Genomic DNA, 57671 nt, shown 5'->3' on the forward strand with positions numbered 1-57671 from the left:
GAGAAACGATGGCCATGACAGCCGTCGCCGCCCCTAGCATGCGTCCTTGGCGGCGACAAATGGGCGTGCCGCGATGGGGGGCTGTCGTTGGGCTTGCTGTCGTCGGGCTGGCCGTGGAGCGCTGGCTGGAGACGGAGCGCGACCAGCTGGTGTTGTGGCTGCCAGTGATGCTCGGGGGCGGCATCGCATTGTGGTTTGCGTTGCCGGACCCGGCAGCGTGGTGCGTCGCGGTGCTGCTGTTGGTCGCAGGCGGGTTGGCAGGTCTGGCCGTGGGGCAGGGCGGGCGTGCGGCGCGCGCGCTGTCTATCGGGTTTCTGACGACTGCGCTGGGGCTCGGGCTGATCTGGGCGCGATCGGAATGGGTGGCGCGGCCGGTTCTGGGCGGTCCGACGATCGCGCGTTTCTCGGCGAAGGTCGAGGCGATCGAGCCGCTGGTGGCGCGGAAGTTGGTTCGGTTGACGGTATTGCCGATTGGGAAGGGGGTCGAGACCGACGGGCAGCCGGTCGCCTTGCCGTACCGCGTCCGCGTCAATCTGGCGGAAGCGGATGCGCCGAAGCTGCTGGGGACGGGGGCGGTCATCCAGTTGCGGGCACGGCTGATGCCACCGCCGCTACCCGCGGTGCCGGGCGCGTACGACTTTGCGCGCGTCGCGTGGTTTGGCGGGATCGGTGCGACGGGGCGCGGTTTCGCACCGGTGGTCGTGACGAGGTCGAGCGAATTGGGTGCCGGCATCCGCGTCGCGCTGTCGCATCACATCGTATCGCGACTCGACGGCAGCGCGGGCGGTATCGCGGCGGCGCTCGCAACCGGCGACGTCGGCGCGATCAGCGAGGAGGATTCGGAGGCGATGCGCCGGGCGGGGCTCGCGCATCTGCTGTCGGTGAGCGGGTTGCACATCACCGCGGCGGTTGCGGCGACGATGCTGATCGTGTTGCGTCTGCTGGCGCTCAGTCCGTGGCTGGCTTTGCACGCCCGCCTGCCGTTGATTGCCGCGCTGGCCGGGGCGGCGGCGGCGATTGGTTACACGTTGCTGACCGGGAGCCAGGTGCCGACGATCCGGTCGTGCGTCGCGGCGTTGCTGGTGCTGGCGGCGCTGGCGATGGGACGCGAGGCGATGACTTTGCGGCTCGTCGCAGCCGGCGCCGCGTGCGTGATGCTGGTCCTGCCCGAATCGGCGGCCGGGCCGAGCTTTCAGCTCTCGTTTGCGGCGATCACCGCGATCATGGCGTTGCACGAACATCCGGTGATCCGCGCGTTCTTCGGCCCGCATGACGAGGGGCGCGGGCGTAGACTCGCGCGCGGCGTCGCGTCGCTGCTGCTGACGGGGCTGCTGGTCGAATTCGCGCTGATGCCGATCGCGGTCTATCATTTCCACAAGGCGGGCCTGTACGGCGCGTTCGCCAACATCGTCGCGATCCCGCTGACGACGTTCGTAGTGATGCCGCTGGAGGCGTTGGCGTTGCTACTCGACGCTGGCGGCCTGGGCGCACCGGTCTGGTGGCTGGTGCAGCGGTCGCTCGATGCGCTGCTATGGTTGGCCCATATCGTCGCCGACGCGCCGGGTTCGGTACGATCCTTGCCCGCAATGCCGACGCCAGCATTCGCGCTGATGGTGATCGGCGGTATCTGGATTGCGTTGTGGCGGACGCGGTTGCGCCGACTGGGACTGCTGCCGCTCGCCGCCGGTGCGATCTGGGCGTTGACGACACCTGCACCCGATGTTCTCGTTACCGGTGACGGCCGCCACGTGGCGGTGCGGACGGCGGCGGGACTGGCTATGCTGCGCGACCGGGCCGGCGATTATACGCGCGACATGCTCGCCGAGAATGGCGGGGTGGATGGTGAGCCACTCCTGCTTGCGGACCAGCCCGATGCACGATGCAGCCGCGATCTGTGCGTCACCGATATCGCCGCGCGAGGACGGATGTGGCGGATCCTTGCGACGCGCAGCGCTTATATGGTGCCGATCGGCGAACTTATTTCCGCGTGTCGTAGCGCCGACGTCGTGGTCAGCGAACGCGGTCTGCCTAAACGTTGCGTGCCGCGGTGGCTGAAGCTGGATCGCCGTGTTCTGCGTCGGACAGGCGGGGTCGCGCTGACCTTGGGGACCGGGACGGTCGTCACGATACTGACTGCAGGCGATCGCCATCCCTGGCGCGATCCGCCCGTCCTCAAACGTCCTGCGCATATTTTGAGATCGCGGCACGCTCGGTTTCAAGATGAGACGTCTGGATTTCGGGCCGTCCAAGGCCGCAGGAAGTACGATGTTCACGCAACGGCGCAAAGGCGCGCCGGTGATGGCGATCGGGAGACCATCCCGAACTCCATGAAGGATTGAGCAGCCTCGTCGCCTTGACCGCTTCGAGGTGGAAGTAGGCGTCCCCCAAAACGCAACATCTCCGCGCCCTTGCGCCTTCGCGTGATCCAAATCACCAGCGGACGCGCGCGCTGGCCGGCCGATAAATTTTCACGCGGAGACGCGGAGACGCGGAGGCGCGGAGCAGTGTCTTAGACGACGAACCGGACCAGGTTAGAGACTATCCGGCCGTCCCTCCCGCGGTCATTTTAAAGCGCAAGGTTCTACCCAACCGAAAAACCTCCGCGGCTCCGCGTCTCCGCGCGAACATATTCTTTATGCTGCGCAGAGTAGGCGCTGGCAGCTCAATCGTAGCGGCGGAGGATGCCGGAGAGTTTGCCTTGCACGCGGACTTGCGCGGGGGCGTAGCGTTGGGGGTCGTAGGCGCGGTTGGCTGGGTCGAGGCGGACCATGGCGCCTTCGCGGCGGAAGTATTTGAGCGTGGCTTCGCTGTCTTCGATCAGGGCGACGACGATCTCGCCGTCGCGAGCGGTCTCGGTGCGGCGGATCAAGGCGTAGTCGCCGTCGAGGATGCCGGCTTCGACCATCGAGTCGCCGGAGACTTCCAGCGCGTAATGTTCGCCGGTGCCGAGCAACGCGGCGGGGACGGCTAACATCGTGCTGCCCTCGAACGCCTCGATCGGGACGCCAGCGGCGATGCGGCCGTGGAGGGGGATCTCGATGACGTCGTTGGCCGGTTGCGGCGTGGCGGCGGTGGGGGCCGCCTTGACGTTCGAGGTCTTCGATGGCGCCTTTTTCTCCGCACGCTCCGGCATGCGCAGCACTTCGAGTGCGCGCGCGCGGTTGGGCAGGCGGCGGATGAAGTTGCGCTCCTCGAGCGCGCTGATCAGACGGTGGACGCCCGACTTCGACTTGAGGTCGAGCGCGTCCTTCATCTCCTCGAACGACGGCGAGACGCCGGTTTCGTTGAGGCGATCGTTGATGAAGCAGACGAGTTCGTGCTGCTTGCGCGTGAGCATAGCGGTTCTCCGTCCGGAACAGACTGGGAACTTCTATGGAACATAATTAACGCCGTCAAGCGTCCGTATCACGCGATAACGAGGATTTCCGCCGATTCGCCTTCGTATGCCACCGGCGCGTTGCCGGGGCGGACGATGAGGCACGTCGAGCGGGCCAGCGTCAGCAGCATCGAGCTGTCCTGGATCGTCGAGGCATAGGCTTTGCCGTCGCGGAGTTCGGCACGGAGATAGTCGGTGCGGGCGTTATTGGCGGGGAGGTCTTCGCCGAGCAGTGCGTGCGTCGACTGAGGGAGCGGGTCGCGCGCGCCGGCCATGTGCGCGACGACCGGCTTCACGAACAGCGTGGCGGTGACGAACGCGGAGACCGGGTTGCCGGGGAGGCCGAGCACCATCATCTCGCCGATCCGGCCGGCCATCATCGGCTTGCCGGGGCGCAGCGCGATCCGCCAGAAATCTATCGTGCCGCCGGCCGCCTCGATTGCGGGGCGGACCAGGTCGTGATCGCCCACCGACGCGCCGCCTGTAGTGACAAGGAGGTCGGCTTGGACGCTGGCGAACGCGTCGCGGAGGATTTCGAGATTGTCGGGGAGAATTCCGAGGTCGATGATGTCGACGGGCATGTCGGCGAGCATTGCCGCCAGCATGATGCCGTTCGATTCGGGCAGTGCGACGCCGTCGGTCGTGGAGCCGGGGGGGACGAGTTCGTCGCCGGTGGCGGCGACGGCGACGCGGACGCGGCGGTTGACGGTCAGGCGGCCGTGGCCGCCGGTCGCGGCGACGGCGATGCGCGCCGGGCTGAGGCGGTCGCCGGCGGCGATCAGGCGGGTGCCGGTTGAGAAGTCGAGGCCTTTGCGGCGGGTGTTGCGGCCGAATGTCGGCGGACCTTCGCCGGCTAGGGTCAGGGTGGCGCCGTCGCGCTCGGCCTCTTCCTGGACCATGACGGTGTCGGCGCCTTCGGGTATCGCGGCGCCGGTGAAGATGCGTGTGGCTTGGCCGGGGGCGACTTTGCCGGGGAAGGGGCGGCCGGCGGCGCTTTCGCCGATGACTTTCCAGGGGCCGGGGAGGTCTTCGAAGCGGATCGCGTAGCCGTCCATTGCCGAGAGGTCGGCGGCCGGCTGCGTGCGGCGGGCGAGGATGTCCTCCGCGGCCCAGCGGCCGGCTGCTTCGCGTAAGGGGACGGTCTCGTGGCCGACGCGAGGGGCCATGGTGAAGAGGCGGGTCTGGGCTTCGGCGACGGGGACTAGGGTCATGAAGGCTCTGTTTCCGGGCAGTTCTGAAGGGTGAAGTGTAGGAAGTATAGCCGCTAGGAGCGGTTTGGCGGTTTGTGCTTTGGGGCGCGAATAAGGGGGAAGCGCGGGGTGCGGGGGTATGTTCCATGCTCTGTCACGGGTTCCGGGTGTAGGACAGGTGTTGTTGGCTGAGCGAGGGGGGCGGCGGGCCGTTGAGGGCGCTTTGGGCTGATCGATTTCGAACGGTTGCTACCGCCTCCTTGTTCTCCCGCGAAGGCGAGAGTCCAGTGTGGGTCCCCGCCTTCGCGGGGAAGCAAAGGGTTGGGCGGATGGCGGTTGCTATAATGTTGGCGTTCCCAATTGGGCCTCGGCCTTCGCCGGGGTGGATTTGGGGGACTGTTTTCTTCCGGGCGGGCTAGGCTGCGGGTGATCGTCTAACGCGTCCCTCGAACCTCCAGCCAGCGAGGGTTCATCCTTTACGGGGCTTTGTTTGGGGGGAAAGAGACACCAGATCAGTATGATGACACGCAATCAGCCGCGGGCGATAGACAGGATCGGGGCGGCGACGGGCGCGGTCCTGGTGTCGGGGTTGCTGGGCTATGCGCTGATCTATGGGTTGGTGGTGCCGCTGCCGGCGGCCGTCACGGACGCGTTGAAGGTGTTCAGCGTGGCGCCGCCTCCGCCGCCGCCGCCCGAGGAGAAGGTCAGGCCTCGGCCTTCGCCTAGTCGCAAGCCCGAGGGGGCCGCGTCGCCGCCGAACCTGAAGTCGAAGGCTACCGAGGTCGTGGCGCCGCCGCCGATCGTGCCGACTGTGGTGCCGCCGCCGGTCGTCGTGGCGGAGAAGGCTGGGGTGGGTGCGCAGGCGACTTCGGGGGCTTCGAACGTTCGCGGGCCGGGGACCGGGAGTGGCGGGATCGGCAATGGAACCGGGAGCGGAGGGTATGGCGATGGCGACGGCGGTGGGGGTGAGGAGACGCCACCCGAGTGGCGCAGCGGGCGGTTGCGGGACTCGGACTATCCGCGCGAGGCCGCCGAGACCGGGATCCGGGGGCGGGTGTTCGTGCGGTATCTGGTCCAGACCAATGGGCGGGTGTCGCGGTGCCGGGTGACACGGTCTAGCGGGAGCCGGGTACTGGATGATCTGACGTGTCGGTTGATCGAGCAGCGGTTTCGGTATGACCCTTCGCTCGATGCGGCGGGGCGGCCGGTGGAGTCTACGATCGTGGAGAGTCACGACTGGTCTATGGATGGGGATTGAGGGGGCTTAAGGTGAGCGCGTTCTGCTTGGCTTGCCCTCACCCTCGCCGCCTTTGGCGTCTTTCCCTCTCCCCTTTGGGAGAGGGTTCCTTGTTACGCGGTCCAGTTGCCGGATTTGCCGCCGGATTTTGCTCGGACGCGGATGTCGCTGAGGACCATTGTTTTGTCGATGGCCTTGGCCATGTCGTAGATCGTGAGGAGCGTTACGGTGGCGGCAGTGAGGGCTTCCATCTCGACGCCGGTCTTGCCTTCGGTCGAGGCGGTGGCGGTGGCGGTTACGCCGGTTTCGTCGGCGACCAGCTCGATCTCGACCTTGGTCAGCGGGAGCGGGTGGCAGAGGGGGATCAGGTCGCTGGTGCGTTTGGCGGCCATGATGCCAGCGACGCGGGCGACCGCGAGGACGTCACCTTTTTTCGCGGTGCCGGCCCCGATCGCGGCGGCGGCTTCGGCGGACATGGTGATGCGGCCGGAGGCGATGGCTTCGCGGGCGGTGACGGCCTTGCCACCGACGTCGACCATCCTTGCCGCGCCGGCTTCGTCGATGTGGGTTAAGCCGGTCAACCCACTAGCGCCCGCGTTGCGGCTTCGACGTCGTCCTGCCGCATGAGCGCTTCGCCGATCAGGAAGCAGCGGATGTCGTGCTCGGCCATCGCGTCGAGTTCAGCGCGGGTCGTGAGTCCGCTCTCGGCGACGAAGGTGCAATCCTTGGGCGCCTTGCCGACGAGGTCGTAGGTGCGCTGGAAATCGACGGTGAAGTCGCGCAGGTCGCGGTTGTTGACGCCGATCAGACGCGACTTGAGCCGTAGCGCGCGCTCCATCTCGTGCGCGTCGTGGACCTCGACCAACACGTCCATGCCGCATTCGAGCGCGGACGCCTCGATCTCGGCCATCTGGACGTCGTCGAGCGCGGCGACGATGATCAGGATGCAGTCCGCACCGATCGCGCGCGCCTCGGTCGACTGCCACGGATCGACCATGAAGTCTTTTCGCAGGACCGGGATCGAGACGGCGTCGCGGGCCGCGGTCAGATAGGCGTCGGAGCCTTGGAACCACTTTTCATCGGTGAGGACGGATAGGCATGCGGCACCACCCGCTTCGTAGGCTCGGGCGTGGGCGACGGGATCGAAGTCTGCGCGGATCAGGCCTTTCGAGGGGCTTGCCTTCTTGACCTCGGCGACCAGCGCGTAGCCGGTCTTCGCGTCTAGTGCGGCGCGGAAACCGCGCGGCTTCGACATGCGGGCGATGCCGGCGTCGATATCGGCGAGCGAGGTCGTGGCTTTACGCGCAGCGACTTCGGCGCGCTTGGTCTCGAGGATACGGTCGAGCATGGTCATGTCAGTAGGCGATCCAGCGGGCGAGCAGCGCGTCGGCGCTGCCAGTGTCGAGGGCGGCGGCGGCTTGCGCGGCGCCTTCGACGAGAGTGGGGACGGTGCCGGCCACCATCAAGGCGGCGGCGGCGTTGAGCAGGACGGCGTCGCGGTAGGGTCCCGCCTCGCCCTTGAGCAGGCGGCGGAGCGCGTCGGCATTGTGGGCCGCATCGCCGCCACGGATATCGGTGATCGCGTGGCGGGTGAGGCCGGCGTCTTCGGGTGTGATCCTGGGGGGGAGCGCGACGCTGCCGACCGACGCGACGATGCTGGGCCCGGCGCCGGAGAGTTCGTCGAGGCCCTCTTCGCCCGAGACCACCAGAGCGGCTTCGGTGCCGAGTTGCTCCAGCGCGTCGGCATAGAGCGCGACGTAATCGGGGCGGGCGATGCCGATCAGCTGGCGGGTGGTGCCGGCCGGGTTGGCGAGCGGGCCCATCAGGTTGAAGATCGTGCGCTTGCCGATGCGCTGGCGGATCGGGGTGATGCGCTTCATCGCCGGGTGGTGGTTGGCGGCGAACAGGAAGGCGATGCCGATCTCGTTGAGGCTCGCCTCCGCGGTGGCGCCGGCGCGGTCCATGTCGAGGCCGAGCACTTCCAGCGTGTCGGCAGCGCCGGCCTTGCTGGAGGCGGCGCGGTTGCCGTGCTTGGCGACGGGGACGCCGGTTGCGGCGACGACGAGCGCGACGGCGGTCGAGACGTTAAGCGTGTGGTGGCCGTCGCCGCCGGTGCCGCAGACGTCGATCGCGCCGGCGGGCGCGTCGATCGGGATCATCCGGTTGCGGAGCGCGCGGGCGGCTTCGGCGATCTCGATGCTGGTCTCGCCGCGGGTGGCGAGATCGGTGAGAAAGGTGGCGATCGCGTCGTCGCTGGCGCGTGCGTCGAGGATGTCGGCGAACGCCTCGCGGGCGGACTCGCGCGAGAGGGGGGAGGACGGGTCGGGGAGGAGGGTCATCGTAGCCATACTAGCACAGTCATGCCGGGCTCGTTCCGGCATCCACCGTTCCGCGTTTTCGTCGGCCGGCGAGCGTGCGGAACCATGGACCCCGGAACTGGTCCGGGGTGACGGAGGATAGAAGTCGCGCTCATACCTTCAGGCCTTCGCGCGCATTCACCGGAATGCCGGCCATCTTCAGGAAGTTGGCGAGCATCGCGTGGCCGTGTTCCGTCGCGATGCTTTCCGGGTGGAACTGGACGCCGTGGATCGGCAGCGTCTTGTGGCGGAAGCCCATCACCGTGCCGTCCTGCGCGGTCGCATTCACCACCAGCGTGTCGGGGACCGCGTTGACGATCAGCGAGTGATAGCGCGTGGCGATGAAGGGGGAGGGCAATCCGGCGTACAGCCCGGTATCGTCATGCAGCACGGGCGAGGTCTTGCCGTGCATGAGCCCGCCACGCTCGACCTTGCCGCCGAAATGCTGGCCGATCGCCTGGTGGCCGAGGCACACGCCGAGCAACGGCTTGCCCGCGTCCGCGCAGGCCGCGACGAGGTCGAGGCTCACCCCCGCCTCGGTCGGCGTGCAGGGGCCGGGGGAAATGAGGAACGCGTCCGCGCCCGACGACAGAGCCTGCCCGGCGGAGATCGCATCGTTGCGGACGACTTCGACCTCGGCGCCCAGTTCCATCAGGTAATGGACGAGGTTCCAGGTGAAGCTGTCGTAATTGTCGACGACGAGGATCATGGCGCCGCCTTAGCCTAACCGGGGCGCGGTGCAACATGGCAGCGGCCCCGCATGTTACGCTCCATCAACCGCGCTGCGAGCGATTGCCCCGATTTTGCCACGGCGCAGTCGCGGATCGTCGGGTTCCTTCCTATATCGGAAGCGCAGGCGGCGCATCATTCAGCGCGGAGCAATGCCGCGTGACGGACGTTATCCGTTCAAAGGAGCCTTACCGATGTTACGTACCGTCGTCCTCGCTGCACTGATCGTACTTCCCGGCATGGCATATGCCCAGGACGCGCAGGTCGACACCCCGCCCCAGCGTATTCGCAGCGTCACGCTGACCGGCGACCAGAAATGCCCCAAGTCCAGCGCCGGCGAAGTCGTCGTGTGCTCGACGCTCGACCAGCCATACCGCATCCCGAAATCGTTGCGCGAGGACAAGCCCATCGCCGCGCAGAACCAGAGCTGGGTGAACCGCGCGGCGACGATGGATCAGATCGGGCGGGTTGCCGGCGGGTTGCCGGATACGTGTTCGGCGGTCGGGACGGGTGGCCAGTCGGGCTGCTTCATGCAGCGTAACCAGGCGTTTGCGGCGGAGCGCCGTGCGCCTGCGAGCGAGACGACCACCACGCCGTAACCGCTTTTGTCAGTTGGACGGTTGTCGAGCCAAAAAGCAAAGCCCCCCGGTGAAGGCCGGGGCCCAATTGAGCGACGGTAAAAACAAAGGTTCCGGCCCGTTACCGCGACTTCACCAATTGGGCCCCGGCCTTCGCCGGGGTGGTTGAGTTGTCGGGCTCCGGCCCACCTTGTCCGTGGTCAAAGCGACTTACTGACCGAAGCCCGGTGCTTTCGCCCGGCTGACGGCCTCGCGGGCGGCGGCTAGGATCGCGCCGGCCTTCGCCTCGCACTCACGCTGTTCGTATTCGGGGACGCTGTCGGCGACGATCCCGGCGCCGGCCTGGACGTGGATCGTGCCGTCCTTTACCACCGCGGTGCGCAGCACGATGCACGAGTCCATCGAGCCGTCGGGCGAGAAATAGCCGACCCCGCCGGCGTATGCGCCGCGCCGCTCGGGTTCCAGTTCGGCGATGATCTGGCAGGCGCGGACTTTCGGTGCGCCGCTGACGGTGCCGGCGGGGAAACCGGCGAACAGCGCGTCGAGCGCGTCCTTGTCGGGGGACAGCGTGCCGACGACGTTCGAGACGATGTGCATGACGTGGCTGTAGAACTCGACGCCGTAGCTGGCCGTCACCTTCACCGACCCTGGCGCAGCGGCGCGGCCGACGTCGTTGCGGCCCAAATCCAGCAGCATCAGGTGTTCGGCGCGCTCCTTGGGGTCGGCGAGCAGGCTGACGCGGTTCGCCTCGTCCTCGGCGGCGGTCTTGCCACGTGGGCGGGTGCCGGCGATCGGGCGGATCGTCACTTCGTCGTCGCGGACGCGGACGAGGATCTCGGGGCTCGAACCGATCAGTGCGAAGCCGGGCAGGTCGAGGTGATAGAGGAACGGCGACGGATTGATGCGCCGTAGCGAGCGATACAGCTCGAACGGCGGTAACGCGAACGGCGTGCTGAACCGCTGGGCGAGGACCACCTGGAAGATGTCGCCGGCGAGAATATAGTCCTTCGCGGTGGCGACCATCTCGCCGTAGCGGCCTTCGGGTAGGGCTGGCGTGTAGACGGGCTCGGCGACGTCGGCGCGGATCGGTGCGGGGACGGGCGTGCTGGCGAGCTTGGCGGCGACCGCGTCGAGACGCTCTTCCGCCTCGTTTACGATCGCGTCGGCGTCGCGCGAAGGATCGGGCCAGGCGGGCGCGACGAGGTACAGCGCGTCGGTCAGGCGATCGAACACGAGCACGACGGTCGGCCGGACGAAGATCATGTCGGGCAGGCCGAGCGGATCGACCGGCGGCTGCGGCAGGTCCTCGACCAGCCCGATCGTCTCGTAGCCGAAATAGCCGACGAGGCAGGCGAGCGCGCGGGGAAGTTCGGCTGGAACCTCCGCGCGGCACTCCGCCACCAGCATCCGCAACGCGTCGAGGGTCGGCGCCGGGCAAGGCTCGAACGCCTCGCGATCGGTTGCCCAGTGACGGTTGATCTCCGCGCTGTGGCCGTTGGCGCGGAACAGCAGGTCGGGGGCGAGACCGATCAGGCTGTGGCGGCCGCGGATCTCACCGCCCTCGACCGATTCGAGCAGGAAGTCGCCACGTCCCGGCTCGATCAGCTTCAGCGCGGCGGCGACCGGCGTTTCGGTGTCGGCGACCTGGCGACGCCAGACGAGCGCCGGGCGCCCTTCGGCCAAGGCTGCGCGCGCGTTCATCCGACGATCAGTTGCCGGTGGCGCCGTTGCCGAGCAGATCGGCGCGGGTGCGGGCGAGTGCGGTCGAATCGGTCTTCACGCCGACATCGGCACGGACCGCCTTGGCGAACTGTTCGACATATTCGCGACCGACCGAGCGGCCGATATTGGCGCGCGCGGCCTTGATCGCGGCATCGTTGCCCGCCGCATTGCCGCTGGCGATGCTGTCGAGCTTGATGACGAACCAGCCGCTGTCGTCGGGCGCGGCGAGCGTCTTGGCGGTGTTCGGCGCCATGCTGAACATCAGCGCGAGCGCGGGCGGTGCACCGCGCGGATCGGCGGCGATCTGCGCACGCGAGGCGGTCAGCGGACGCGCGGCCGGCAGCTTCAAACCGGTCTGCGAGAGCGACTGCTGGATCGGCATGCCCTTGTTGATCCGCGCGAGCACGTCGGCGGCGACCTTCCGCGCAGCCTGACGCGAACGATCGGCGGTCACGTCGCGGAGCACGGCGGCGCGAACCTGCGCCAGCGGACGCGGCGTGGCGGGAACGACCCGGCCGAGCGCGACGACGGCGAACCCGCCATCGGTGCCGAGCTGGACGAGCTGCGGGCCATCGCCCTCGGCCGCCTGGAACGCGGCGGCAACCAGGGGGGCGACCGCGGGATCGGGCTTGCTGGCGTCATCGTCGGGGTTGACGCCGTTGGCGATCAGCGCGGGTGTGGTGACGGGCGTAAGCTTCTGGTCGGCGACCACCTCGTCGAAGGTGGCGTTACCCGACAGCGAATCGTCGATCTTGTCATGGATCGCGGACAATGCCTCGGCCGACTTCCGGATGCCAATGGCAGCGGCGATCTCGCCACGCACCTGGTCGAGCGAGCGACCGGCGACGGTCTCGATCTTGTCGATCTTCGCGACGGTCCAGCCGAGCGGCGTACGGACCGGGCCGATCACCGCACCGCTGGCGGCTGCGAAGGCCGCGTCGGCGACCTGTGCGGACGTCGTGCCGGCATAGGCGGCCTTCTCGACGCCGGTCTGGGTCGACGCTTCGAGGCCGGCGGCGCGGGCGGCGTCGGCGAGGCTGGTGCCGGCCTTCACCTTGGCGGCGATCGCGTTGGCGCCAGCCTGATCGGCGACGACGACCTGCGTGATCGTGCGCTTCTCGGTCGCGGCATAGCGTGCGCGATCCTGCTGATAGGTCTTGGCGATCTCGGCATCGGTCGGGACGGCCTGCGCCTTGACCTGATCGGGCGAGATGACCGCGTAGCGGACGATGCGGCGCTCCGGCACGGTGTAGCGTGCGACGTTGCGCTTGTAGAAGGTGGCGAGGTCGGCATCGCTCGGCGCGGGGCCGGCGGGGACGGCCGCGGCGGGAATGAATCCGATCGTGCCGGTGCGCTTTTCGAGCAGCAGTGACGCGTAAGGGAGCGCGAGCTGGCTGGCGACCTGCGTCGCGCCGGTGCTCGGGATCGTCAGCTGCTGCGCGTAGGTGTCGCGGACGATGTCGCTGCGGATCTGCGCGTCGGTCAGCTTCCGCTGGGCGAGCACCTGGCGGTACAAATTCTCGTCGAACTTGCCGGTCGGGCCCTGCAGCGCGGGGATGCTCGCGATCTGACCGTCGACGGCGCGCTTGCTGACGACCATGCCCTGTGCACGGCCAAACTGCTCGAGCGCCATGCTGGAGATGATCCGGTCGAGCGTGCCTTCGAAGCCGCCCTGATTGATGAAGGTCGCCATGTCGAGCGTCGGCTGTTCCTGGCGGAAACCTTCGAGTTGGGTCTGTGCCTGCGTCTTCAACTCGTTCTCGGTGATCTCGGCCTTGCCGACCTTGGCGACGTCGCCGCCGGTGATCCCTGCGCCGCCGGTCATCGAGCTCAAGCCCGTGATGTCGCCGGCCGCGAACGCGAGCGCGATGACGCCGAGCACGATGAAGGTGATGACCACGCCGACCTTCGAATGGGTAAGGCGGCGAAAGAAAGCGAGCATGGACAGCCGATCGACAGGGATGGGAACGCGGATGCTTTACGGGGGCGAGGGCGGCTCTTCAAGTCGGGCGCTTCAAGGTCGTGCGGGCTCGGGTCGGCCCGTGCTGGGCCATTCGGGGGATGTGCAGGGGTTGTACGAGCCGGGGGCGGCGCTATCGCTGGGCAAAATGCTTGGGGAATTAGCGATGCGGCGCAAGCTGGTAGCAGGAAACTGGAAGATGAACGGGTCGCGGGCGATGCTCGTAGAGCTCGATGCGATTGATGCGGCGGCCAGCGCCGCACCCGGGGTCGACGTGTCGGTCGCGGTGCCCTTCACGCTGATCGCGGCGGCGTCGGAGCGCGTGCCGGGCCTCGCGATCGGTGCGGAGGACGTCCACGAGGCGGATTCGGGCGCGCATACCGGCTGCGTCTCGGCGGCGATGGTGAAGGAGGTCGGCGCGTCGTTCACGATCGTCGGCCATTCCGAGCGGCGCGCGGACCAGCACGAGACGAGCCACGATGCCTGGGCGAAGGCGGCGGCGGCGCGGCGGCAGGGACTTCACGTGATCCTGTGCTGCGGCGAGACCGAGGCCGAGCGCGACGCGGATCGTGCCGAGCGCGTGGTGCAGGCGCAGATCGAGAAGTCGGTGCCGGACAATGCGGACGGGAGCTGGTTCACGCTGGCGTACGAGCCGCGCTGGGCGATCGGGACGGGACGCACGCCGACGCTCGACGAGATCGCGGCCATCCACGCCATCGCGCGCGCCAAGTTGCGGATGCTGATCGGCGATGCCGCGGCGGGGGTACGGATCTTGTACGGTGGGTCGGTGACGGGCGCGAACGCGGCATCGATTCTCGACACACCCAACGTCGACGGGGCGCTGGTGGGTGGTGCCAGCCTGACCGCGGCGAAGTTCGTCCCGATCATCGAGGCGGCGGCTTCGCTGTGACAAGGCTGTGAATGCGGGCGAGGAACAGCGTTAAGTCCCGATAAACCCTATACTCTTAAGGTTGACCGACGATTCGACGGGATGATCGTCGGTCGGCGTAAAGCGGCTTTCGTGCGAGGGTTGATATGGCCAGATGGTTTGTCGGATGCATAGGTGCCTCGATCGCGACCAGTGCGGTGGTATGCGCGACCCCCATTCGGGCGGAAACGCCACGCGAACTGCTGACCCAGGCCGGGTTCGTCGATCGTGACCGAGGCGTTGCGCTGGCGCGGATCGACAAGGCGGCGGCGGTCGCGGGGCAGGCGTTGAGCCGCTCGCCGAACGACCAGGAGGCGGCGATCATGCAGGCGATGGCGAACGGCTATCGCGCGAAGCTGCTCGGCAATCGCGGGCAGGCGATCGCCGCAAGGAAGCAGTACGAGGCGCTGGTGACGCGGTATCCGCGGAATGCCGAGGCGCAGGCGGCGCTGGGCGCGTGGCATGTCGGGGTGATCGCGAAGCTCGGGCGGTTCGTCGGGCGTGCGGTGGCGGGCGCGCAGAAGGCGACCGGGTTCGAGGCGCTGGATCGGTCGGTCGCGCTGGGCGGCAATCGCGCGATGTTCGCCGGGTTGGCGGGGTTGTTGCGTCTGGAGCTGGATCCGAACGATGCGCGGGGGCGTGCGCTGTTGGAGACGGCGAGCAAGGCGCCGACGCCGAGCGCGATCGACGGGTATGTGCGGAAAGCGGCGATGGCGGTGCTGGTGCCGCTGCGCGCTGGCGATGCGACTGCGACGAAGACGCTGGCAGATAAATTGCTGCCGTTCGGGCAGTTTGCAACGAGTTAGATGGTCCTGCTCGGATCTCGGTAAAATACCCTGTTCCCCCGCGAAGGCGGGGGCCCAGGATGTCACAGGATAGCGTTCGTAACCCTGGCCCCCCGCCTCCGCGGGGGAACCGCTAGGTGTACCGCTTCGCCAACATCGCGAAGGCGGCGCGGAGGGCATAGGCCTCGCCGCCCTTCGGCCGCCCCGGTTTCGCCGACGGCCGCCACGCGAACACGTCGAGATGCGCCCAAGGCGTGCCCTTCGCCACGAACCGGCGCAGGAACAGCGCGGCGGTGACCGCGCCGGCAAAGCCGCCATCTGGCGCGTTGACCATGTCCGCCACGTCCGACTTCAGCATCTCGTCATAGTCGTTCCAGAGCGGCAGGCGCCACATCTGGTCGCCCTCCGCGACGCCTGCCGCGAGTAGGTCGGCGGCGAGCGTTTCGTCGTCGGTGAACAGCGGTGGCAGGTCGGGACCGAGCGCGACGCGGGCCGCGCCGGTCAGCGTTGCGAAGTCGAGGATCAGGTCCGGGTTGCTCTCGCCCGCCTTGGTCAGCGCGTCGCCGAGGATGAGGCGGCCTTCGGCATCGGTGTTGGTGTTCTCGACGGTCAGGCCTTTTCGCGTGGCGAGCACGTCGCCGGGGCGGAAGGCGTTGCCGGCGATCGAATTCTCGACCGCGGGGATCAAGAGGTGCAGGCGGACCGGGAGCTTGGCCGCCATCACGAGACTTGCCAGCGCCAGCGCGTGCGCCGCGCCGCCCATGTCCTTCTTCATGAGCCGCAGGCCGGCGGACGGCTTGATGTCGAGTCCGCCGGTGTCGAAGGTGACGCCCTTGCCGACCAACGCGAAGCGGGGATGCGAAGGGTCGCCCCATTCGAGTTCGATCAGCCGCGGCGCGCGGTCCTTGCTCGCGGCCTGGCCGACCGTGTGGATCATCGGGTAGCCGGTCGCGAGTGCATCGCCTCGGGTGGTCGTGACGGTCGCGCCGTACCGCTTGGCCAACGTCTCGGCGCCGGCTTCGAGGTCTGCGGGGCCCATGTCGGACGCGCCGGTGTTGACGAGATCGCGGACGAGCGCGGTGGCTTCGGCCAGGCGGACGGTCTCGTCGATATGCGCGGCGTCGGCGGTCAGGAGTATGCGCGGGCCGGTCGCGTCGGGCTTCACGTATCGCGTGAACTGGTGCTGGGCGAGCATCCAACCGAGCCCCGCCGCGCCTACCGGTCCCTCTGCGAGGCGATACGTTCCAGCGGGGAGCGACGCGCCGAGCGAAGCGATCCGCCACGGCGACGTCAGCGCCTCGTTGCAGACCAGCAGCATCGACCAGTCGTCGGCCGTATCGCCCGGCAGGACTGCGCGGTCACCGGGCTTGCCGGTCAGCCGGTGCGCGGCGACGGTCGTGCGGATGCGCTGCGACTGCTTGGCGAGCCAGCCTTCATAGGCATCGGGGTGGACGACGTGGATCGTCCGGGCGGGCTGGCCGCGGTCGGGTTGGAGCATCGAAGCGAAGTCGGTCATAGAGCGGGGGCCACCAAAAGTTGTTCGTACCGGCCGTTCGCGCCCGGCTCGGCATAGGTGCTGAGCGAGAGCGTGCGGTCGGGATAGGTGATGCGGTAGGTGCGGTTGACGAAGCCGCCGCGCAAGCGGGTCTTGCCGGTTTGTGCGAACGCGGTCGGCTCGCCGAGCGCGCCAAGGCTGGTCTTGTAGTCGGCGAGCGCGACCGGCTTGAAATAGTAATTGGCGTCTTCAGTGAGGCCCTTGCGGTCGAGCGTGCCGGTGCGGAGTTGGTCGTAGACGGCGCGGGCTCGGGCGAGCGCGGCGGTGTCTTCGGTGCTTGCAGCGGCGGGCGGCAGGACGATCTTGGCGACGCCTGCGGCGATGCGGCCCGTCGCGTCGCTGAACCAGCTGTTGGTGAGCACGACGATCGCGGCCTTATCGTCGGGATAGACGGTGTTCTCCGACAGGAAACCGACCGCTTCGCCGCTGTGCTCGACGTAGCGGCGACCGTTCGCGCTGCCGGTGAAGACGCCGAGGCCGTAGCCGTTGCTCGAGCCGTCGGCGAGTTTGACAGGGGTTTCCTGCGCGGTCCAGTCGTCGGCGGGGAGCGTGGTGCGGTTGAGGCGCGCGACGTCCCATTTGGCGAGGTCTTCGGCGCTCATCGAGAGTTCGCCGGCGGCGTATAGCCAGCCGTCCGCGCTGGGTGTCTCGGGGCGGACGGGGCCAAGCGCGAAGCGGCCATAGCCTTGCGGGTAGGCCTTGCCGATCGCCTTGTCCTGGTCGAGCGCGCGGATGTCGAGCGGCTTGAAAATGTGTTGCTGGAGGAAGCTCAGCAGCGGTTGTCCCGAGACCTTTTCGACGATCATCCCGGCGACGACATAGCCCGTGTTGGAATATTGCCACTGCGTGCCGGGCTGGAAATCGAGGGGCTTCTTGGCCCAGCGATCGACGATCTGCTGCGGCGTGACGGGCTTGGCCATCGCCGCGAAACTATAATCCTGCGGCCAGTAGTCCTGCAGGCCCGAGGTGTGGCTGAGCAGCTGGCGGATCGTGATGTGGTCGCCGCTTGTGATGCCGGGGATGTATTTGGCGACGGTGTCGTCGAGTGACAGCTTGCCTTCGTCTTCGAGCAGCAGGACCGCGGCGGCGGTGAACTGCTTCGAGATCGAGGCGATCTGGTAGGGGAGTTTGGGGTCCGCGACGGCGATGACCTCGGAGGGTTTGCCATAGGCCTTGGCGAACACGATCCGGCCGCCGCGCACCACCGCGATCGAGGCTGAGGGCACGCCGGTATCGCCTAGCGCGGCGGTCACCAGCGTGTCGATCTGCGCGGTTTCTGCTGGGGTGAGTGATTGAGCGATGGCGGGGGCGGGCAGCAGCGCGGCGACGGCGAGAAGGCGGAGGATCATGGCGCGCAACGAAGCAGAACCGGCCCGCGCGCGCAACGCTGCGATTTTAATTCCGCGGCGGTTGAAGGGGTTAGGCTAGGGCAGAAATGTTGACGGAACAGGGCGTGTTACAGACACGTTTCATCGAGCGACCGGGAGCTTTTTACGTCTCAGGGGACACACTCATGCTGTATACCATCGCCGTCATCCTGCTCATCCTCTGGCTGGCGGGCTTTGCCTTCCATGTCGCGGGTGGGCTGATCCACATCCTGCTGGTGATCGCGGTCATCGTCGTTCTGGTGAAGCTGTTCACCGGGCGTAACGTGGTCTGACGCTCGTTCTCCTGCGGACGCAGGAGTCCAGGGTTGCGGGTGGTATCGCTTGGTATCCTGGGCTCCCGCTTTCGCGGGAGAACAGTAAGTGGGGTTAGGCGATGGGCACGCCGTATAGGTCGTGGTCGTCGGCGTCTTCGATCGTGACCGGGACGATGTCGCCTACTGTAAGGTGGCCGGCGTCGCGGAGGAAGACTTCGCCGTCGATCTCCGGCGCGTCCGCCTTCGAACGGCCGGTAGCGCCTTCTTCGTCCACCGCGTCGATGATCACGTCGAGCGTGCGGCCGATCTTCGCCTGCAACTTGGCCGCGGAGATCGCCGCGGTCTTTTCCATGATGCGGGCGTAGCGCTCTTCCTTGAGCTCTTCGGGCACGTGGTCGGGCAGCAGGTTCGCCGCCGCACCCTCGACTGGCTCGAACCGGAACGCGCCGACGCGGTCGAGTTGCGCTTCGTCGAGCCAGTCGAGCAGATACTGGAAATCCTCTTCGGTCTCGCCGGGAAAACCGACGACGAAGGTCGAGCGGATCGTGATGTCGGGCGCGATCGTCCGCCAGTTGTGGATGCGCTGGAGCACCTTCGCATCATTGCCCGGACGCTTCATCCGACGCAGTACCGACGGCGCGGCGTGCTGGAACGGGATGTCGAGATACGGGAGCACGAGGCCTTCCGCCATCAGCGGAATGACGTGGTCGACGTGCGGGTACGGGTAGACGTAGTGGAGCCGCACCCAGGGCGCGATCTTGCCGAGTTCGCGCGACAGGTCGGTCATGTGCGCGCGGACCTCGCGGGCCTCGCCGCGCGCCATCGGGCCGCCGGTCTTAACCGGCCAGCTGGCGTGGCGCAGGTCGACGCCGTACGCAGACGTGTCCTGGCTGATGACCAGCAGTTCCTTGGTACCGGCTTCGACGAGCTTCTCCGCCTCGCGCAGAATCGCGTCGGGGCGGCGGCTGACGAGGTCGCCGCGCAAGCTCGGGATGATGCAGAACGAGCAGCGGTGGTTGCAGCCTTCCGAGATCTTCAGATAGCTGTAGTGGCGCGGGGTCAGCTTGAGGCCAGCGTCGGGGATCAGGTTGAGAAACGCAGACGGCGGCATCGGCGCCGCTTCGTGGACCGCGCCGACGACCTGCTCGTATTCGTGCGCGCCGGTGATCGCGAGGACCTGCGGGAAGCGTGCGCGGATCGCGTCGGCTTCCTTGCCCATGCAGCCGGTGACGATTACGCGGCCGTTCTCGGCGATCGCCTCGCCGATCGCCTCGAGGCTCTCCTCCTTGGCGGAATCGAGGAAGCCGCAGGTGTTGACCAGCACGATGTCGGCGCCGGCGTAATCGGGCGACATCTGGTAGCCGTCGCCGCGGAGTTGGGTGAGAATCCGCTCGCTGTCGACGAGGTTCTTCGGACAGCCGAGCGAGACCATGCCGATCTTCGGCGGGGAGGGGAGTGTTGTTGCCATGAAGCCCGCGCACATAGGCGCAAAGTTCGGTTTTTTCTAGGCGCGCGAAATCGCTTCCGCCATGGGTGGGCGGATTGCGCGGGAAGGAACCGATATGCTGGCGATTGGACTGATGTCGGGGACGTCACTCGACGGGATCGATGCCGCGTTGATCGAGACCGATGGCGAGGCGTTCGTGCGGCCGATTGCGTTTCGTGGCGAGCCGTATTCGGATGCGGCGCGGGCGCAGCTGTCGGAGGCTACGAGGATGGCGCTGACCTTCGACAAGCCGCGCGCGAGTCCACCGGTGGTTGCCGCGGGTGAGTTGATTACGCGCGCGCATGTGTTCGCGGTGCATAAGTTGCTGGCGGATGCGGGGGTTGCGGCGGCGGAGGTCGATGTGATCGGCTTTCACGGGCAGACGATCGCGCATCGGCCGGATCGGCGCTGGACGTGGCAGATCGGCGATGGCGCTGCGGTCGCGCGGGCTACCGGGATCACGACGGTGTCGGATTTTCGGTCTGCGGATGTCGCGGCTGGCGGGCAGGGGGCGCCTTTGCTGCCGGTGTATCATGCGGCTTTGGCGGCGGGACTAGAGGGCCCGGTTGCGGTGCTGAACCTTGGCGGGGTCGGGAACATCACCTTCATTCCAGGCGGGCATGACATGCACGATTCGCGGGAGATGTCGCCGGAGCGGGCGCAGATGGCGGATCGCGACGGGCTGGTGGCGTTCGATACGGGACCGGCGAACGGGTTGATCGATAGTTGGGTCGAGGCTGAGACGGGGGCGCGGTATGATGCCGGGGGGGCGTTGGCGGCGTCCGGGCGGGTGGACGAGACGGTGCTGACGGCGATGCTCGATCACCCGTTTTTCGATGCGCCGCCGCCTAAGTCGCTCGATCGGAATGATTTCACGATCCAGCCGGCGCGGGGGTTGTCTGCTGCGGATGGGGCGGCGACTTTGACGGCGTTTACGGCGGCGACCGTGGCTGAGGCTTTGCGGCATTTGCCGGCTCGACCGGTTCGGTTGCTGGTGGCGGGGGGTGGTCGGCATAATCCGACGATGCTGGCGATGATTGCCGCGCGGACCGGGCTGAGGGTGGAGCCGACGGATGTGCTCGGGTGGAACGGCGATGCGCTGGAGGCCGAGGGGTTCGCGTATATGGCGGTTCGGACGCTGAAGGGGCTGGCGATCAGTTTTCCGGGGACGACTGGGGTTCCGGTGGCGATGGCTGGTGGGGTTGTGGATCGGGTTTAGGGGGCGGTGCGCCTGGCAAAAAAAGCTTGTTCTCCCGCGAAGGCGGGAGCCCAGACTGGGCTCCCGCCTTCGCGGGAGAACAAGAAAGCTAAGCACCGTCGCCTGAGAGATCTCCACCCCGGCGGAGGCCGGGGTCCAATTGGAAAGGTTGCACTAACGAAGCGCGCTCAGTTAGCGGCGTCCCCCAATTGGGCCCCGGCCTTCGCCGGGGTGGTGCACCATGAGGGTGCACTGGGATATCAGTGCGGCTTCTTTGCCTTGGCCGGCTTCTTGGGCTCTGGCTTCTTCGGCGGGGTCTTCTTCTCTGCCCCGTCCTTCGCGCGCAACGCAGGCGCTGCGATCGCCGCAGCAATCCCGGCGATCACCGTCGCGCCGACCGCGATCGCGGTCTTCGGGTGCGACTTCACCGCATCGGTCGCTGTCGCGAGTCCAGCCTTCGCCGCGTCGGTCGCGTCCTCGACCCAGTCGCTCGCTGCAGCGGTCTTCTTGTCAGCCTTCGGCTTGTGGTCGTCGTCGTGGTGAACCTTGGCGTGCGGCATGGCGGAGTTGGGGATCGACGACATCGGATAGTCCTTCGGTGAGGGATGATGCCCGATAAACCGATCGCCTCCGTGACGGTTCCGTTACGGTACGCCGCCTACCGCACCAAACTCACCGTTTGCGGGTCAATTCGCGCATCGCGTCGTCGAGCCCGGCAAGGCTCAGCGGGTACATCCGGTCGCTCATCAACTCGCGGATGATCCGCACCGACTGTGAATAGCCCCATTGCGCCTCGGGCACAGGGTTGAGCCAAGCCGCCGCCGGATAGGTGTTGGTCAGCCGTTGCATCCAGACCGCGCCCGGCTCCTCGTTGAAATGCTCGACCGAGCCGCCGGGGTGGGTGATCTCGTACGGGCTCATCGACGCATCGCCGACGAAGATCAGCTTGTAGTCATGGCCGTATTTGTGGAGCACGTCCCACATCGGCGTGCGCTCTGCGAACCGCCGCGTGTTGTCCTTCCATACGCCCTCGTACGGGCAATTGTGGAAGTAAAAGAATTCGAGGTTCTTGAACTCGGTGGTCGCGGCGGAAAACAGTTCCTCGCAGAGCTTGACGAACGGGTCCATCGAGCCGCCGACGTCGAGGAACAGCAGCAGCTTCACCGCATTGCGGCGCTCGGCGCGCATGACGATGTCGAGATAGCCTTGCCGCGCGGTGCCGGCGATCGTGCCGTCGATGTCGAGTTCGTCGGCGGCGCCGTCGCGGGCGAAGCGGCGCAGGCGGCGGAGCGCGACCTTGATGTTGCGGGTGCCGAGTTCCTTGGTGTTGTCGAGGTTGCGGAACTCGCGCTGGTCCCAGACTTTCAGCGCGCGCTTGTGCGTGCTTTCGCCGCCGATGCGGACGCCTTCGGGGTTGTAGCCACCGTTTCCGTACGGGCTCGTGCCGCCGGTCCCGACCCATTTGCTGCCGCCCTGGTGGCGTTCCTTCTGCTCTTCGAGGCGTTTCTTGAGCGTTTCCATGATCTCGTCCCACGACCCTAGCGACTTGATCGCCGCCATCTCCTCGGGGGTCAGGAATTTCTCGGCGACCGCCTTCAGCCAGTCTTCGGGCACTTCGCCGGGGGCGGTGCCGTAGCTGGTGGCGAGGCCGCGGAAGACCTTGGCGAAGACCTGGTCGAACTTGTCGAGCAGTCCCTCGTCCTTCACGTACACCGCGCGGGAGAGGTAGTAGAAATCCTCGGGCGTCCGCTCGATCACCTCGGCGTCGAGCGCCTCCAGCAGGATCAGGTGCTCCTTGAGGCTGGCGGGGATGCCCGCGCTTCGGAGTTCGTCGAGGAAGTTCAGGAACATGGGGTCACTCCGAAGCCACCGTCATGCCGGGCTCGTTCCGGCATCCACGGTCCCGCACACCCGAAAGGCGTGAGTTTGCGGGACGGTGGACCCCGGAACAAGTCCGGGGTGAGGGAGTGGTTGTGGCGCGTGGCATAGGTTTCAACGCGCGATCGGCAGTTCGATCGCGCTGGGCTGCGCGGCCGAGTGGAAGACGCTGATCGTGGCCTTGCTGTAGTCGGCCGGCTTCGCGTCGAAGATGTTGGGAACGTAGGTCTGCGGGTTGCGGTCGTAGAGCGGGAACCAGCTCGACTGGACCTGGACCATGATCCGGTGGCCGGGGAGGAAGACATGGTTGGCGTTGGGCAGGACCACGCGGAAATGCGTCGGCTGGCCCGCGACGATCGGGGTCGGTTTCTCGAAGCTGTCACGGTAGCGGCCGCGCAGGATGTCCATAGAGACGGCGAGTTGATAGCCGCCCATGTCCGGCTTGTCGGAATATTCGGCGGGGTAGACGTCGATCAGCTTCACGACGAAATCGCCGTCCGTGCCGGTGGTGCTGGCGATCAGGTCGGCGACGGGCGCGCCGGCGATCGCGACCGGGCTGGTCAGCGGCGGCGTCTGGTAGACTAGAACATCGGTGCGATCGGAGAAGGGGCGCTGGTCGTCGACGAGCCATTGCCGCCAGGTCGAGCCGCTCGCGTAGGTCGGGCGGATCGGGCGGAGGCGGTAGGGGATCGGCTTGGCGGGATCGGAGACATAGTCATCGTGGCCGTCCCGTGCGGGGGCGGTCGGCGCGAGGCCGCTGGCGGGCTGGAAGTAGAGTTTCTGCGTGGCGGTCGAATTCGGCCAGCCGGCGAGCGTCTGCCACTGGTTAGCGCCGGTCTGGAACGCGGTGACGGGGGCGAGCGCGGGCGGTGTCGCGCCGGTCTTCAGCGCGCCGTCAAGGAACGGCAGCAGGACATTCTTGCGGAACCAGAGCGCGGTGTCGGCATCGAAGCGGATCGCGCCCAAGGTCGAGCCGTCGCCGTTCGCGCCGCCATGTGCCCAAGGGCCGAGCGCTAGGTGATTGACGTGGTTGGGGTCGACCTTCGACACCGCCTCGTAGGCCGCGACTGCGCCGTAGATGTCCTCCTGGTCCCATTGGCTGGCGACCCAGAGCGTCTGCACGGTCTGCGGTTGCTTGGGCAGGATCGTCTCGAGCGCCTGGCCCTGCCAGAACACGTCGTAGCTCGGGTGATCGTGGAGTCGGTTGACGAAGGGCAACTGCTCCAGCCCGCGGCTTTTCACGAACGCGCTGGCGGATCCGGCGCGGAGGAACGTGTCGTAGTCGTCGTAGGCGTCGCGCCACAGGTCGCCGGCCTCGCCTTTGGCCGCGTCCTGGCTGTAGTAATAATCGTAGCCGATCTGGCGGAAGGCGCCACCGTGGAAATCGTCGTCGCCCTTCCAGGTGTTGATCACCGGGTTCATCGGCACCGCGGCTTTCAGCGCAGGGTGCGGGTTTACCAGCGCCATCGCGGCCATCATGCCGTCGTAGCTGCCGCCGATGATGCCGACACGGCCATTGCTGTTCTTCAGGTTCTTCACCAGCCAGTCGATCGTGTCGGAGGCGTCGGTGGAGTGATCGACCTTGGTTGTGTTAAGCGGTCCGATCAGCGGGCGTTCGTTGATATAGGCGCCGTTCGAGCCGTTCTTGCCGCGGACATCCTCGAACACGCGGATGTACCCCGCGTCGAAGAACATCGCATCCGACGCACGCAAGTTCATCGCGCCGCTGGAACTGGAGGATCGGCTTGCGACGCCCTCGGCATTGTAGGGCGTGCGCTGGAGCAGGATGGGCGCGTCGGTGAGGCCCTTGCGCTGGACGATGACCGCGTGGAGCGTGACGCCGTCGCGCATCGGGATATCGACCTCGCGACGGTCGAAGTCGAAGCTGGCGTTGGCGGGGACGAACCTGGCGGGAATGTCACCGCCGGGCGGCGGGGCCTTTTCTTTTTGCGCGCCGACGATCGCGGGGGCGGACGTTGCGAGCAAGGCCAGCGTGACCGTCGTGAAAGCCTTGAACCGCATCGTCATCCTCGCCGTCTTTTGCGGGACGGTGGTGGCACGGTTTCGAGGGTGGCGGCAATCCTCTACCCTGCGTCATCCTGACGAAAGTCAGGACCCAGGGTTGTAAAGGATGGCGCTCGGAACCCTGGGTCCTGACTTTCGTCAGGATGACGGCGGTGGTCAGCATGACGGTGGCGGCAAGGATGACGGGCGGAGCGTTACCGCGCGATCGGTTTGCCGCTCACCGGAACATACGCATCGATCAGCGCGCCGACATAATCGGGGTTGCGACTGGTCAGTTCGGGCGCGGCATGCGCCTTGCCGTAGATGAAGCCGTAGACCGGGTAGACTCCGCCGCCGAGGCCGTCGACATCCTTGTACCAGACCTTCACGTCGCTCCAGTCGTTGCGTGGCGAGACGTCGAACAGCGTGACGTCCTGTTCGGCATGCCCGCGCTCGCCATTCTGCCGCGACCAGTTGGCATGCGTCAGCATCACGACGCGCTTCTCGACCACCCGGCTGACGACCGCGACATGGCCCATCGGCAGCCGCGCGGTCTTGGCGAAGACGATGACCGCGCCTTCCTTGGGCTTGTGCGTGCGTTCGTACTTACCGTCGGCCTGCTCCCACCATGTCCAGGCGTTGCCGTAGATCTGGATGCCCGACGCAGCGCGTGCGAACGGCACGCACTCGCCGACATAATTGAGCAACGAACTGGCATTGGCGCCGGCCGCAGCGGTGGCGGCGATGGCAAGGCCGAGGAGCGTTCGGGGGATTCGCTTCATGCACCGTTGGTATCAAGCCGCAGATGACCGGCTAGTTGCAGCCTATGGTTAACGCGCGGTTCCGCCGCGTTTTTCGGGCAAGTCGGCGCGTGCGTAGAGTGCCCAGTCGACCCCCGAGAGGATGGCGCGCCGCCGAACGACCGCCAGGCGGTAGCGCATGCCGCATCGGACCAACGCCGGAGATGCCTGTGCATCATCGTCCAGATCGACGTGGAGGAACGCGGGGGCAGGGCAATCCCGTGTGATCCTGAGCGGATAACCGCGTTCTGCCGCCGCCACGCGCAAGGTCGCGATCGGGCGGAGATGGTCGACGAGCACACTGGCCCCGGCCGGGCTTATCGCCGCCATCGTCGCGATCGCCGCGCCGGTGTCGCCGCGGCGACGTGCAGCCTGGACGAGATCGTCGCGGATGCTTGCGACTATGATCGCGGTAAGGAGGATTGCGCTGATGAGCCGGAGTCCGCCCCGTTTGCCGAGACCGTCGGCGAGTAGTCCGGCGAGCAGCAGGAGCAGGGCCAGCGATGAGAGGAGAAAATAGCGGGGCATGCCGGTATTGCCGATGCGGAGGACGGCGAGCCCGAGAGGAAGGCCGACGATCGCGGCGAGGTAGAAGATCGCGGTCGGGTCGCGCCTCCGGATGACAAGCACGAGAGCGAACGCGACGGCGATCGTCGCGACGCCCGCGATCCAGGTCGGTGCGGCGAGCCCGCCAATGCTGGCCGCGACCATGACGACGAGCGCTCGGCCCATCGCGAGGGGTGAAAACGCGACGTAATCGCCGACCTGCATCCCGGTCGCGCTCGCCGACGCTGCGGCCAGTACGAATGCGAACACCGCTGCGGTCGCGACGATCGTCGGCAGCAACAGGCGGATCGTCAAACGTGTCGCGCGGTCCCCGCCATGTCGGACGCGGAGCGCGACTGCGACCCACAAGACGATCGCGCAGATCCCGAAGAGCATCGTCAGCTGCGACACCAGTCCGAGCGTGGCGAGAAGGGCCAGTCGCCACCGCGGCGGGCCCTGGTCGGCTCCCGCGTCCAGCCAGCGCAGGACGAGCCAGACCATCGTCATGAGTGCGAGCAGCATCGGCATGTAGCCGCGCGCTTCGGAGCCGTAATCGACCATGATCGGTGACACCGCGACGAGTGCGGCCGCGACGAGCGCGTGGCGGGCACTGCGCTGTGCGCCGATCGCGGCGGCGACCAGGATCGTCGCGGTGCCGGTGGCGATCGACAGCGCGCGCAACGCGAGCGGTGGCGCGCCATAGCCGACCAGCCGCATCCAAAGGCTGTTCAGGTGATGGTTGTTGTCGTGGTTGATCGCCGTGAAGATGCCGAGCGGGGTCTGCGCGCGCTCGACCATGACCGCGGACCAGGCCTCGTCGACCCACAGGCCGCCGCGGGCGCTCCATAGGCGGAGGATCAGGCCGAGGAGGGTTATGCCGGCGAGCAGGAGTGCGATACGGAAAGTTCTGGGTGCACGGGCGTCGGGATCTATCGATCCTCCCCCGCCAGGGGCAGGTGGCAGGCGTAGCCTGACGGAGGGGGCGGCAAGGGGTAACATCGGTTCCGTGTCCTCCCCCTCCGTCGCCTACGGCGCCACCTCCCCCTTGCGGGGGAGGATTGAAACTACCTCATAGCCTATGCAGTATCGGGGTTAAGGCCGCCCTTACCCCTGGTTCTTCTGCCGCTTCGCCATGAACGCGAGGCGCTCGAACAGCATCACGTCCTGCTCGTTCTTGAGCAGCGCACCGTGGAGCGGCGGGATCGCCTTGGTCGGGTCGCGGTTCTGGAGGATGTCGAGCGGCATGTCCTCGTGCAGGAGGAGCTTGAGCCAGTCGAGCAACTCGCTGGTCGACGGCTTCTTTTTCAGGCTGGGCACGTCGCGGACGTCGTAGAACAAGTCCATCGCCTTGCCGACGAGGATCTTCTGGATACCGGGAAAGTGCACGTCGACAATCGCCTGCATGGTCTGGCGATCGGGAAACTTGATATAGTGGAAGAAGCACCGGCGCAGGAACGCGTCGGGCAGTTCCTTCTCGTTGTTGCTGGTGATGATGACGATCGGGCGCTCGACCGCGCGCACCGTTTCCTTGGTCTCGTAGACGTGGAATTCCATCCGATCGAGTTCCTGCAACAGGTCGTTGGGGAACTCGATATCGGCCTTGTCGATCTCGTCGATCAGCAGGACGGGCGGCGCGGGTTGCGTGAACGCCTCCCATAATTTGCCCTTGCGGATGTAATTGCCGATGTCGTGGACGCGCGCGTCGCCGAGCTGGCCGTCGCGCAGGCGGGCGACCGCGTCATATTCGTACAGGCCCTGCTGCGCCTTGGTGGTCGACTTGATGTTCCACTCGATCAGCGGCGCGCCGAGCGCCTTGGCGATCTCGTAGGCGAGTACGGTCTTGCCGGTGCCGGGTTCGCCCTTGATCAGCAGCGGGCGGCGCAGCGTTACGGCGGCGTTGACCGCGACTTTCAAATCGTCGGTCGCGACGTAGCTCTGGGTGCCTTCGAAGCGCTTCATGCGATGTCCCGTCCGGTTCTGAATACCGGGTATGGATAGAGGGTTTCCGCAGCCCCGTGCAAGCCGGTTACAGATCGCCGCGGGCGCTCGCACGGGCTTCGAGCAGCGACCACAGGCCGCGGTGCTGCGCGAACAATTGCTGCGCACCGAACAGGATCGCGCGCTGGATGCCGGGCGAAGTGCCGAGCGCCGCGATCATCGCCTGCGTGTCGGCGTCCGAGGGGAAGGTCGGTGCGGGTACGGCGAGGCCGAACCGCTCCGCAGCGACATCAAGCGTCCGGCGGATCGCATTCCAGTCGAGCAACAGCGCGGCAACCGCGCCGGTCGCGCAGCCGCGCCGTTCGGACCGGGCGAGCATTTCGAGCGCGTGCCGCTCGCCGACCAGCGCCGATTCGGTCTCCGCCTGGCCGGGCGTCGAGGGCAGCGGGCCGACCGCGGCGGTGAGCAGCGCGAGATAGGTGCGCTCGTCGACGAACCCGGCGGCGGCGGCGGTCAGCCAGTCCCGCGCCTCGGGCTGGACCGCGTGCGCCAGGACGTCGGCGATCACGCCGGGATGGTCGCCGTGCACCGAACATAGCGCATGGACCGCGTCGGACAGGTTGCGTGGTGCCGGGCCACCGGCGATCAAGCTGAGATAATGCGGATGCGCGACGCTGCCGTCGGCCTCGGCCAACTGGACAAGCGCCTGCCAGGCGCTGCGCTCGCCAGCGGGCTCAATGCCCTGCGGTACCGTGGTCGAAACCATCATACTCCGGTCGTGCTGCGCCGTGGAACGGAGGTTCCCGGCAAGGTTCTCGTCGGTCCGTTTAAACGAAGCGCGTAAAGACGCGGTATACGTCACGGTAATTGTTCCTCGCCCGTCGGCCGGTGATCGGCACGGTTTGGATCGGCGCTGCGATGCGCCCTTTACGTCGCCCCATGGCGTCGCGATAACGCGCCACCGAACATCTTCGGGCCGCCGGGCGGTATCCGGCGGGGTGATCCCACGGAGTCTACAGGATGCGAACATGGTTGCTCGGGCTTGCGCTTGCTTCGGTCGGAACCGCCGCGATGGCTGCTGATCAGGTGACGCCCGCCGCCGGTCCTGCGGCAACAACCTCCGCGCCTGAGCCGGCGCGGCCGGTCGAGGCGGCGAAGCCCGGCGACCTGACGATGGCGCGCGTGTTCGGCAATCCGGACCTGTCGGGATCGCAACCCCGCGCGGTGCGGCTGTCACCGGACGGCACGTTGCTGACCTCGCTGCGCAATCGCGACGACGAGAAGGAGCGCTTCGATCTCTGGGCGGTCGACACCGCGACGGGCCAAGCGCGGATGCTGGTCGATTCGAAGAAGGTCGGCAGCGGCGCCGAACTCACCGAGGCCGAGAAGATGCAGCGCGAGCGCGCGCGGATCGGCGGACAGAAGGGCATCGTCGCGTATGACTGGGCGCCCGACGGCAAGTCGATCCTCGTGCCGCTCGACGGTGACCTGTATCTCGCCGGGCTTGACGGCAAGGTGACGCGGCTGACCAATACGCCCGGCGGCGAACTGAACCCGGTGGTCAGCCCCAAGGGCGGCTTCGTTTCGTTCGTCCGCGACCAGAATGTCTTCGTCCAACCGCTGAGCGGTGGCGCCGCGCGGGCCGTTACCACGGGCGGCGGCGGCACGGTGCATTTCGGCGAGGCGGAGTTCGTCGCGCAGGAGGAAATGGATCGCCGCACCGGCTATTGGTGGTCGCCCGACGAGCAATATGTCGCGGTCGAGCGGTTCGACGAAGCGCCGGTCCACACCGCCACGCGGGCGTCGATCGGCGCGACCGGGACCAAGGTCTACGAGCAGCGTTATCCCGCCGCCGGCACGCCCAACGTGCTGGTCGACCTGTATATCATGAAGCCCGACGGCTCGGGGCAGGTGAAGGTCGATCTCGGCACCAACCCCGACATCTATCTTGCGCGCGTGGACTGGACGCCGGACGGCCGGATGCTGCTGGTCCAGCGCCAGAGCCGCGACCAGAAGCTGCTGGAGATGCTCCGCGTCGATCCGGCGACAGGCAAGTCTACGGTGCTGTTCACCGAGAAGTCGGGCGTGAAGAGCTGGCTCAACCTGTCGGATGCGTATCATGTGCTCAAGGACGGGAGCCTGATCTGGCGGTCGGAGCGGAGCGGGTATGGGCATCTCTACCGGTTCGCATCGGGCAAGTGGACGCAACTGACCAAGGGCGACTGGGTCGTCACCGATCTGGTCGGGGTCGATGAAGCCAAGGGGCGCCTGTTCTTCCTCGGCAACAAGGACGACGTGCTCGAGCAGCAACTCTATTCGGTCGACGTCGCGAAGCCGAACGCGATCACCAAGCTGACCGAAACGGGCTGGTGGAACAGCGCGACGATGGACGCCGCCGCGAGCCGTTTCATCATCTCGCGCTCGAACCCCAAGCAGCCGACCCAGGTCTATCTGGCGGACGCGACCGGGAAGCGGATCTCGTGGATCAACGAGAATGCGGTGGTCGAGGGGCACCCCTATTACCCGTATCTATCGAGCCATCAGGAAACGAAGTTCGGGACTCTGAAGGCGAAGAACGGCATGACCCTCTATTACGAGATGATCACGCCGCCGCTGGAGCCGGGCAAGAAATACCCGGTGTTCTTCGAACATTACGGCGGACCCGGCACCGGTCAGCAGGTCACGCGCGGGTGGCAGGGCGGATTACCGCAATACCTCGTCGATCGCGGCTGGATCTATTTCAAGATCGACAATCGCGGCTCGTACAACCGCGGCAAGGCGTTCGAGGACCAGATCTATCACGCGATGGGCACGGTCGAAGTCGAGGATCAGCTGTCGGGGGCGAACTATCTGAAGTCGCTGCCGTTCGTCGAGCCGACCAAGATCGCGACCTATGGCTGGTCTTACGGCGGCTATATGTCGCTGAAGATGCTGGAGAAGACGCCGGGCGTGTATGCGGCCGCAGTGTCGGGCGCGCCGGTCACCGACTGGCAGTTGTACGACACGCATTACACCGAGCGGTATCTCGGCGATCCGGCGAAGGACCCGGCGAGCTATTCGACCTCGGCCGCGGTCGAGGAGGCGAACAGGATAGTCGATCCGTTGCTGCTGATTCACGGGATGGCGGACGACAACGTGTTCCTCGACAATTCGACCAAGGTTGCCGCGCGGATGCAGGAAACCGCGACGCCGTTCGAGATGATGTTCTACCCCGGCTACACGCACCGCGTATCGGGGCCGGGGATTAGCGAGCATGTCTGGGGGACGATCCTGAACTTCCTCGACCGGACGGTGAAGGACAAGCCGGTACCCGAGGTTACGCCTGCTGCGGCGCCAGTTTCGGCGAAGTAAACGCCGGTGCGGTTCGGCGAGACGGTCGGTACCCGACCGTCTCGCCACGTGCTCTCGAACTACGGCTGAAAACGTCCACTTGCAGACATCCGGGTCTTAGATACGATGGGCAGATGCCGCGCCGTATCCTAAAACTCATCGTCATGGTCGGCTTGCCGATATTGATTGGACAGTTCGCATTCGACTGGATTGACAGCGACTTACAGTCCGCCATCAGTCACCTTCCGACGAGAGCCATCTTTATCCTTGCTGTCTTGCTCGTGTGGGCCGCATTTCGGGAATACCGCGAGAGTAGAAAGAGGATCGTCCGCTAACCTCCCAAACCGCACACCAATTCTACCGAGAATCTGCTGACGATGTAGTAGCAGGTGGTCCGACCACTACGGCACCACCCCGGCCTCCGCCGGGGTGGTGCTATTATTGGTGAAGCTACTATTTGGGGCGGTGGTGCGAAAAGATTGTTCCCCCGCGAAGGCGGGGGGCCAGACTGGGCCCCCGCCTTCGCGGGGGAACATGGGGGCGGACAGTAAGGTGGCGTATAATCACGGCACCCCAAACCCCCTCTATCCGCGCAACAAGTCGAAAGCCGTTGGACCTGCCCGCGCAACGACGTTAGTGCGCGGCCAAGTCCAATCGGAGTTAAGACATGGGTTATCGGGTGGTGGTCGCAGGGGCGACCGGCAATGTCGGGCGCGAGATGCTCAATATCCTGGCGGAGCGCGAGTTTCCGGCGGACGAGATCGCCTGCGTCGCGTCGTCGCGCAGCCAGGGGTTGATGGTCGATTACGGCGACACCGGCAAGCAGATCAAATGCCAGAACATCGAGCATTTCGACTGGAACGGCTGGGACATGGCGCTGTTCGCGATCGGCTCCGAGGGCACCGCGGTCTACGCGCCGATCGCCGCCGCCGCCGGCTGCGTGGTGATCGACAATTCGTCGCTCTACCGCATGGACCCCGACGTGCCGCTGATCGTGCCCGAGGTGAACCCCGAGGCGATCGACGGCTATCGCGTGAAGAACATCATCGCCAACCCGAACTGCTCGACCGCGCAGATGGTCGTCGCGCTGAAGCCGCTGCATGACGCCGCGAAAATCCTGCGCGTGGTCGTCTCGACCTACCAGTCGGTGTCGGGCGCGGGCAAGGCGGGGATGGACGAGCTGTTCGAGCAGAGCCGCAACATCTTCGTCGGCGATCCGGCCGAGCCCAAGAAGTTCACCAAGCAGATCGCCTTCAACGTGATCCCGCACATCGACAGCTTCCTCGACGACGGCTCGACCAAGGAAGAGTGGAAGATGGTCGTCGAAACCAAGAAGATCCTCGACAAGAAGATCAAGGTCACCGCGACCTGCGTCCGCGTGCCGGTGTTCGTCGGCCATTCGGAAGCGATCAACATCGAGTTCGAGAACGAGATCTCGGCCGAGGAAGCGCAGAACATCCTCCGCGAGGCACCCGGCATCATGCTGGTCGATAAGCGCGAGGACGGCGGCTACATCACGCCGATCGAGTGCGTCGGCGACTTCGCGACGTACATCAGCCGCGTGCGCGAGGATCCGACCGTCGAGAACGGCCTGAACCTGTGGTGCGTCAGCGACAACCTCCGCAAGGGGGCGGCGCTGAACGCGGTCCAGATCGCCGAACTGCTCGGGCGCCGGCATCTGCAAAAGGCCTGATCCGCGCGACCGGGACGGACTGAACGACATTGCCGCGCCGCCATTACGAGATGGCGGCGCGGCTTTTTCTTGGGGCGTCGCACCGCGCACCCGGTTTGCGGTTCGCACGCCCGCGGGTTGACACCCCGGACCCGGGGACCGAATTGGCGGCACCCCCAGCACGACAGGACGAGACCGTGGCCAGCACCCCGAGCGATACCCAGTTTTTCGAGAGCTTCGACGGCACGCGGCTGGCGTGGCACGAGGTCGGCGAAGGCCGGGCCGTCGTGCTGATCCACGGCTATTTTTCCGACGCGAAGACCAACTGGATCCGCTACGGCCATGCCGCGAAGATCGCCGCGAAGGGCTTCCGGGTCATCATGCCCGACCTGCGCGCGCACGGCGACAGCGGGAAGCCGCATGGGCTCGAGGCGTATCCCGCCGATGCGCTGACGCAGGACGGTCACGCGTTGGTCGCCCATCTCGGGCTGACGAACTACGACCTGGGCGGCTATTCGCTCGGCGCGCGGACCACGTCGCGGATGCTGGCGACGGGGGCGACGCCGCGGCGTGTGATCTTCTCGGGCATGGGCTTGGAGGGGCTGACGCATACGTCGCGCCGCGCCTCGCACTTCCGGAACATCCTGACCAAGCTCGGGCAGCATGTGCAGGGCACGCCCGAATGGCTCGCGGAGGCATTCCTGAAGACCACCGGCGGCGATCCGGTCGCGCTGCTCGGCATCCTCGAGACCTTCGTCGATACGCCGCTGGAGTCGGTGAAGGCGATCCAGCAGCCGACTTTGGTCGTATGCGGGGGCGAGGACCAGGATAATGGCTCGGCCCCCGATCTGGCTGCGGTCCTGCCGCATGGCGAGTATATCGAGACGCCGGGCGGCCATATGAGCGCGGTCGTGAAGCCCGAGCTTGGCCAGGCGATCGCGGATTTCCTCGCACGATAAAACCAAACTGCCCGCCTCAAGACGTCATCCTGACGAAAGTCAGGACCCAGGGTAACCCGCGTCGTCCTATGTGGCTCTGGGTCCCGACTTTCGTCAGGCTGACGGAGGGAGGCGAGCATCACGCTCGGCATGGTGGGTTGACCTCGCCATGCTCCATCCGCAATCAATGCCCCGTATAAAGGGGATAATGATGGTTCGGTTCAGCGTTTCGATGTTTGCTCTGGCCGGCGCGCTGTGCGCTGTGCCGTCCGTTGCCGGCGCCCAGGCCGCCACCAAAGTCGCTGCCACCGGCAAGCCGACCGTCGCGCAGGCGGATGCCTTTGTCGCCGAGGCCGAGCGGGTGTTCGCCGCGAAGTCGGTCGATGCGTCGCGCGTCGCCTGGGTCAACGCAACCTACATCACCGACGACACCGATGCGCTGGCCGCGAAGTCGGGCGCGGAGATGACCGATCTCGGCGTGAAGTACGCGCTCGGCGCGGCCCGCTATGCGTCCCTCCCGGGGCTTTCGTTCGACACCAAGCGCAAGCTCGATCTGTTGCGCGGCGGCCTGACGCTGCCGGCCCCGACGCGCGCGGGCGCGTCCGAGGAGCTGTCGACGCTGACCACCAAGATGTCGTCCTTCTACGGCAAGGGTATGGGCACGCTCGACGGCAAGCCGATCAACGGCTCGGATATCGAGGCGGCGATGGGCGAGAGCCGCGATCCGGTGAAGCTGCAGGAGATGTGGACGAGCTGGAATGACAAGGTCGGTGCGCCGATGCGCGGCGACTATGCCAAGATGACCGCGATCTCCAACGAAGGCGCGCGCGAGCTCGGCTACAAGGACGTCGGCGCGCTGTGGCGCTCCGGCTACGACATGACGCCCGAGCAGTTCGCAGCGCTCACCGACAAGATCTGGAAAGAGGTCGAGCCGCTCTACATGGCGCTCCACACCTACACGCGGTGGAAGCTCAACGAGAAATACGGCGACGCGGTGCAGGCCAAGACCGGGCCGATCCGCAGCGATCTGCTCGGCAACATGTGGGCGCAGGAGTGGGGCAATATCTACGACATCGTCGCGCCAAAGGGGGCAGGTGACGTCGGTTACGACACCGGCGATTTGCTCAAGGCCAAGGGCTATGACCCGCTGAAAATGGTGAAGCAGGGCGAGGGGTTCTACTCGTCGCTCGGCTTCGCACCGCTGCCCGACACGTTCTGGAAGCGGTCGCAGATCACCAAGCCCGCCGACCGCGACGTGATCTGTCACGCGTCGGCCTGGGATCTCGACAACCAGGACGATATCCGGATCAAGATGTGCACGAAGGTGAACGCGGACGACTTCGTCACGATCCACCACGAGCTCGGCCACAATTACTATCAGCGCGCGTACAAGGCGCAGCCGATGTTCTACAAGAACGGCGCGAACGATGGCTTCCACGAGGCGATTGGCGATACCGTCGCTTTGTCGATCACGCCGGATTACCTGGTGAAGATCGGCCTGCTCGACCAGGCGAAGGTGCCGAGCGCGGACAAGGACATCGGGCTGCTGCTGCGCCAGGCGATGGACAAGGTGGCGTTCCTGCCGTTCGGGCTGCTGATCGACAAATGGCGTTGGGGCGTGTTCTCGGGCCAGATCCCGACGACCGGCTATCAGGCGGCATGGGACAAGCTGCGGCTCCAGTATCAGGGCATCAAGCCCCCGGTTGCGCGCGACGAGACCAAGTTCGATGCGGGCGGCAAATACCATATCCCGGCGGCGGTACCGTACACGCGCTACTTCCTGGCGCGGGTGTTGCAGTTCCAGTTCTACAAGGCGGCGTGCGACCAGTCCGGCTGGAAGGGACCGCTGCATCGCTGTTCGTTCTACGGCGACAAGGCGGTCGGCACGAAGCTGAACGCGATGCTGAGCATGGGGCAGTCCAAGCCCTGGCCGGACGCGCTACAGGTATTCACCGGCAGCCGCGAGATGTCGGGCGCGGCACTCGTCGAGTATTTTGCGCCGTTGAAGACATGGCTGGACGTGCAGAACAAGGGCAAGCCGACCGGGTGGTGATGGGGCCTTTGGCTTATCGCCAGCTGACGTTCGCGTTCTAACTTCTAGTTCCCCCGCGAAAGCGGGGGCCCAGGGTTACGAACGCACCCGTGGTTTAGCTAGGCCCCCGCCTCCGCGGGGGAACGGGAAATATGCTGGGATCGCGCAAAATTGCACCACCCCGGCGAAGGCCGGGGCCCAGTTGGAACGTCCAGAGTAACGAAGCGCATCGCTCGGTTAGCAACGTCCCCCAACTGGGCCCCGGCCTCCGCCGGGGTGGCGTGCTATCTGGGGTGGCGTGCTATCCGGGGTGGTGAGCTGTTCGGCGTGAGCCGCTTACTCCGGAACCGTCCGCGGATCAGCAATGCCAGCCTCGAACGACTTCGACGAATCCGCCCCGTCGGCCTGATGCGCCTGCTTGCCCTTCGACTTAAGCGGTGCCGCAGCCTTGGGCGTGCTCCCCCGCAGCGTCAGCAGCGCCCCAACGGCCGCACCCGCTACCGCGACACCGCTGAAGATCGCCGCAGCACCCCATTTGCCACGGATCTTTTCCGGCAAAGTGGCGACTGCAACTGGCGTGACCGGCTTGCGCGCAGACACGGGGCGCGGGGTGCTGCGCTTGGTCGAGCGCGGCTTGGGCGCTGGTTTCGCAACCGGTTTAGGCGGCGCAACGGGCACCGGCTTGTCCGCAACCGGTTTCGCGACCGGTACGGGCTTAGCTGCGACCGGCTTTACCGATGACGCAGCCGGCGCCGCTTTCGGCGCACTGGCCTTACGCGGTGCCCTCCGGCGTGCGGCGGGCTTCTTCGCTTCAGTATCGGGCGTGTCGGTGTCAGCCACGGCTATCTTCCCTCAGCAATGATTCCGGAACCGTAACGCATTCCAAGGCGATCCGCTCCGGTTTTTACCCGTCCGCCGTTACCGGAACGGCGGCTCGTCGAACGCGCGGAGCTTGCGGCTGTGCAGCTTGGCGCCCTCGAGCCGCAATTGTTCGCAGGTCTCGATGCCGATCCGCAGATGCTCGCTGATCGCGCGTTCGTAGAAGCGGTTGGCCTGCCCCGGCAGCTTGAGCTCGCCGTGCAGCGGCTTGTCCGAGACGCAGAGCAACGTGCCGTAGGGGACGCGGAACCGGTACCCTTGTGCGGCGATAGTCGCCGACTCCATGTCGATGCCGACCGCGCGGCTCAGCGAAAAGCGCAGCGCGGACTTCGAATAGCGGAGTTCCCAGTTGCGGTCGTCGGTCGTCACGATCGTGCCGGTGCGGAGGCGGCGCTTCAATTCCTCACCCGACTGGCCCGACACGATCTCCGCCGCCTTGGCCATCGCGACCTGGACTTCGGCGATGGCCGGCACCGGGATCTCGGGCGGCAGGACGTCGTCGAGCACATGGTCGTCGCGCAGATAGGCATGCGCGAGCACATAATCGCCGATCCGCTGGCTCGGCCGCAGTCCGCCGCAATGACCGATCATCAGCCAAGCCTCGGGCCGCAGCACCGCGAGATGGTCGCAGATCGTCTTCGCGTTCGACGGGCCGACGCCGATGTTGACGAGCGTGATGCCGGTACGGTCGTCCGCCATCAGGTGATAGGCGGGCATCTGGTGCCGCCGCCAGGCGCTGTCGGAGATGATCTTGTCGATGTCTTCGCCCGACGAGATCGTGATCCCGCCCGCGCCCGACAGGCTGGTGAAACGGCTGCCTTCCCCCAGCTGCGTGCCCGCCCAGCGGACGAATTCGTCGACGTAGCGGTGATAGTTGGTGAACAGCACGAAGCGCTGCGCGTGCTCGGCGGGGGTGCCCATATAGTGGCGCAGGCGGGCGAGGCTGAAATCGGTGCGCAGGCCGTCGAACAGCGCGAGCGGGCGCGTGTCGTCGTTCGCGACCCAGAGACCGTCGGCGATCTCGTCGCCGATATGCGCGAGTTCGGTGGCGGGGAAATGGCGCGACAATTCGGTCGCGGAGACCTCGTCTAGGCTCAGCGCGTGGCCGGGTTCGATCACATAGGGGAACGGGATTTCCTGGCGACCCTCGACCGCCTCGACGGTGACGTCGTAGTCCTCGATCAGCAGGGTCAGCTGTTCGATCAGATATTCGGCGAAGATCGCGGGCTTGGTGACGCTGATCTTGTATTCGCCGGGCGTGACCATGCGGCCGAACGAGCGCAGCGGCGTGGGGCGATCGACGCCGCCTTTATAGGTCAGTCGGATTTCGGGATAGGCGAACGACCCGTCGGTGCGGCTGGCGGGATCGGGCGTCGTGCCGTCGGCGATATAGGCGCTCATGGCGGCTTGGAGGCGCTCGACGGAGGCGCGGTAGAGGCGGTCAAGGTCGGCGACGAGGTCGGATGCGATTGTCATCGGCGAGTGTTAAGCGGCGATCGTTACGGTGGCAAGACCACCTCAATCCTCCCCGTGTCGGGGAGGTGGCAGCCCGCTTGGGCTGACGGAGGGGGCGCTCCACGAGCGTAACGCTCGCAGTGAGCCCCCTCCACCCTTCGGCAAAGGTGCCGAACGGTCCCCCTCCCCGTACCGGGGAGGATTAGATCTCGCTCAGCAGATGCTCGGCCGAACTCACCTTGAACTCGCCCGGCGCCTCGACGTTCAGCTGCTCGACCACACCGTCGTTGACCAGCATCGAGTAACGCTGGCTGCGCGTGCCCATGCCGAAGCCCGAGCCGTCCATCGTCAGGCCGATCGCCTCGGCGAAATCGCCATTGCCGTCCGCCAGCATGGTGATGTCGCCGGCGCCCGCCGACTTGCCCCAGGCGCCCATCACGAACGCGTCGTTGACCGAGACGCAGGCGATCTCGTCGACGCCCTTGGCCTTCAGCTCGGCTTCCTTTTCGACGAAGCCGGGGAGGTGCTTGGCCGAGCAGGTCGGCGTAAACGCGCCGGGGACCGCGAACAACGCGACCTTGCGGCCCTTGAAGAAGCTGTCGGTGTCGACCTGGTCGGGGCCATCCGTGGTGGCCTTGACGAGAGTGGTGGTGGGAAGGCGGTCGCCGACGCTGATCGTCATCTGAAAATCTCCTGTGCCGCGCGGTGTTCGCGCAGAGCCTGTATGTCGCGCGTTGATCTCACGCGGCCCGTACCTCGTACGCCTTGCGCGCTATTTCAAGCGTGGCGGGCGGCGGTGTGCGTCGCTATGTTCCAAGCCATGGACAAGACGGCTTTTCTCTCCGGACAATTCCTGCTCGCGATGCCCGGCATGAGCGACCCGCGGTTCGCGCGCGCGGTGATCGCGATGTGCAGCCATGACGAGAATGGCGCGATCGGCATCGGCCTCGGCGCGACGATCGATGGGTTGGGCTTCCACGACCTGCTCGAACAGTTCGGGATCGAACCGGGTGATGCCCCCAACGCACCGGTCCATTTCGGCGGCCCGGTCGAGCCGCGGCGCGGCTTCGTGATACATTCGTCGGATTGGGGCGGGCAGGACTCGGTTGATGTTGCCGGGCTATGGAAGCTGTCGAGCACGGTCGATGTGCTCCGCGCGATTGCGGACGGGAAGGGGCCGTCCCAGTGGGTCGTGGCGCTGGGCTATGCCGGCTGGGACCCCGGCCAGCTTGAGGGGGAATTGTCGCGACCGGGGTGGTTCAATGTGCTCGGCGATACCGACCTCCTGTTCGACACCGCGCCGGACGACCGCTGGACCTATGCGTTCGCGCAGGCCGGCGTGGACCCGCGGTTGCTGGTCGCGGAGACGGGCCGGGCGTAGTTTAATCCTCCCCCGCAAGGGGAGGTGGCTGGCTCTTGCCAGACGGAGGGGGCGGTAAGCGAAACCCCTGTTCCGTGACCTCCCCCTCCGTCGCCTTCGGCGCTACCTCCCCCTGGCGGGGGAGGAAAGTTTGCCTCGGCACCGGCGGTCGGCGGAGGTCGATCCAACATATAAAGATATCTTTATATTTGATTTGAGGCCCTCGATCCTCTAAGGCGCAGGCCATCCGGCACGGGCATGAGGCTCGCCGATCAAAGATTATTCCAGGAGATATCCTCGTGGCCACCACGCTCGCGCCCCAGAAAACTGCCGGCAAGCCCGACTATGTCATCGCCGACATCAGCCTCGCTGAATTCGGCCGCGCCGAGATCAACATCGCCGAGACCGAGATGCCCGGCCTGATGAGCTTGCGCACCGAGTTCGGTCCGTCGCAGCCGCTGAAGGGTGCGCGGATCACCGGTTCGCTGCACATGACGATCCAGACCGCCGTCCTGATCGAGACGTTGACCGCGCTCGGCGCCGACGTCCGCTGGGCGACGTGCAACATCTTCTCGACGCAGGACCATGCCGCCGCCGCGATCGCCGCGACCGGCGTCCCCGTGTTCGCGATCAAGGGCGAGAGCCTCGCGGATTACTGGAACTATGTCGGCGACATCTTCGCGTGGGATCGGGAGATCGAAGGCCAGACCGCCAACATCATCCTCGATGACGGCGGCGACGCGACGATGTTCGCACTCTGGGGCGCCAAGCTCGAAGCCGGCCACACGATGCCCGAGCCCGAGAACGAGGAAGAGGTCGAGATGCAGCGTGCGCTGAAGGCGTACGTCGCGAAGAACCCGGGTTACCTCACCGAGACGGTCAAGAACCTGAAAGGCGTCTCGGAAGAGACCACCACGGGCGTCCACCGCCTGTACGAGATCGCCAAGAAGGGCGAGCTGCCGTTCCCGGCGATCAACGTCAACGACTCGGTCACCAAGTCGAAGTTCGACAACCTCTACGGCTGCAAGGAATCGCTGGTCGACGCGATCCGTCGCGCGACCGACGTCATGCTCGCCGGCAAGGTCGCCTGCGTCGCCGGCTTCGGTGACGTCGGCAAGGGCTCGGCCCAGTCGCTCCGCAACGGCGGCGCACGCGTGATGGTCACCGAAGTCGATCCGATCTGCGCACTGCAGGCGGCGATGGAGGGCTTCGAGGTCGTGACGATGGAAGAGGCCGTGTCGCGTGCCGACATCTTCTGCACCGCGACCGGCAACGCCGACGTCATCACCGCCGATCACATGAAGGCGATGAAGCCGATGTCGATCGTCTGCAACATCGGCCACTTCGACTCGGAGATCCAGATTGCCGCGCTGTCGAACTACGACTGGACCGAAGTGAAGCCCGGCACCGACCTGGTGAAGTTCCCGGACGGCAAGCAGATCATCATCCTGGCGAAGGGTCGCCTGGTGAACCTGGGTTGCGCCACCGGCCACCCGTCGTTCGTGATGTCGGCCAGCTTCACCAACCAGACGCTCGCGCAGATCGAGCTCTGGACCAAGGGTGAGAACTACAAGAACGAAGTATACGTCCTGCCGAAGCACCTCGACGAGAAGGTCGCGATGCTCCACCTCGAGAAGCTCGGCGTGAAGCTGTCGAAGCTTTCCGACAAGCAGGCCGGTTACATCGGCGTGCCGGTCGAAGGCCCGTTCAAGCCGGACCACTACCGCTACTGATCGTTCGCACGATCGTTGCGTAAAGGGCCGCGTCCACCATTAGGTGGGCGCGGCCTTTTTGCGTTAAGACTACCCAGCCTGAGAAGGACGAGATGGTTGCTCACGCCAGGGCGCAAAGACGCCAAGTAGAAAAAGACGCCAAGTAGAAGAGGCAAGGGGAGTTGCGGGGGATACCCAGCGATAGCGAGGCTGCCAGTGTGCATAATCAGTCTGCATAGCGGGCAAGCTCGGACCGCTTGTCGATATCTTCGCGCCTTCGCGTGAATGCGATGTGTCGGGGGCTGCCGGACTTGGCGTGATGACATCGCGGTGGAAGCTCAGTCGCTACACTGCGTTCCTACTGCCCGCCGTCCACCACACAAAAAAAGGGAGCCGTTTCCGGCTCCCTTCCAAGGACGATCTTGCGGAAGGATCAGAAGTTGATCCGGACACCCGCATAATAGCGGCGGCCCAGCGCGTCATACGTGCCTGCATCGGTATCCTGGCCACCCGACGCGCCGATGTCGGCGAGATAGGGAGGCTTGTTGTTCAGCAGGTTGGACCCACCGACGTAGAATTCGAAGCCGTCGCTTGTCTGGAAGCGGATCTGCGAGTCGAGGTAGAACTGCGGACGCACGCGGTAGAGCGGATTGGTACCCGGGCGTGCACCCGTCAGCTGATCGTCCAGGCTCGCCTGGCTGATCCACGTACCCGTCATCGTCAGGCCGACGCCGTCGATGTCGTACGACGCATTGGTCGTGAACCGGTCACGCGATGCGCCGATTTCGCCCGCGAAATAATCGCGGTCGGCGTCCGGCAGCGGCACGGTGTAGCCCGAGATCAGATGCGTGTACGACCCGCGCAGCCCGAGCGTACCGGCAAGGCCGATATCGGTCAGGTCCTGGCGATAGGTGATGACCGTATCGATGCCCTGGGTCTTCACGCCGCCGCTGTTGAGGAAGCTGTTGGTCAGCTGGTCGAGCGACCCAGCGCTGTTCGGGCCCAATGGCCCTGCGCGGCGTGTGATCTGGCTGCAATAGTCCGTGGCACCCTGCTCGTAGCACTGGTTCAGGATGTACTGCAGAGGCGTCTGGACGATCGCATCCTTGATACGGATGTTGAAGTAGTCGACCGTGACGACCAGATTGCGCAGCGCCCGGATCGAACGCGGGTTGATGACGACGCCCGCGGTGAACGAATCGCCCTTTTCTTCATTCAGGTTCGGGTTGCCGCCGCCGAAGCTGGTGACCCCCTGGACGTCGGCCTGGTTCGCGGTGAACGTGCCGCCATTGGCCGCGATGTTCGCCAGCACGCCGGGTGCCGCACGGCAGGTCGTGCCGAGCGTGCCGGTCGTCGCGGCGGTCACGCCGATGCAGGGATCGTTGACGCTCGGAAAGTCCTGCTGCGGCGCCTGGAACAGCTCGTTGATGTTCGGTGCACGGACCGAGCGGGCCTGCATCACACGGAAGCGGATGTCGTCGATCGGCGCCCATTCCCCGCCGAAATTATAGCTGTAGGTCGTGCCCACGGTCGAATAGTCGGACACCCGGATCGCGCCGCGCACGCTGAGCGACTGGAAGAACGGACGATCCTGGATGATCGGCGCGACGACTTCGGCGAATCCCTCCCAGAGATGGAAGCGACCGGCGGTGGACGGCAGCGCATTGTTGCCGTTCAGGCCCTGCTGCGTGAGCAGATCGAAGTCGTTGCGGCTGCTTTCGCGGCGATATTCGGTGCCGATGCTGAACCCGACCGGGTCGGCGCCGAACAGCGAGAACAGCTTGCCCGATACGTTGCCGCCGGCGACCGTCTGCGTCACCTTCGTGCTGAGCGTGGTCGGCACGGCGAGATACGACGCCGCCGGCGTCAGCGCGCCTGCGCCATAGATGTTTGCCGGTACGCAGCCTGCGGCGCGTGCGGCGGGGTCGGCGCAGACGATCTGGCCGGTTGCCGGATCGCGGTAGGAGTTCAACGCCTGGAAGAAGTTAGCGGTATTGAACTGCCCGCTGCCGACCTGGTCTTCCTTGGTCTGCCCGTAGATGCCGTACACTTCGTAGTTGAAGCGATCGTCCAGGAACTTGCCGTTCGCGCCGCCGGCGATGCGGAAGACGTCACGCGTGACGCTGCTGGTGCGCGGGCCGAAATCGGAAAGGCGGCGGTCGAAATAAATGTCCTTCAGGCCGTCGCCGTTGGTGTCGGTCGCCGCGTTGAAGATCGCGTCCGGGACATAGGGGTTACGATAGGTGATGCCGCCGACGACCGTCTGGATCGGGATCTGACCCGAGTTGCGCGGGTTGCTGAAGGTCGAATCGAGCGGGAAGGGCTCGATCACCGTGTTGACCTTGGTCTTCGCGTAATTGCCCTCGATAAACAGGTTCAGCGCCGGCGAGACTTCGAAATTGGCCCGTCCCGCGCCGACATACCGTTCGACCGGAACGGCGAGGTAGCGGGTGCTCGACCGGTTGAAGCCGTCCGCACCGGCCGCCGTGCCATCGGCATTGACGCACCCGTCGGTGCCATTGGTCGAGACGCAGTCACGCAGTGCCCCGTCCTGGCCATAGGTGAACGTGCTGTCGCCGGCGTAGTAACGGCCCTGCGGCGCGAAGCCCGACAAATATGGGCGTTCCGGGGTGAACAGGTCGGCGTCGTTGCCGGTGACATAGGCGCCGCGACTGGTGGAATCGATCGCGCTGGAACCGGCTTCGGTAAAGCGGTCGCGCTTCAGGACGGTGCCCTGCTTCGAATAACCGCCGAACAACATGATGTTGCCGCGACCGTCGGCGAAGTTCTTGCCGACCAGTGCGTTGATCTGGCGATCGAACCCGTCGCCATATTGCGACATGCCGACCTGGCCGTCCAGCTGCACGCCGTCGAACTTGGTCTTGTAGATCATGTTGACGACGCCGGCGACCGCGTCCGAGCCATAGACGGCCGATGCGCCGCCGGTGAGGACGTCGACCCGCTCGAGAAACTGCGTCGGGATGACGTTGAGGTCGACCGCGTTGCTGCCGGGCAGGCCCGAGACGAAGCGGCGGCCGTTGACCAGTACCAGCGTGCGGTCCTCGCCGAGGTTGCGCAGATTGACCGTCGCGATACCGGCGCCCTGCGTTGCGAAGCTCGAATTCGTGCGGCTGACGCCGGGCGTGCCGAATGCCGGGTTCTGCAGCAGCACGTCCTGGACGTTGATCGCGCCCGACTGCTGGATCTGCGTGATGCCGACGCTCTGCAGCGGCGAGGCAGCGGTAGCGGATGGCGACGCGATGCGCGATCCGGTGACGACGATGTCGCCCGGAGCCTGGTCGGCTTGCGGCGCATCAGTCGTGGTCTGATTGGCGGTCTGATTAGCGGCCGACTGCGCGGTCGTTTGATCGACGGGCGGCTGCGTTGCCATCGGATCGGTGGCCGGTGCTTCGGTCGGCGCGACCTGAGCGACCGCAGGAGCGGCGAGGGCAACGGCACCCACGAACAACGTCGTGGCCAGCAAACGGCGGCGATAGGTCTGCATTCTAAAGGGTCCTGGCATATGGTTCGGGCGAAACGACAAGGGGGCTGTCGTTCGCCGATGCGGCGCTGCCTAAGGCTGGGACATCGGTCCTGCCATTATCTTGCGGCGAACCGCGACCGATTATTGCTTGGTGTTTCCTCCATGCAACACTCCGGCACGCTTGCGGTCCTATTTGCCCTATGTGCAGGGCCTGCAGACTTTGGACCGTCGCCTGAAGGGGCTGCTTGGGACGACAATCGACGGGTGGTTTTCCATCCGTCTTCCCCATCGGCCTCGTCACGCTTAGACGGGTGACGATGATCTTGCTTCGTATCCCGTCCGCTTCACGATGATCACGCTCGGGCTCGGGATGACGGTGCTCGTCGGTGTCCTCTTGCTGGCACTGGTCGTTGTCGGGAGCGTGCTGCTGTATGTCGGCGTGCGTGCACGGAACGCTGCGGCGGACACGATCGAGGCGAACGCGCAATTGCGGACGATCCTCGATGGCTCGCCGGCAATTGTCACGGTGATCGGGTCCGGCGGGCGGATCGAGATGACGCAGCGGATGGCGGACTGGCTTGGGCTGGACTCACCGCCCCGGTCGCTGGCGGAGTTGGCGACCGGCGGCACGGGGCTGTCGCCGGACGACGCGGCGCGGTTGATTGCGGATGTGACGGCGGCACAGCGGTCGGGGCGGGCGTTCGTGCGATCGGTGCGGTTGCAGGGATCGACGCGGGCGATCACGTTCCGGGGTGGTCGCGCGCCCGGCGAGATGGGTGCGACCGGGGCCGTTCTGCTCTGGGCCTTCGACGCGACCGACAGCGAGGCGGAGATCGCCCGGCTTGGCGCGGAGACGACGCGGCTGGGCGAGGCGTATGAATCGATGACCGGGCTGATCGAGGCGGCGCCGATGCCGATGTGGTACCGCGCTAGCGACCTGCGCCTGGCGATGGTGAACAGCGCGTACGTCGATGCGGTCGAGGGGCGCGATGCGGCCGATGTCGTGGCGCGCGGGCTGGAACTGGTCGAGGGATCTGGCCGTGGCGGACCTCTCGCCGGGGCCGCCGTCGCGCGCGAGCAGGGACGTCCGCATCAACAGGTCCTTCCCGCCACGATCGACGGCGCGCGGCGATCGTTGCAGATCTACGACGTGCCGCTGTCGAGCGGCGGCGTGGCCGGGTTCGCGATCGATATCGAGGAGCTGGAACAGGCGCGGTCGGGGGCGAAGCGCTTTGCCGAAGCCCAGCGCGCGATGCTCGATCGGCTGTCGGCGGGCGTGGCGCAGTTCGGCGGGGATCGCTCGCTCGTATTCTGCAACCAGCCGTTCCGGCGGATGTTCGCGATGCGCAGCGAATGGCTCGCGGACCGGCCAGAATTCGACCGCGTGCTCGAGCGGATGCGCGAGGCGAACCGCCTGCCCGAAGTCCGCGACTTCCCGAGCTGGAAGGCCGAGCGCCGCGACTGGTTCATGCAGACCGGCTCCGCGCAAGGCGGCGGCGCGATGGAGGAGAACTGGCACCTCCGCGGCGGCACGCATCTTCGCGTCGTCGCGCAGCCTTTGCCCGATGGCGGCCTGTTGCTGATCTTCGAGGATCGCACCGAGCAGGTCCAACTCGCCAGTGCGCGCGATACGTTGCTGCGCGTGCGGACCGCGACGTTCGACAATCTGTTCGAGGCGCTCGGGGTGTTCGCGGCGGATGGGCGGTTGCAGCTCTGGAACAACCGGTTCCGCGCGCTGTGGGGGCTGGAGGAAGAGTTCCTCGCCTCGCACCCGCGCGTCGATTCGTTTGCCGAGGCGGCTGGTGCCAAGCTGGCGACGCCCGGTCGGTCGGCGTTGATCCCCGATCTGGTCCGGTCGGCGACGGTCGGACGCCAGCAGCGCGGGGGGCGCGTGGCGTTCGCGGACGGACGGCATTTCGAGTTCGCCGGCGTGCCGCTCCCCGATGGCAATGCGCTGTTCACGATGCTCGACATCACCGACAGCCGGCGCGCCGAACAGGCGTTGCGCGATCGTGCGGATGCGCTGGAGGCGACCGACAAGGTGAAGACCGCGTTCGTCGCGAACATGAGTTACGAACTCCGCACGCCGCTGACGTCGATCAGCGGCTTCGCGGAGATGTTGCATGGCGGCTATGCCGGCGCGATGACCCCGCAGGCCGAGGGCTATGTCGGGGCGATCCTCGAGTCCGTCGAGCGGCTCGGGTTGCTGGTCGACGACGTGCTCGACCTGACGCGCGCGGAGAGCGACCGCGCGGAGACGGACCGGACCGATGTCGATCTGGCGAACACCGTGCGCGCGGCGGCGGAGACGATACTGCCGTCTGCCAAGCGGCGCAAACTGGATTTCGCGGTCGAGGTGGCTCGGTCGACCGGGCGGGTCAACGGCAATCCGAAGCGGTTGAAGGAGGTCGTCGAGCATCTGCTCCGCCACGCGGTCGCGGCGACGCCGGATGGCGGGCGGGTGCTGTTGCATACCGATGGCAACGCCACCGCGGCGCGGATCGTCGTGTCGGACGATGGGCCGGGGATGACTGCCGAGGCGGTCGCGCATGCGTTCGACCGGTTTGGGGAATCGAAAGCCATGGGGGATCGCGCTTTGGGGTTGGGGTTGCCGCTGGCCAAGCAGTTCGTCGAAGCGCACGGCGGGACTATCGAGCTGGTCTCCGAGCCCGGCGCGGGCACGTTGATCACCGTAGAATTGCCGCGGCGATGATTACTGCCACTCCGTCATGCCGGGCTTGTTCCGGCATCCACCGTTTCGCGTGCTTGCCGGCCGTAGAGAATGCGGACGGGTGGACCACGGAACAGGTCCGGGGTTGCGGAGGGTGGTGAGACTCCTCGATCCGCAAGCTACCGAGGCGTTCGGGGCGCTGCTGGCCGAGCGCGTTCAGCCCGGCGACGTCGTCACCCTCCAGGGCACCCTCGGCGCGGGCAAGACCAGCGTCGCGCGCGGGCTTCTCGCGGCGCTCGGGCTCGCCGGCGAGGCGCCGTCGCCGAGCTTCGCGATCGTCCAGCCCTATGAGCCGCCCGAAGTGCGTTTCCCGGTCCTGCACGTCGACCTCTACCGGATCGAGGACCCCGGCGAGATCGAGGAACTCGCGCTCGACGACGCCCGGTATGATTCGCTCCTCCTCGTCGAATGGCCCGAGCGCGCAGGCCCCGATCACTGGCCGGATGCGCTTCGCTTGAGCCTGACGATCGAGCCGGACGGCACGCGCGGCTTGACAGTCGAGGTGCCGGAAGCTTGGAGGTCGCGATGGCCGACATGACCCCGCCGCCCGGCGCCGCCGCTTTTCTCGCTGCTCATGGCTGGGGAGCCGCGCAGATCCTCCCGGTCGCCGGCGATGCGTCGTTCAGGCGTTATTTCCGGGCGATTGCCGGCGCCGAAGAGGGGGGGCGCCAGGCCATCCTCATGGACGCACCGCCGCCGCACGAGGACCCGCGACCGTTCATCGCCATCGCCGAATGGCTGGTCGAGCGCGACTTCGCGGCGCCGGCGATCCTCGCGTGCGATCTCGACCAGGGGCTCGTGCTGATCGAGGATTTCGGCGATATCCGTCTGCGCGAGACGGTCGATGCGGCACCGGCCGACGAACTGTCGCTCTATGCGCCGGCGATCGACCTGCTCGTGCGGTTGCGCGGGCATCCGGCAGGGCCCGTGCCGCCCTATGATCGCGCGGTGCTGAAACGTGAGGCGGGGTTGTTCGTGGAATGGTATTGCCCGGCGGTCGGGATCGAGCCCGATCTCGCGGGCTGGGATGCGGCATGGGAGGCGGTGTTCGATCATGCGATCGCCGAGACGCCGGTCACCGTGCTGCGCGATTATCATGCCGAGAATCTGATGCTGGTCGGGCCGGAACGCTCGCTCGGGCTGCTCGATTTCCAGGACGCGCTGGCGGGCCATCCGGCCTATGATCTCGTGTCGCTGTTGCAGGACGCCCGGCGGACGGTCGACCCGACGGTCGAGGCGGCGATGCTCGACCGGTATCGCGCCGCCACCGAAGCGGACGAGGCCTTCATGAACGCGTACCACGTGCTCGGCGCGCAACGGAATGCCAAGATCCTCGGCATCTTCACGCGGCTGTGGCAGCGGGACGGCAAGCCGCATTACCCGACGATGTGCCCGCGCGTCTGGACCTATCTTCGGCGCGATCTTGCGCAACCTGTGTTGGCACCGGTCGCCGCGTGGTTCGAAGCGAACGTCCCGGCCGAATTGCGCGGCGATCCGCTGGTCCTGAGCGCTTGACCCGCCAGCAGACGATCCGTCCGGTGCCCCGCGGCGTCGTCCCCGAAACGGCGATGGTGATGGCCGCCGGCCTCGGCAAGCGGATGCGGCCGCTGACCGCGACCCGCCCCAAGCCGCTGGTGAAGGTCGCGGGCAAGCCGTTGATCGATCACGTCTTCGAGCGGTTGCAGGCGGCCGGGATCAAGCGCGCGGTCGTCAACGTGCATTATCTGGCGGACACGCTTGAGGCGCACGTCACCGACCGGTTCGACGGGATCGACGTGGTGATCTCGGACGAGCGGAAAATGCTGATGGAGACGGGCGGCGGGCTCGTCCAGGCGCGGCATCTGCTCGGCGACGCCCCGGTGCTGGTGGTCAACAGCGACAACCTCTGGATCGACGGCCCGGTCGATGCGATCAAGCTGCTCGCGTCGCGCTGGGACGACGCCAAGATGGATGCCCTGCTGCTGATGGTGCCGCTCGCGCGTGCGCATAATCACCGCGGGCCGGGCGATTTCTACCTCGCCGCCGATGGCCGGATCAGCGGGCGGCGCAAGTCCGGCCGGCTCGCGCCATTCGCCTATACCGGCATCCAGATCCTGCATCCGCGCGTGATCGCGGACTGGCCGGAGGGGCCGTTCTCGACCAATATTTTCTGGGATCGCGCGATCGCGGCGGGTCGCGCTTATGGCCAGGTCCACCAGGGGCTGTGGTTCGACGTCGGCACGCCCGCCGCGATCCCCAGGACCGAGGCGATCCTCGCGGATGGCTGATCTCGCCACGGCGGGTCGTCCGACGCTCTACACGATCCCCGCGCACAGGGCGTTTGCCGATGCGCTGGTCGCCGGGCTGATGCGGCAGGCTGGACGCGATCCGCTGGCGCTCGCCCGCGCGCTCGTCGTGTTGCCGAACAACCGCGCGGTGAAGGCGGTCACCGAGGCGTTCGTCCGCGCGAGCGGCGGTGGGCTCGTGTTGCCGCGCCTCGTGGCGCTGGGCGACCCGGAGATGGGCGAGGCGGTCGGCGCCGCGCTCGATCCGGCGGACGATATCGATCCGCCGCTTCCCGCCGTGCCACCGTATCAGCGGCGGATGATCCTGGCGCGGCTGGTGTCGGAGGAGCGCGCCCGCGAAGGCCACCCGGTCGACGCGGCGGAGGCGGTGCGGCTCGCGGGAGAACTCGCGCGGACGCTCGACCAGTTGCTGGTCGAGGAGGTGCCTCCGACCAGGTTGCGCGAGATCGAACTCGGCCCCGAACTCACCGAGCATTGGCGGCGTGCGCTGGCGACGTTCGAGATCGTGCTGCAACGCTGGCCGGGCGAACTCGCGCGGCTGGAGCGGATCGATGCGGCGACGCGACGCTCGGCATTGCTCGACCGGCTCGCCCAACGCTGGCGGAATGCGCCGCCCGCCGGGATCGTTTGTGCGGCAGGCGTGACCGATTCCGCACCCGCGGTGGCGCGGCTGCTCCGCTGCATCGCCGACATGCCGCAGGGCATGGTGGTGTTCGCCGGGCTCGACCTGGCGCTGCCGGACGAGGAATGGGACGCGCTCGGCCCGCATGATCCGCACCCGGTGACCGGGCTCACACGGCGCTCGATCGAGACGCACCCGCAGTTCGATGCCAAGCTGATGCTCCTGCGCATGGGAATCGCGCGCGGCGAGGTCCAGACGTGGCGCGAAGGCGGCGGGCACGACGCCGATGCCGCCCGCGGCCGAGCGATTGCCAACGCGCTGGCACCCGCGGATTTCACCGGCAAATGGACGCAGATCGCCGCAGAGGATCGCCGCCTGAAGGGCGTGACCGCAGCCGAACTCGCGACCCCGGCGGAAGAAGCGCAGGCGATTGCGCTCGTCCTTCGCGAGGCACTGGAAGTGCCCGAGCGCACGGCCGCACTCGTTACGCCGGATCGAGCTTTGGCGCGGCGAGTGGCGGCGCATCTCGGACGCTGGGGCATCGGGATCGACGACAGCGCGGGCCGGCCTCTTTCGATCCTGCCGCCGGGGACTTTGTTGCTCGCGCTGGCCGAGGCAGCGGCGCAGCGCTTCTCGCCGCTCGCGCTGCTGGCGTTGCTTAAGCATCCGCTGGTGCGCTCCGGCGAGGATCGCTTGCTGTGGCTAGACGGCGCGCGCGCGCTCGACCGACGGTTGCGCGGACCACGACCGGCGGCGGGGCTCGACGGGATCGATGGGCATCTGGAGGAGCGCAAGGGGACGGCTGCAACATGGTGGGCCGACGTTCAGCCGTTGCTGACGCCGCTGGCTGGCGCGTTCGATCAGGGGCCGCAGCCGTTGGCGTCGGTGCTCGCCTGCCTGCGCGAGACGGCGCAGACACTGTGCGGCGACAATCTCTGGTCGGGTCTGGCAGGACGTGCCGCAGCGGAGTTCCTCGCCGATCTGGAAGCCGAAGCGCCAGCCGGACCGCCGAGGATCGATCCGCGCGAATTACCGCAATTGCTGCGGACGTTGCTCGACGAGGTCGCGGTGCGGCCGGCGCCGGGCGGGCATCCGCGGCTTGCGATCTACGGCCTGATCGAGGCGCGGTTGCAGACCGCCGACGTCATGGTGCTCGGCGGGCTCAACGAAGGCGTGTGGCCGGGCCGGCCGGCGCCCGATCCCTGGCTGGCGCCGCGCATTCGTATGGAGCTTGGCCTGCCGGGTCTTGAGCGGCGTGTCGGCACGGCAGCGCATGATTTTGCGCAGGCGTTGGGAGCCCCGCGCGCGGTCGTCACGCGGGCGCGGCGGGATGCGAAGTCGCCCGCGCTGGCGTCCCGGTTGTGGCTGCGTTTGCAGGCGCTCGCAGGCGATCGGTTCGAGCGGGCTTCGTCTCTTGAATACTGGACGCGTGCTCTGGACGATCCGGGCGAGCATAAACCCGCCGTTCGACCGGAGCCTTCACCACCCGCCTCGCTGCGTCCGAAAGTGATCTCCGTCACGGAAGTCGATCGCCTCAAGGCCGACCCTTACGCCTTCTACGCGCGCCGCGTGCTCGGGTTGATGCCGCTCGACCCGGTCGATGCCGACCCCAGCGCGGCATGGCGCGGTACCGCGGTGCACGACATCCTCGAGCAATGGTGGAAGCAGGACAACTGCACCGTCGACACGCTCCGCCAACGCGCGAAGGCGATGCTCGACGACGAGCGCACGCATCCCATGATGCGCGCGCTGTGGCAGCCGCGCCTGCTGGAGGCGATCGACTGGATCGCCGGCGCGATCGTGGCGCAAGGGCTGGACGGCCGCACGGTCGCCAGCGCCGAGGGCAAGGGCAAGATCGAGATCGCCGGCGTCACCTTGTCGGGCCGCTATGACCGCATCGACAAAATGCCCGACGGGCGCCTCGCCGTGATCGACTACAAGACCGGCAAGCCACCTTCGCCGACCGCGGTTCGCGCGGGTTACAGCCTGCAACTCGGACTGCTCGGCCTGATCGCCGAGCGCGGAGGGTTCGAGGACGTGCGTGGCACCGCGGGCGCGTTCGAATATTGGTCGCTCGGCAAGAAGCGCGATGCGTTCGGCTATATCGAAAGCCCGGTCGATCCCGAGGGCAAGCGCGACAAGATCCCGACCGTCGAGTTCACGTCAATCGCCGCGCACAATTTCACCGAAGTCGTCGGCGAATGGCTCACCGGCAGCGCCGCGTTCACGGCCAAGCTCGTCCCCGAATACGCACCCTATGCCGAGTACGACCAGCTGATGCGACGCGACGAATGGTATGGCCGTGAGCGGTGACGCGCTCGCCACGCTGCCCCGGCTGAGGGGCGCGCAGGCCGATGCGAGCAACCCGGCGTCGCACGTGTGGCTGTCCGCGTCGGCGGGCACCGGCAAGACGCAGGTGCTGGCGGCCCGCGTGTTCCGGCTGCTGTTGCGCGGTGTCGATCCCGGCGCGATCCTGTGCTTGACCTTCACCAAGGCGGGTGCGGCCGAGATGGCGCAGCGGATCAACGGACGCCTTGCGGCCTGGGTGCGGATGCCCGCGCCGGCGCTCGCGGCAGACCTGATCGCGCTCGGCGAGAGCCCGGTGCAGGCGTTGCAAGACCGGGCGCGGACGCTGTTCGCCAAGGTGCTCGACGCCCCGGGCGGCGGCTTGCGCATCCAGACGATCCACGGATTTTGTCAGGGCTTGCTGGCGGCGTTCCCGGTCGAGGCTGGCCTGACGCCGGGGTTCCGCCCCTTGGAGGCGCGCGAGGAGGCGGGGCTCGCACGCGAGGCGCTGGCGACGATGCTGTCCGATGCCGAGCGCGATGGCCGCGAACGCCCGGTCGAGATCGTCGGCCGCCTGTCGCTGCGGATGGGCGAGGGTGGGGCGGAGGCGTTCCTGCTCGCCTGTGCCCGCGCGCTGCCGGCGCTGGAGGCGCTCCCGGTCGGCATCCAGCCTTGGCTACGGCGCGAACTCGGGCTTCCCTCCGGCGACATCGACGAGGCGATCGCCGAGTGGTGCGACGCGCTCGACCTCGATGCGATCGCGCGCATCGCTGCCGCCGATCGCGCCTGGGGGACGGCCACCGGTCAGGCCGCAGCGGCGACCGTTCAGCGCTGGCTCGACTCCGAGGATCGCGCGGCGACATTGGCAGACCTCGCCAGCGTCGTGCTGACCGGCACGGGTACGCAGCGCAAAGCCTCGAAGAAACTGATCGATGCCGAGCCCGATTACGAAATCCTCGCGCGCGATCTGGGCGAAGCGTGCACCGACGTCCTATCGATGGTCCAGCGCGCGACCTACTGCGACCTGCTGGCGGACGGGCTGGAAGTCGGCCGTGATTACGCGCGGGGCTATGCGCTGGCCAAGCGGCGCGCGGGGGCGGTCGATTTCGACGATCTGATCGCGACGACGGTGGCGCTTCTCGACCAGCCGGGGATCGGCGAATGGGTGCGCTACAAGCTCGACCAGGCGACCGAGCATTTGCTGATCGACGAGGCGCAGGACACCAACGGCCACCAATGGCGGATCGTCCGCGCGCTGGCGGACGAGTTCTTCGTCGGCCGCGGCATCTATGCGCCGTCGACGCGAACGCTGTTCACGGTCGGCGATTACAAGCAGGCGATCTTCGGGTTTCAGGGCACCGATCCGCTCAATTTCCAGGCCGCCGAACAGTATTTCGGCGGCCGTGCGAGCGAAGCCGAGGGCGACGACGACTGGCCCGAGGAAGAGCGCGGGCTGCCCTTGGCGCGACTGTCGCTCCGCCACTCGTTCCGATCGACGCGAACCGTGCTGGAGTTCGTCGACGCGGCGATCGATGCGATCGGCGAGCCGGGTCTCGGCATCGCGGGCGAGGTCGAGCGTCACGCGAGCGAAGTCGCCGGTCCCGGCAGCGTGACCCTGTGGCCGTCGGTCTCAGCCGGCGGCAGAGAGGACGACGAGGAGGGCTGGGTCGACGACGCGGTGCGCAAGCTCGCCAGCGATATCGCGCGCGCGGTGAAGGGCTGGCTCTCGCCCGAGACCGGCTTGATGCTGGAGAGCAAGGGGCGGCGGTTGCGGCCCGAGGACGTGATGATCCTCGTCAAGCGGCGCGGCGACCTCGCCTCGCTGATCGTCGCGCGGCTCTATGCCGAGGGCGTGCCGGTGGCGGGCGTCGATCGCCTGCGGCTGAACGCACCACTCGCGGTACAGGATCTGCTCGCGACGATCCGCTTCGTGTTGCAGCCGGAGGACGATTTGAGCGTCGCGGCGCTGCTCGTCTCGCCGTTGATCGGCTGGACGCAGGACGAGCTGATGGCGGCGGCACCGCGCGAGGCCGGCCCGTTGTGGCGCCACCTACAACGCACGCAGTCGCCTGCGCGGCTCGCCCCGTTGCTGGCGATGCTGGCGCGGGCGGATATTGCCACCCCGTATCAGTTTCTCGAGGAACTGCTGTCGGGCCCGCTCGACGGCCGGCGCAAGCTCATCCGCCGGCTGGGGACCGAGGCGCGCGATCCGATCGAGGAACTGCTCAACGCCGCGCTGACCTTCGAGAGTACCACGACGCCCTCGTTGCAGCGCTTCCTCGACTGGTTCGATCGTGGCGATGTCGAGATCGTTCGCGATCCGTCCGCGCCGCTCGATGCCGTCCGGGTGATGACCGCGCACGGCGCGAAGGGCTTGCAGGCGCCGCTGGTGATCCTCGCCGACGCGACCGCCGATCCGTCGGCGGCACCGCGTTCGATCCTGAAATGGGCGCCCGAACCCGGCGCTGCGCCGATCCCGGTGTTCCGGCCGCGCTCGACCGAACGCGGCGGGCCGTTGGACGCGGTCGTGTCAGCCGCCGAACAGCGCGAACTCGAGGAGCATTGGCGGCTGTTCTACGTCGCCGCGACACGCGCCGAGGAACGCCTCGTGATTGCCGGCGCGCTGGGCATGCGCGCGCAGGGCGTGCCGCCGACCAACAGCTGGTATGCCGCAGCCGACCGCGCATTGCTCGCGTTGGGGGTAGGCGAAGGGGAGGGCGCGAGAACCTTTCACGGTACCGAAGCGCAACCCGCGATCGTCGCCAAGACCTCGCACCAGGCGACCGCGATCAACACCGCGCAACTGCCCGACTGGGCGCACCAGCCGGCCCCGGTCGAGGCGCGCCCGCCGCGGCCGCTGTCGCCCTCCGCGCTCGGCGAGGATGCGGTATCCGATCCGCCTCCAAGCCCGGCGATGCGGCTCGCGGCGGAACGCGGGCGGCTGATCCACGCGTTGTTCGAACGCCTGCCCGCCATAGCGCCGAGCGAGCGCACGCAGGCGGCGGATCGCTGGCTCGCCAAGGCGGGCGGTGTCGACGATGCCGCCGCGCGATCGGAGATCGTCGCCAGCGTTGCCGGCGTACTCGACGATCCGCGCTTTGCCGACCTGTTCGGCGCGGACACGCTGGCGGAGGCACCGATCGCCGCGACGCTCGCCAACGGCATCGTCGTATCGGGCACGGTCGATCGCCTGTTGATCGAGGCGGACCGCATCCGCGTGGTCGATTTCAAGACCGGGCGCCGGGCACCCTACGGCCTCGCCGACGTGCCGGACTATCACGTCAAGCAACTCGCGGCCTATGTCGAGGCGCTGCGCGTGATCTTTCCGGGACGATCGGTCGAGGCAGCATTGCTCTACACCGCCGGCCCGCGGCTGATCGCGTTGCCGCCCGAACTGCTCGCCGAGCACAAGCCGCGCTATCGGGCGACGGAGCAAAGCTAGCGCCCCGATGGTTGAGCCGACGACCGCGCCACCCTAGATGGCGTTTAACCAAGGAGAATTCACGATGGCGACCAAGCAGATCACCGATGCCAGCTTCGATGCGGATGTCCTCAACGCGGACGGCCCCGTGCTCGTCGATTTCTGGGCGGAATGGTGCGGTCCGTGCAAGATGATCGGACCCTCGCTGGAGGAAATCTCCGAGGAGCTCGGCGAGAAGGTGACGATCGCCAAGCTCAACATCGACGAGAACCCCGACGCGCCGGGCAAGTACGGCGTCCGCGGCATCCCGACGATGATCCTGTTCAAGGGCGGCGCACCCGCGGCCACCAAGGTCGGCGCGGAACCCAAGGGCCGGCTGAAGGCCTGGCTCGAGGGCGAGCTGGCGTAACCAACACCCACCCCTCCGTCATCCCAGCGAAAGCTGGGATCTCCCGGTTCGAGCCACCCCGCTCACCAACCGGGACACCCCAGCTTTCGCTGGGGTGACGGCAATAGGGGGTTAGCTCCGATAGTCGGCGTTGATCGAGATGTAGCCGTGCGTCAGGTCGCAGGTCCACACGGTGGCCCGGCCCTCGCCCAGCGCCAGATCGACGCCGATTTCTATTTCCTGGCCCTTGAGATGCGCCGCTACTGGCGCCTCGTCGTAACCGCTCAGCGCCAAGCCGCCCTCGGCGACCTGCGTATTTCCAAAGCGGATCGAGAGCGTGTCGCGATCGGCGGGTTCGCCGGCTTTGCCGACCGCCATCACGACCCGCCCCCAGTTCGCGTCCTCGCCGGCGATCGCGGTCTTCACCAACGGCGAGTTGGCGATGCTCATGGCGATGCGGTGTGCGCTACAATCGCTGTCGGCGCCCGTCACCTGAATCTCGATCAGCTTCTGCGCGCCCTCGCCGTCGCGGACGACGAGCATCGCGAGTTGATGGCACAGGTCCGCCAACGCTGCGCGGAACGCATCCGCCCCCACGCTGTCGTCGTCCGCTAGTGTAGCATTGCCGGCCTTGCCAGTCGCGAACGCCAGCACCGTGTCGCTCGTCGAGGTATCGCTGTCGACCGTGATGCACGAGAAGCTCGGTACGTTCGCCTTCGATAGCGCGGTCTGCAGGAACTCGGCCTCGACTGCGGCATCGGTGAAGATGAAGCCGAGCATCGTCGCCATGTCCGGCGCGATCATTCCCGAGCCCTTGATGATCCCCACCAGCGTGACCGTGCGATCGCCGATCACCGCGGTCGTCACTGCGCCCTTGGTGAAGGTGTCGGTCGTCATGATCGTTGCCGCCGCATCCTCCCAGCCGCACGGCTCGGCAGCGAACGCCGCATCGAGGCCCGCTTCGGCCTTGTCGATCGGCAGCGGCACGCCGATCACCCCGGTCGAGGCGACGAAAACGTCCGAAGGCTGGCACCCCAGATGCGCCGCCGTCCGCGCCGCGATCGCCTCGACCGCCGCACGCCCGCGCGAACCCGTAAACGCATTGGAATTCCCTGCATTCACGACCAGCGCCCGAGCCTGCCCGAGTGTCAGCGCCGCGCGGCACCA

43 protein-coding genes (1 of these 43 cut by a window edge) are annotated in these 57671 nt (G+C 67.0%); 20 read left to right on the plus strand and 23 right to left on the minus strand.

Annotation, left to right across the window (positions count from 1 at the left end):
* The first annotated feature begins 59 nt into the window (after positions 1-59).
* Positions 60-2339: a ComEC/Rec2 family competence protein gene (locus U1737_RS01395; protein WP_332795626.1), complete on the plus strand. Its 2280-nt coding sequence runs from the start codon at positions 60-62 to the stop codon at positions 2337-2339.
* A 323-nt stretch (positions 2340-2662) separates the two neighbouring features.
* Here U1737_RS01395 and lexA read toward each other — a convergent pair whose 3' ends face one another.
* Both lexA and U1737_RS01405 read right to left on the minus strand, forming a co-directional pair.
* Positions 2663-3337, minus strand: a complete 675-nt coding sequence (lexA, locus tag U1737_RS01400; RefSeq protein ID WP_332795305.1) for a transcriptional repressor LexA — start codon at positions 3335-3337, stop codon at positions 2663-2665.
* 68 nt (positions 3338-3405) lie between these two features.
* Complete coding sequence (locus U1737_RS01405) at positions 3406-4587, minus strand: molybdopterin molybdotransferase MoeA (protein ID WP_332795306.1); 1182 nt, start codon at positions 4585-4587, stop codon at positions 3406-3408.
* A gap of 499 nt (positions 4588-5086) precedes the next feature.
* Here U1737_RS01405 and U1737_RS01410 point away from each other — a divergent pair, with 499 nt between their 5' ends.
* Complete coding sequence (locus U1737_RS01410) at positions 5087-5824, plus strand: energy transducer TonB (RefSeq protein ID WP_332795307.1); 738 nt, start codon at positions 5087-5089, stop codon at positions 5822-5824.
* Between the two features lie 92 nt (positions 5825-5916).
* On the opposite strand, the gene moaC is transcribed toward U1737_RS01410, so the two are convergent.
* The 4 genes from moaC to U1737_RS01430 form a co-directional block, all read right to left on the minus strand.
* A complete protein-coding gene (moaC, locus tag U1737_RS01415; protein WP_332795308.1) occupies positions 5917-6384 on the minus strand; it encodes a cyclic pyranopterin monophosphate synthase MoaC in 468 nt (155 codons plus the stop codon).
* Positions 6381-7157: an indole-3-glycerol phosphate synthase TrpC gene (gene trpC, locus U1737_RS01420; protein WP_332795309.1), complete on the minus strand. Its 777-nt coding sequence runs from the start codon at positions 7155-7157 to the stop codon at positions 6381-6383. Before trpC ends, moaC begins: the two co-directional genes overlap by 4 nt.
* A 1-nt stretch (position 7158) precedes the next feature.
* A complete protein-coding gene (trpD, locus tag U1737_RS01425; RefSeq protein ID WP_332795310.1) occupies positions 7159-8151 on the minus strand; it encodes an anthranilate phosphoribosyltransferase in 993 nt (330 codons plus the stop codon).
* A gap of 121 nt (positions 8152-8272) precedes the next feature.
* A complete protein-coding gene (locus U1737_RS01430) occupies positions 8273-8869 on the minus strand; it encodes an anthranilate synthase component II (RefSeq protein ID WP_332795311.1) in 597 nt (198 codons plus the stop codon).
* Positions 8870-9083: 214 nt separating this feature from the next.
* Here U1737_RS01430 and U1737_RS01435 point away from each other — a divergent pair, with 214 nt between their 5' ends.
* Complete coding sequence (locus tag U1737_RS01435; protein WP_332795312.1) at positions 9084-9488, plus strand: hypothetical protein; 405 nt, start codon at positions 9084-9086, stop codon at positions 9486-9488.
* Positions 9489-9677: 189 nt separating this feature from the next.
* Here the strand turns inward: U1737_RS01435 and trpE are convergent, their stop codons facing one another.
* Positions 9678-11168, minus strand: coding sequence for an anthranilate synthase component I (gene trpE / locus U1737_RS01440; RefSeq protein WP_248520963.1), 1491 nt, complete (start codon positions 11166-11168; stop codon positions 9678-9680).
* Between the two features lie 7 nt (positions 11169-11175).
* Positions 11176-13131: a peptidylprolyl isomerase gene (locus U1737_RS01445; protein ID WP_332795313.1), complete on the minus strand. Its 1956-nt coding sequence runs from the start codon at positions 13129-13131 to the stop codon at positions 11176-11178.
* Positions 13132-13315: 184 nt separating this feature from the next.
* On the opposite strand from U1737_RS01445, the gene tpiA reads away from it, so the two are divergent.
* Positions 13316-14059 (plus strand): triose-phosphate isomerase, encoded by a 744-nt coding sequence (gene tpiA, locus U1737_RS01450; RefSeq protein WP_332795314.1) that lies wholly within the window; start codon positions 13316-13318, stop codon positions 14057-14059.
* Between the two features lie 125 nt (positions 14060-14184).
* The gene (locus U1737_RS01455) at positions 14185-14883 is read left to right on the plus strand and encodes a tetratricopeptide repeat protein (RefSeq protein ID WP_248520957.1); all 699 of its coding nucleotides are present in this window, start codon (positions 14185-14187) and stop codon (positions 14881-14883) included.
* Between the two features lie 112 nt (positions 14884-14995).
* Here U1737_RS01455 and U1737_RS01460 read toward each other — a convergent pair whose 3' ends face one another.
* Both U1737_RS01460 and U1737_RS01465 read right to left on the minus strand, forming a co-directional pair.
* Positions 14996-16378: a leucyl aminopeptidase family protein gene (locus U1737_RS01460; RefSeq protein ID WP_332795315.1), complete on the minus strand. Its 1383-nt coding sequence runs from the start codon at positions 16376-16378 to the stop codon at positions 14996-14998.
* Complete coding sequence (locus U1737_RS01465) at positions 16375-17766, minus strand: serine hydrolase domain-containing protein (RefSeq protein ID WP_332795316.1); 1392 nt, start codon at positions 17764-17766, stop codon at positions 16375-16377. Before U1737_RS01465 ends, U1737_RS01460 begins: the two co-directional genes overlap by 4 nt.
* A 164-nt stretch (positions 17767-17930) precedes the next feature.
* On the opposite strand from U1737_RS01465, the gene U1737_RS01470 reads away from it, so the two are divergent.
* The gene (locus U1737_RS01470) at positions 17931-18077 is read left to right on the plus strand and encodes a lmo0937 family membrane protein (protein ID WP_107954842.1); all 147 of its coding nucleotides are present in this window, start codon (positions 17931-17933) and stop codon (positions 18075-18077) included.
* Between the two features lie 94 nt (positions 18078-18171).
* Here the strand turns inward: U1737_RS01470 and rimO are convergent, their stop codons facing one another.
* The gene (rimO, locus tag U1737_RS01475; RefSeq protein ID WP_332795317.1) at positions 18172-19527 is read right to left on the minus strand and encodes a 30S ribosomal protein S12 methylthiotransferase RimO; all 1356 of its coding nucleotides are present in this window, start codon (positions 19525-19527) and stop codon (positions 18172-18174) included.
* 94 nt (positions 19528-19621) lie between these two features.
* Here rimO and U1737_RS01480 point away from each other — a divergent pair, with 94 nt between their 5' ends.
* Complete coding sequence (locus U1737_RS01480; RefSeq protein ID WP_332795318.1) at positions 19622-20764, plus strand: anhydro-N-acetylmuramic acid kinase; 1143 nt, start codon at positions 19622-19624, stop codon at positions 20762-20764.
* Positions 20765-21003: 239 nt separating this feature from the next.
* Here the strand turns inward: U1737_RS01480 and U1737_RS01485 are convergent, their stop codons facing one another.
* The 7 genes from U1737_RS01485 to U1737_RS01515 all read right to left on the minus strand — a co-directional run bounded on the left by U1737_RS01485 (position 21004) and on the right by U1737_RS01515 (position 28678).
* The gene (locus U1737_RS01485; RefSeq protein ID WP_248520947.1) at positions 21004-21327 is read right to left on the minus strand and encodes a hypothetical protein; all 324 of its coding nucleotides are present in this window, start codon (positions 21325-21327) and stop codon (positions 21004-21006) included.
* 88 nt (positions 21328-21415) lie between these two features.
* Positions 21416-22594, minus strand: a complete 1179-nt coding sequence (locus U1737_RS01490) for a vWA domain-containing protein (RefSeq protein WP_332795319.1) — start codon at positions 22592-22594, stop codon at positions 21416-21418.
* Positions 22595-22735: 141 nt separating this feature from the next.
* Entirely contained in the window at positions 22736-24649 is a 1914-nt protein-coding gene (locus U1737_RS01495) for a CocE/NonD family hydrolase (RefSeq protein WP_332795320.1), read from the minus strand.
* 191 nt (positions 24650-24840) lie between these two features.
* Positions 24841-25407 carry a CHAP domain-containing protein gene (locus tag U1737_RS01500; RefSeq protein WP_332795321.1) on the minus strand — a complete coding sequence of 189 codons (567 nt, stop codon included), beginning with the start codon at positions 25405-25407 and terminating at the stop codon, positions 24841-24843.
* Between the two features lie 48 nt (positions 25408-25455).
* Positions 25456-26970 (minus strand): glycosyltransferase family protein, encoded by a 1515-nt coding sequence (locus U1737_RS01505; RefSeq protein WP_332795322.1) that lies wholly within the window; start codon positions 26968-26970, stop codon positions 25456-25458.
* Between the two features lie 105 nt (positions 26971-27075).
* A complete protein-coding gene (locus tag U1737_RS01510; protein ID WP_332795323.1) occupies positions 27076-27930 on the minus strand; it encodes an AAA family ATPase in 855 nt (284 codons plus the stop codon).
* A gap of 67 nt (positions 27931-27997) precedes the next feature.
* Positions 27998-28678, minus strand: coding sequence for a DUF6975 family protein (locus U1737_RS01515; protein WP_332795324.1), 681 nt, complete (start codon positions 28676-28678; stop codon positions 27998-28000).
* 251 nt (positions 28679-28929) lie between these two features.
* Here U1737_RS01515 and U1737_RS01520 point away from each other — a divergent pair, with 251 nt between their 5' ends.
* The 4 genes from U1737_RS01520 to U1737_RS01535 all read left to right on the plus strand — a co-directional run bounded on the left by U1737_RS01520 (position 28930) and on the right by U1737_RS01535 (position 35902).
* Positions 28930-31260, plus strand: a complete 2331-nt coding sequence (locus U1737_RS01520) for a S9 family peptidase (RefSeq protein ID WP_332795325.1) — start codon at positions 28930-28932, stop codon at positions 31258-31260.
* 646 nt (positions 31261-31906) lie between these two features.
* Positions 31907-32932: an aspartate-semialdehyde dehydrogenase gene (locus tag U1737_RS01525; protein ID WP_248520938.1), complete on the plus strand. Its 1026-nt coding sequence runs from the start codon at positions 31907-31909 to the stop codon at positions 32930-32932.
* A 176-nt stretch (positions 32933-33108) separates the two neighbouring features.
* Positions 33109-33870 (plus strand): alpha/beta fold hydrolase, encoded by a 762-nt coding sequence (locus U1737_RS01530; RefSeq protein ID WP_332795326.1) that lies wholly within the window; start codon positions 33109-33111, stop codon positions 33868-33870.
* Between the two features lie 190 nt (positions 33871-34060).
* Complete coding sequence (locus U1737_RS01535) at positions 34061-35902, plus strand: M2 family metallopeptidase (protein ID WP_332795327.1); 1842 nt, start codon at positions 34061-34063, stop codon at positions 35900-35902.
* 315 nt (positions 35903-36217) lie between these two features.
* Here the strand turns inward: U1737_RS01535 and U1737_RS01540 are convergent, their stop codons facing one another.
* The 3 genes from U1737_RS01540 to U1737_RS01550 all read right to left on the minus strand — a co-directional run bounded on the left by U1737_RS01540 (position 36218) and on the right by U1737_RS01550 (position 38897).
* Complete coding sequence (locus tag U1737_RS01540) at positions 36218-36721, minus strand: hypothetical protein (RefSeq protein WP_332795328.1); 504 nt, start codon at positions 36719-36721, stop codon at positions 36218-36220.
* A 78-nt stretch (positions 36722-36799) separates the two neighbouring features.
* Entirely contained in the window at positions 36800-38236 is a 1437-nt protein-coding gene (locus U1737_RS01545; protein ID WP_332795329.1) for an AMP nucleosidase, read from the minus strand.
* 181 nt (positions 38237-38417) lie between these two features.
* A complete protein-coding gene (locus U1737_RS01550; protein ID WP_332795330.1) occupies positions 38418-38897 on the minus strand; it encodes a peroxiredoxin in 480 nt (159 codons plus the stop codon).
* Between the two features lie 138 nt (positions 38898-39035).
* Here U1737_RS01550 and U1737_RS01555 point away from each other — a divergent pair, with 138 nt between their 5' ends.
* Both U1737_RS01555 and ahcY read left to right on the plus strand, forming a co-directional pair.
* Positions 39036-39596 carry a YqgE/AlgH family protein gene (locus U1737_RS01555; RefSeq protein ID WP_332795627.1) on the plus strand — a complete coding sequence of 187 codons (561 nt, stop codon included), beginning with the start codon at positions 39036-39038 and terminating at the stop codon, positions 39594-39596.
* A 278-nt stretch (positions 39597-39874) separates the two neighbouring features.
* Positions 39875-41308 carry an adenosylhomocysteinase gene (gene ahcY, locus U1737_RS01560; RefSeq protein ID WP_332795331.1) on the plus strand — a complete coding sequence of 478 codons (1434 nt, stop codon included), beginning with the start codon at positions 39875-39877 and terminating at the stop codon, positions 41306-41308.
* A gap of 412 nt (positions 41309-41720) precedes the next feature.
* On the opposite strand, the gene U1737_RS01565 is transcribed toward ahcY, so the two are convergent.
* Complete coding sequence (locus U1737_RS01565; RefSeq protein ID WP_332795332.1) at positions 41721-44792, minus strand: TonB-dependent receptor plug domain-containing protein; 3072 nt, start codon at positions 44790-44792, stop codon at positions 41721-41723.
* A gap of 328 nt (positions 44793-45120) precedes the next feature.
* On the opposite strand from U1737_RS01565, the gene U1737_RS01570 reads away from it, so the two are divergent.
* The 7 genes from U1737_RS01570 to trxA all read left to right on the plus strand — a co-directional run bounded on the left by U1737_RS01570 (position 45121) and on the right by trxA (position 56525).
* On the plus strand, positions 45121-47484 hold the full coding sequence (locus U1737_RS01570; protein ID WP_332795333.1) for a sensor histidine kinase: 2364 nt from the start codon (positions 45121-45123) through the stop codon (positions 47482-47484).
* Between the two features lie 115 nt (positions 47485-47599).
* Entirely contained in the window at positions 47600-48040 is a 441-nt protein-coding gene (gene tsaE / locus U1737_RS01575; protein WP_332795334.1) for a tRNA (adenosine(37)-N6)-threonylcarbamoyltransferase complex ATPase subunit type 1 TsaE, read from the plus strand.
* The gene (locus U1737_RS01580; RefSeq protein ID WP_332795628.1) at positions 48037-49017 is read left to right on the plus strand and encodes an aminoglycoside phosphotransferase family protein; all 981 of its coding nucleotides are present in this window, start codon (positions 48037-48039) and stop codon (positions 49015-49017) included. The genes tsaE and U1737_RS01580 overlap by 4 nt, the downstream gene beginning before the upstream one ends.
* Positions 49014-49769, plus strand: coding sequence for a nucleotidyltransferase family protein (locus U1737_RS01585; RefSeq protein WP_248520928.1), 756 nt, complete (start codon positions 49014-49016; stop codon positions 49767-49769). The genes U1737_RS01580 and U1737_RS01585 overlap by 4 nt, the downstream gene beginning before the upstream one ends.
* Positions 49762-52722 carry a double-strand break repair protein AddB gene (addB, locus tag U1737_RS01590; RefSeq protein WP_332795335.1) on the plus strand — a complete coding sequence of 987 codons (2961 nt, stop codon included), beginning with the start codon at positions 49762-49764 and terminating at the stop codon, positions 52720-52722. Before U1737_RS01585 ends, addB begins: the two co-directional genes overlap by 8 nt.
* Entirely contained in the window at positions 52706-56137 is a 3432-nt protein-coding gene (addA, locus tag U1737_RS01595) for a double-strand break repair helicase AddA (RefSeq protein WP_332795336.1), read from the plus strand. The genes addB and addA overlap by 17 nt, the downstream gene beginning before the upstream one ends.
* Positions 56138-56201: 64 nt before the next feature.
* Positions 56202-56525 (plus strand): thioredoxin TrxA, encoded by a 324-nt coding sequence (trxA, locus tag U1737_RS01600; protein WP_055877560.1) that lies wholly within the window; start codon positions 56202-56204, stop codon positions 56523-56525.
* Positions 56526-56636: 111 nt separating this feature from the next.
* Here the strand turns inward: trxA and argJ are convergent, their stop codons facing one another.
* Positions 56637-57671, minus strand: the 3' portion of a protein-coding gene (gene argJ / locus U1737_RS01605; protein ID WP_332795337.1) for a bifunctional glutamate N-acetyltransferase/amino-acid acetyltransferase ArgJ. It continues 186 nt past the right edge of the window; 1035 of the gene's 1221 nt are visible here — the last part of the coding sequence; the start codon falls outside the window, past its right edge — the gene reads right to left on this strand; the stop codon is at positions 56637-56639.

The organism is Sphingomonas fucosidasi (assembly GCF_036663855.1).
Lineage (GTDB): Bacteria > Pseudomonadota > Alphaproteobacteria > Sphingomonadales > Sphingomonadaceae > Sphingomonas > Sphingomonas faeni_B.

Coding starts and splice junctions, on each gene's coding strand:
- U1737_RS01395 (WP_332795626.1), top strand. CDS start 60: ATGGGCGTGCCGCGATGGGGGGCTGTCGTTGGGCTTGCTGTCGTCGGG.
- lexA (WP_332795305.1), bottom strand. CDS start 3,337: ATGCTCACGCGCAAGCAGCACGAACTCGTCTGCTTCATCAACGATCGC.
- U1737_RS01405 (WP_332795306.1), bottom strand. CDS start 4,587: ATGACCCTAGTCCCCGTCGCCGAAGCCCAGACCCGCCTCTTCACCATG.
- U1737_RS01410 (WP_332795307.1), top strand. CDS start 5,087: ATGACACGCAATCAGCCGCGGGCGATAGACAGGATCGGGGCGGCGACG.
- trpC (WP_332795309.1), bottom strand. CDS start 7,157: ATGACCATGCTCGACCGTATCCTCGAGACCAAGCGCGCCGAAGTCGCT.
- trpD (WP_332795310.1), bottom strand. CDS start 8,151: ATGGCTACGATGACCCTCCTCCCCGACCCGTCCTCCCCCCTCTCGCGC.
- U1737_RS01430 (WP_332795311.1), bottom strand. CDS start 8,869: ATGATCCTCGTCGTCGACAATTACGACAGCTTCACCTGGAACCTCGTC.
- U1737_RS01435 (WP_332795312.1), top strand. CDS start 9,084: ATGTTACGTACCGTCGTCCTCGCTGCACTGATCGTACTTCCCGGCATG.
- trpE (WP_248520963.1), bottom strand. CDS start 11,168: ATGAACGCGCGCGCAGCCTTGGCCGAAGGGCGCCCGGCGCTCGTCTGG.
- U1737_RS01445 (WP_332795313.1), bottom strand. CDS start 13,131: ATGCTCGCTTTCTTTCGCCGCCTTACCCATTCGAAGGTCGGCGTGGTC.
- tpiA (WP_332795314.1), top strand. CDS start 13,316: ATGCGGCGCAAGCTGGTAGCAGGAAACTGGAAGATGAACGGGTCGCGG.
- U1737_RS01455 (WP_248520957.1), top strand. CDS start 14,185: ATGGCCAGATGGTTTGTCGGATGCATAGGTGCCTCGATCGCGACCAGT.
- U1737_RS01460 (WP_332795315.1), bottom strand. CDS start 16,378: ATGACCGACTTCGCTTCGATGCTCCAACCCGACCGCGGCCAGCCCGCC.
- U1737_RS01465 (WP_332795316.1), bottom strand. CDS start 17,766: ATGATCCTCCGCCTTCTCGCCGTCGCCGCGCTGCTGCCCGCCCCCGCC.
- U1737_RS01470 (WP_107954842.1), top strand. CDS start 17,931: ATGCTGTATACCATCGCCGTCATCCTGCTCATCCTCTGGCTGGCGGGC.
- rimO (WP_332795317.1), bottom strand. CDS start 19,527: ATGGCAACAACACTCCCCTCCCCGCCGAAGATCGGCATGGTCTCGCTC.
- U1737_RS01480 (WP_332795318.1), top strand. CDS start 19,622: ATGCTGGCGATTGGACTGATGTCGGGGACGTCACTCGACGGGATCGAT.
- U1737_RS01485 (WP_248520947.1), bottom strand. CDS start 21,327: ATGTCGTCGATCCCCAACTCCGCCATGCCGCACGCCAAGGTTCACCAC.
- U1737_RS01490 (WP_332795319.1), bottom strand. CDS start 22,594: ATGTTCCTGAACTTCCTCGACGAACTCCGAAGCGCGGGCATCCCCGCC.
- U1737_RS01495 (WP_332795320.1), bottom strand. CDS start 24,649: ATGACGATGCGGTTCAAGGCTTTCACGACGGTCACGCTGGCCTTGCTC.
- U1737_RS01500 (WP_332795321.1), bottom strand. CDS start 25,407: ATGAAGCGAATCCCCCGAACGCTCCTCGGCCTTGCCATCGCCGCCACC.
- U1737_RS01505 (WP_332795322.1), bottom strand. CDS start 26,970: ATGTTACCCCTTGCCGCCCCCTCCGTCAGGCTACGCCTGCCACCTGCC.
- U1737_RS01510 (WP_332795323.1), bottom strand. CDS start 27,930: ATGAAGCGCTTCGAAGGCACCCAGAGCTACGTCGCGACCGACGATTTG.
- U1737_RS01515 (WP_332795324.1), bottom strand. CDS start 28,678: ATGATGGTTTCGACCACGGTACCGCAGGGCATTGAGCCCGCTGGCGAG.
- U1737_RS01520 (WP_332795325.1), top strand. CDS start 28,930: ATGCGAACATGGTTGCTCGGGCTTGCGCTTGCTTCGGTCGGAACCGCC.
- U1737_RS01525 (WP_248520938.1), top strand. CDS start 31,907: ATGGGTTATCGGGTGGTGGTCGCAGGGGCGACCGGCAATGTCGGGCGC.
- U1737_RS01535 (WP_332795327.1), top strand. CDS start 34,061: ATGGTTCGGTTCAGCGTTTCGATGTTTGCTCTGGCCGGCGCGCTGTGC.
- U1737_RS01545 (WP_332795329.1), bottom strand. CDS start 38,236: ATGACAATCGCATCCGACCTCGTCGCCGACCTTGACCGCCTCTACCGC.
- U1737_RS01550 (WP_332795330.1), bottom strand. CDS start 38,897: ATGACGATCAGCGTCGGCGACCGCCTTCCCACCACCACTCTCGTCAAG.
- U1737_RS01555 (WP_332795627.1), top strand. CDS start 39,036: ATGGACAAGACGGCTTTTCTCTCCGGACAATTCCTGCTCGCGATGCCC.
- U1737_RS01565 (WP_332795332.1), bottom strand. CDS start 44,792: ATGCAGACCTATCGCCGCCGTTTGCTGGCCACGACGTTGTTCGTGGGT.
- U1737_RS01570 (WP_332795333.1), top strand. CDS start 45,121: ATGATCACGCTCGGGCTCGGGATGACGGTGCTCGTCGGTGTCCTCTTG.
- U1737_RS01580 (WP_332795628.1), top strand. CDS start 48,037: ATGACCCCGCCGCCCGGCGCCGCCGCTTTTCTCGCTGCTCATGGCTGG.
- addB (WP_332795335.1), top strand. CDS start 49,762: ATGGCTGATCTCGCCACGGCGGGTCGTCCGACGCTCTACACGATCCCC.
- addA (WP_332795336.1), top strand. CDS start 52,706: ATGGCCGTGAGCGGTGACGCGCTCGCCACGCTGCCCCGGCTGAGGGGC.
- trxA (WP_055877560.1), top strand. CDS start 56,202: ATGGCGACCAAGCAGATCACCGATGCCAGCTTCGATGCGGATGTCCTC.